This window comes from Actinomadura miaoliensis (assembly GCF_039536785.1).
GTDB classification, from domain to species: domain Bacteria; phylum Actinomycetota; class Actinomycetes; order Streptosporangiales; family Streptosporangiaceae; genus Spirillospora; species Spirillospora miaoliensis.
This window is the reverse complement of record NZ_BAAAZG010000037.1, coordinates 1-44,305: the sequence shown is the minus strand read 5'-3', so window position 1 is coordinate 44,305 and position 44,305 is coordinate 1. Positions and strand designations below refer to the sequence as shown.

Annotated in this window: 30 protein-coding genes, 1 tRNA gene and 2 riboswitches; of the genes, 13 read left to right on the top strand and 18 right to left on the bottom strand. The window is 73.9% G+C overall.

Translation table 11 applies throughout. The features are described from left to right. Positions 1 to 32 precede the first annotated feature (32 nt). Positions 33 to 2,447 carry a substrate-binding domain-containing protein gene (locus tag ABD811_RS24710; RefSeq protein WP_344952222.1) on the bottom strand — a complete coding sequence of 805 codons (2,415 nt, stop codon included), beginning with the start codon at positions 2,445 to 2,447 and terminating at the stop codon, positions 33 to 35. 302 nt (positions 2,448 to 2,749) lie between these two features. Between ABD811_RS24710 and ABD811_RS24705 the strand changes: the two genes are divergently transcribed. Together ABD811_RS24705 and ABD811_RS24700 are read left to right on the top strand one after the other, a co-directional pair. After that, positions 2,750 to 3,742: an endonuclease/exonuclease/phosphatase family protein gene (locus ABD811_RS24705; protein ID WP_344952218.1), complete on the top strand. Its 993-nt coding sequence runs from the start codon at positions 2,750 to 2,752 to the stop codon at positions 3,740 to 3,742. 210 nt (positions 3,743 to 3,952) lie between these two features. Beyond that, positions 3,953 to 4,783, top strand: coding sequence for a TrmH family RNA methyltransferase (locus tag ABD811_RS24700; RefSeq protein WP_344952215.1), 831 nt, complete (start codon positions 3,953 to 3,955; stop codon positions 4,781 to 4,783). Between the two features lie 38 nt (positions 4,784 to 4,821). Here ABD811_RS24700 and ABD811_RS24695 read toward each other — a convergent pair whose 3' ends face one another. The 4 genes from ABD811_RS24695 to ABD811_RS24680 form a co-directional block, all read right to left on the bottom strand. Beyond that, positions 4,822 to 5,829: a hypothetical protein gene (locus tag ABD811_RS24695; RefSeq protein WP_344952212.1), complete on the bottom strand. Its 1,008-nt coding sequence runs from the start codon at positions 5,827 to 5,829 to the stop codon at positions 4,822 to 4,824. Between the two features lie 189 nt (positions 5,830 to 6,018). Beyond that, complete coding sequence (locus tag ABD811_RS24690; RefSeq protein WP_344952209.1) at positions 6,019 to 6,387, bottom strand: hypothetical protein; 369 nt, start codon at positions 6,385 to 6,387, stop codon at positions 6,019 to 6,021. Further along, positions 6,384 to 10,265, bottom strand: coding sequence for an SseB family protein (locus tag ABD811_RS24685; RefSeq protein WP_344952207.1), 3,882 nt, complete (start codon positions 10,263 to 10,265; stop codon positions 6,384 to 6,386). The genes ABD811_RS24690 and ABD811_RS24685 overlap by 4 nt, the downstream gene beginning before the upstream one ends. A gap of 101 nt (positions 10,266 to 10,366) precedes the next feature. Further along, positions 10,367 to 11,704, bottom strand: a complete 1,338-nt coding sequence (locus tag ABD811_RS24680) for an aminotransferase class V-fold PLP-dependent enzyme (RefSeq protein ID WP_344952206.1) — start codon at positions 11,702 to 11,704, stop codon at positions 10,367 to 10,369. 47 nt (positions 11,705 to 11,751) lie between these two features. Next, positions 11,752 to 11,869: riboswitch (SAM riboswitch) on the bottom strand. 20 nt (positions 11,870 to 11,889) lie between these two features. Between ABD811_RS24680 and ABD811_RS24675 the strand changes: the two genes are divergently transcribed. Further along, positions 11,890 to 12,300, top strand: a complete 411-nt coding sequence (locus ABD811_RS24675; protein WP_344952204.1) for a hypothetical protein — start codon at positions 11,890 to 11,892, stop codon at positions 12,298 to 12,300. A 151-nt stretch (positions 12,301 to 12,451) separates the two neighbouring features. Here the strand turns inward: ABD811_RS24675 and ABD811_RS24670 are convergent, their stop codons facing one another. The 4 genes from ABD811_RS24670 to ABD811_RS24655 form a co-directional block, all read right to left on the bottom strand. After that, entirely contained in the window at positions 12,452 to 15,808 is a 3,357-nt protein-coding gene (locus tag ABD811_RS24670) for a transglycosylase domain-containing protein (protein ID WP_344952201.1), read from the bottom strand. A gap of 269 nt (positions 15,809 to 16,077) precedes the next feature. Further along, positions 16,078 to 17,208, bottom strand: a complete 1,131-nt coding sequence (locus tag ABD811_RS24665) for an FKBP-type peptidyl-prolyl cis-trans isomerase (RefSeq protein ID WP_344952198.1) — start codon at positions 17,206 to 17,208, stop codon at positions 16,078 to 16,080. Positions 17,209 to 17,471: 263 nt separating this feature from the next. Continuing rightward, positions 17,472 to 17,735, bottom strand: a complete 264-nt coding sequence (locus ABD811_RS24660; protein WP_344952195.1) for a hypothetical protein — start codon at positions 17,733 to 17,735, stop codon at positions 17,472 to 17,474. A 44-nt stretch (positions 17,736 to 17,779) separates the two neighbouring features. Further along, a tRNA-Arg gene (locus ABD811_RS24655) sits at positions 17,780 to 17,856 on the bottom strand. A 334-nt stretch (positions 17,857 to 18,190) separates the two neighbouring features. Between ABD811_RS24655 and ABD811_RS24650 the strand changes: the two genes are divergently transcribed. The 5 genes from ABD811_RS24650 (at position 18,191) to ABD811_RS24630 (ending at position 24,108) form a co-directional block, all read left to right on the top strand. After that, complete coding sequence (locus ABD811_RS24650) at positions 18,191 to 18,988, top strand: phosphotransferase (protein ID WP_344952192.1); 798 nt, start codon at positions 18,191 to 18,193, stop codon at positions 18,986 to 18,988. Positions 18,989 to 19,011: 23 nt separating this feature from the next. Then, positions 19,012 to 19,983 carry a cobalamin biosynthesis protein gene (locus ABD811_RS24645; protein WP_344952190.1) on the top strand — a complete coding sequence of 324 codons (972 nt, stop codon included), beginning with the start codon at positions 19,012 to 19,014 and terminating at the stop codon, positions 19,981 to 19,983. Next, positions 19,983 to 21,485 carry a cobyric acid synthase gene (locus ABD811_RS24640; RefSeq protein WP_344952187.1) on the top strand — a complete coding sequence of 501 codons (1,503 nt, stop codon included), beginning with the start codon at positions 19,983 to 19,985 and terminating at the stop codon, positions 21,483 to 21,485. The genes ABD811_RS24645 and ABD811_RS24640 overlap by 1 nt, the downstream gene beginning before the upstream one ends. A 184-nt stretch (positions 21,486 to 21,669) precedes the next feature. Continuing rightward, entirely contained in the window at positions 21,670 to 22,353 is a 684-nt protein-coding gene (locus ABD811_RS24635; protein ID WP_344952184.1) for a DUF1444 domain-containing protein, read from the top strand. A gap of 186 nt (positions 22,354 to 22,539) precedes the next feature. Continuing rightward, positions 22,540 to 24,108, top strand: a complete 1,569-nt coding sequence (locus tag ABD811_RS24630; RefSeq protein ID WP_344952181.1) for an AMP-binding protein — start codon at positions 22,540 to 22,542, stop codon at positions 24,106 to 24,108. A gap of 40 nt (positions 24,109 to 24,148) precedes the next feature. Here ABD811_RS24630 and ABD811_RS24625 read toward each other — a convergent pair whose 3' ends face one another. Then, entirely contained in the window at positions 24,149 to 24,589 is a 441-nt protein-coding gene (locus ABD811_RS24625; protein WP_344952178.1) for a MarR family winged helix-turn-helix transcriptional regulator, read from the bottom strand. A gap of 135 nt (positions 24,590 to 24,724) precedes the next feature. On the opposite strand from ABD811_RS24625, the gene ABD811_RS24620 reads away from it, so the two are divergent. The 3 genes from ABD811_RS24620 to ABD811_RS24610 all read left to right on the top strand — a co-directional run bounded on the left by ABD811_RS24620 (position 24,725) and on the right by ABD811_RS24610 (position 27,873). Then, positions 24,725 to 25,918 carry an MFS transporter gene (locus ABD811_RS24620; RefSeq protein ID WP_344952175.1) on the top strand — a complete coding sequence of 398 codons (1,194 nt, stop codon included), beginning with the start codon at positions 24,725 to 24,727 and terminating at the stop codon, positions 25,916 to 25,918. A gap of 114 nt (positions 25,919 to 26,032) precedes the next feature. After that, on the top strand, positions 26,033 to 27,019 hold the full coding sequence (locus ABD811_RS24615; RefSeq protein ID WP_344952173.1) for an ATP-binding cassette domain-containing protein: 987 nt from the start codon (positions 26,033 to 26,035) through the stop codon (positions 27,017 to 27,019). Further along, on the top strand, positions 27,016 to 27,873 hold the full coding sequence (locus ABD811_RS24610; RefSeq protein ID WP_344952170.1) for an ABC transporter permease: 858 nt from the start codon (positions 27,016 to 27,018) through the stop codon (positions 27,871 to 27,873). The genes ABD811_RS24615 and ABD811_RS24610 overlap by 4 nt, the downstream gene beginning before the upstream one ends. Before the next feature lie 65 nt (positions 27,874 to 27,938). Here ABD811_RS24610 and ABD811_RS24605 read toward each other — a convergent pair whose 3' ends face one another. The 3 genes from ABD811_RS24605 to ABD811_RS24595 all read right to left on the bottom strand — a co-directional run bounded on the left by ABD811_RS24605 (position 27,939) and on the right by ABD811_RS24595 (position 33,714). Next, positions 27,939 to 31,196, bottom strand: a complete 3,258-nt coding sequence (locus tag ABD811_RS24605) for an ATP-binding protein (RefSeq protein WP_344952167.1) — start codon at positions 31,194 to 31,196, stop codon at positions 27,939 to 27,941. 198 nt (positions 31,197 to 31,394) lie between these two features. After that, positions 31,395 to 31,871 (bottom strand): YflT domain-containing protein, encoded by a 477-nt coding sequence (locus tag ABD811_RS24600; RefSeq protein WP_344952164.1) that lies wholly within the window; start codon positions 31,869 to 31,871, stop codon positions 31,395 to 31,397. Positions 31,872 to 31,962: 91 nt separating this feature from the next. Then, positions 31,963 to 33,714 (bottom strand): alkaline phosphatase family protein, encoded by a 1,752-nt coding sequence (locus ABD811_RS24595; RefSeq protein ID WP_344952161.1) that lies wholly within the window; start codon positions 33,712 to 33,714, stop codon positions 31,963 to 31,965. A 143-nt stretch (positions 33,715 to 33,857) separates the two neighbouring features. Beyond that, a riboswitch (cobalamin riboswitch) is annotated at positions 33,858 to 33,983 on the top strand. A gap of 58 nt (positions 33,984 to 34,041) precedes the next feature. Here ABD811_RS24595 and cobN point away from each other — a divergent pair. Beyond that, positions 34,042 to 37,695, top strand: coding sequence for a cobaltochelatase subunit CobN (gene cobN, locus ABD811_RS24590; RefSeq protein ID WP_344952158.1), 3,654 nt, complete (start codon positions 34,042 to 34,044; stop codon positions 37,693 to 37,695). Between the two features lie 18 nt (positions 37,696 to 37,713). Here cobN and ABD811_RS24585 read toward each other — a convergent pair whose 3' ends face one another. Both ABD811_RS24585 and ABD811_RS24580 read right to left on the bottom strand, forming a co-directional pair. Further along, positions 37,714 to 39,531: a serine/threonine-protein kinase gene (locus tag ABD811_RS24585; RefSeq protein WP_344952155.1), complete on the bottom strand. Its 1,818-nt coding sequence runs from the start codon at positions 39,529 to 39,531 to the stop codon at positions 37,714 to 37,716. 42 nt (positions 39,532 to 39,573) lie between these two features. Continuing rightward, on the bottom strand, positions 39,574 to 40,980 hold the full coding sequence (locus ABD811_RS24580) for an amino acid permease (protein ID WP_344952152.1): 1,407 nt from the start codon (positions 40,978 to 40,980) through the stop codon (positions 39,574 to 39,576). A 126-nt stretch (positions 40,981 to 41,106) separates the two neighbouring features. Between ABD811_RS24580 and ABD811_RS24575 the strand changes: the two genes are divergently transcribed. Further along, positions 41,107 to 42,075: an alpha/beta hydrolase gene (locus ABD811_RS24575; RefSeq protein WP_344952149.1), complete on the top strand. Its 969-nt coding sequence runs from the start codon at positions 41,107 to 41,109 to the stop codon at positions 42,073 to 42,075. A 31-nt stretch (positions 42,076 to 42,106) separates the two neighbouring features. On the opposite strand, the gene ABD811_RS24570 is transcribed toward ABD811_RS24575, so the two are convergent. From ABD811_RS24570 to ABD811_RS24560, 3 genes are all read right to left on the bottom strand, one after another. After that, the gene (locus ABD811_RS24570) at positions 42,107 to 42,490 is read right to left on the bottom strand and encodes a VOC family protein (RefSeq protein WP_344952146.1); all 384 of its coding nucleotides are present in this window, start codon (positions 42,488 to 42,490) and stop codon (positions 42,107 to 42,109) included. A gap of 107 nt (positions 42,491 to 42,597) precedes the next feature. Continuing rightward, positions 42,598 to 43,494 (bottom strand): IS982 family transposase, encoded by an 897-nt coding sequence (locus ABD811_RS24565; RefSeq protein ID WP_344952143.1) that lies wholly within the window; start codon positions 43,492 to 43,494, stop codon positions 42,598 to 42,600. Positions 43,495 to 43,566: 72 nt separating this feature from the next. Further along, on the bottom strand, positions 43,567 to 44,305 hold a 739-nt coding region (locus ABD811_RS24560), incomplete at its 5' end, for a hypothetical protein (protein WP_344952140.1).

Below are 44,305 nucleotides of genomic sequence, written 5' to 3'. Positions count from 1 at the left end.
TTCGCCGGGCGTTCCGCGCGGCGCCTCCCGGCTCAGTCGGCGATGCGGCGCGACAGCATCTTCAGGAAGATCTTGGAGATCTCCCGCGGGGTCTGCGCCACCTGGACGTCGCCGTTGGTGAGCGAGGCGATCTGCTCCAGCTCGTTGCGGTCGGTGCCCGAGCCGAAGCCGATCATGTTGACCTGGATCGGCTTGTTCGGGTCGACCATCGCCTTCAGCCGGGACAGGGTCTGCTGGAGCGTGGGCCCGTCGGTGTCGTCGTTCTTGCCGTCGGTCAGCAGCAGGATCGAGTTGCCGAACTCGGGCTTGTAGGTGTCGTTCATCATCTTGTACGCGGCCAGCACCGTGTCGTACAGGCCGGTGTCGCCGCGCGGCTGGATCCGCCCCAGGTTCGACAGCACCAGGTTGCGGCGGGTGCTGGACCCGACCCGCTCGCCGAGCGGGCCGAGCGACACGATCTCCCGCCAGTCCTGGGCGCCCTGCAGCTTGGTGGAGAACACCCACGTGCCGAGCTCGGTGTCGTCGGACATCATGCTGAGCCCGCCCTGCGACAGCTGCGCGACGGCCTGCAGCCGCGTGGTGTTGGCGCCGACCTTCTCGGCCATCGAGCCCGACACGTCGATGACGGTGAGGATGCGCAGGCCCAGCGTCAGCTTCGACCACGCCTGCATGACCCGCGCCACGTCCGCGTCCTTCGGCGAGGGCAGCTTGCGGGGACGCGCCGCGCTCATCCCGACCCGCTCGCCGAATCCGGCGGGCGCCTTGCCGTCCGGTGTGCGGAAGCCCAGCTCCTGCATCTCCTGCCGGGACTTCTCGCCGGTCAGCTCCCGTTCGAGCAGCCGCGCGGCCTTGCGCTCGGCGCCGTCGCCGGTGGTGACGGTGAACGGGTAGTCCAGCGACAGCGTGCCCTCGACCGGGTACAGCGCCACCGCGGGCTCGGCCGGGCCGGTCCGGTTGAACGCGTACAGCGCCTGCTCGGACGACAGCGAGATCGGCTGCCGGCCGGTGCGGCCCTTGCGGAACCGGGTGAACTGCCCCTGCACGGTCGGGACCATGCTCTCGCGCACCGTGCGGACGATCCCGGTGAAGATCGAGTCGCGGTTGGGGTCGTTGGTCAGCAGGGTGCTGGTCACCATCAGGGCGCCCATCCCGGCGCCGTTGCGCGCCGGGTCCGGCACCAGCAGCCGCACCGAGCCGGCCGGGATCACCTGGTTCTTGGTCACCGCGCCGCCGGGCGTGCCGCCCGCGGCGTTCAGCAGGTTGTCCCACGACGGGTTGGCCGTGATGCCCTGTCGGCGCAGCTTCGTCGCCAGCGTGCGCGGCATGCCCACCACGACCGGGCTGCTCGCCAGCGACGTCCCCGGCGTCGCCGGGACGGCGTTCTTGCCCTTGTCGGACGAGCGGACCAGCGACGTCCACAGCGAGGTGTCGGGAATCCACACGTCGGGACGCCGGTTGGAGGCCGTCGGCACCGCCTGGCCCGACAGCAGCGGAGCGACCGACGAGGGCTCGGCCTTGGCGACCCTGGCCTGCGCGCACTTGCCGTCCACCTTGTGCCGGGCGTCGTTGAAGCGCTGCGCGGCCTTCACCACGGCGGGCTGGATGTCGGCGGACACCGCCACGTCCAGCACCAGCTTGTTGTCGTCACCGCAACTGCCGCTGACCTCCGCGAACGCGTACACGCCCACGCCGAGCAGCAGTGCCAGCCCGACCGCCCCGGCCATCGGACCGATCAGCGCGCCCGCGCTGCGCCGCCTCCTGCGCCGCCTGCCGTCGTACTCGCCGCCGCCGTACCCGCCGGAGCCGCTTGGGCCGCCGGGGCCGCCGCTTCCGAAGCCGCCCGAACCGCCGCTTCCATAGCCGCCGGAGTCACCGGAGCCGGAACCGCCGCCCGGGTAGCCGCCCGGGCCGCCGTCCGAACCGCGGAGGGACTCGTACTGGCCGTACCCCGAGGTCGCGGCGGGAGGCTGCGCGCCGGTGGGTGCCGGATGCGGCTCCGACTCGGCGGGACCGTACATGTTGGAGGACGTCGCCGACCGCCCGAGCCCGTAACCGCCCGCGTCGGACGCGCCGCTGAAGCCGCCCGCGCCGAACACCGGCTCCTCACCGGACTGCCGCGGCGTGAACCAGTCGGGGGTCTCCGCACCGCTCGCGGGCTGCGGGCCGCTCGCGGCCGGAGGCTCGCCCGGAATCGGCGGGGGCGTCGCACCGCCCGCGGGGGCTCCCGGCGCCGCACCGGCGGCCGGGTCGCTGGGCGGCGCGCCCGGTCCGGGCTGCGGTGCCTGCTGCGGTGCCTGCTGCGGTGCCTGCTGCGGTGCTTGCTGCGGACGCGGAGCGAACCAGTCGGCGGAACCGTCGTTCGCCGGACCGAAGACCGGCCTGGACGGGTCGATCCCATCGTCACCCCGAGCCCCCTCGGGGAGATCATTGTGATGACGTCCGCTCACGGCTGTCCTCGTTTCACCAGAAACCCACCGATGTTCCCCGGCACTGTAGTAGTACGAACTAGAGGTTACAAAAGACTCAATATCGATACTTTCGCAGGTCATGAGCGTAGAGCCACGTGCGGGCGTCCCGCAGGCCGCGGTCACCATGCGCGTCCTGCCCGATACCGGACACCGGGCAACCCGATGGGCACTCAGGATCGTCACTAGTGCAGGGGCACTGTGAGCCGGGACGGTCATCGGGGGGATCGTTGGGCGAGTCGAGCATGCGGCGACCGGCATCGCCGTCGAACACCGTCGGTCGCGTGGGCGCCGTCGTCGTTTGGGCGGGCGTCGTCTGGGCGGGCGTCGCCGCGTGGGGTCTGTGGGCCGGGCTCCGGTTCGCCGGGGGCGACCGGCTGCCCGGCCTGGGCGCGCCGTCCGCCCCGCTGCTGGCCTTCACGCCGTACGCGGCGGCGGCCGCGCCGCTTCCGGTGCTGGTCGCGCTGGTGTTGCGCCGCTGGTGGGCGGCGGTCGCGGCGACCGCGATCGCGGCCGCCCTGACGGCGGCCGTGCTGCCGCGCGCCGTTGCCGGCGGCGGCCCCGCCGCCCGGGGCCCGGTCGTCCGGGTGCTGACCGCCAACCTGCTGTTGGGCCAGGCCGATCCCGCTCGGATCGTCGACCTCGTCCGCCGCTTCAACGTTGACGTGCTCAGCCTTCAGGAACTGACGCCCGAAGCACGCGACCGTCTGGAACGGGCCGGGCTGGCACGCCTGCTGCCTCGCAAAGTGGTGGACGCCCGCTGGGGCGCCGCGGGTTCCGGCATCTACTCGCGCCATCCGCTGCGGGCACTGCCGTCGCCTCCGGGCATGTCGATGGCGTCCCCGCAGGCCGAAATCACCCTCCCCGGGGGCCGCCGCGTCGCGGTCACCGCCGTGCATCCGGTTCCGCCCCTGTCTGCTGAGGAGTTCCGCCAGTGGCGCCGCGACCTCGCCGGACTGCCCGCCGCCGCAACCGCGGCGCATTCCGGCGGGACGGGCCCAGGCGTCGCCTCCACGCCGGTGCGGATTCTCGCGGGCGATTTCAACGCCACGCTCGACCACGCCACTCTGCGCAACCTCATCGAACGCGGCTATGCCGACGCCGCGGATCGGGCGGGCGCCGGGCTCGTCCCGACCTGGGGGCTTCGATCGGCGCGTCCGCCGCTGGCCATCGATCACGTGCTGGTGGACGAGCGGTGCGCCGTTCGCCGGGTCACCGTGCACGACCTGCCCGGCAGCGACCACCGGTCCCTTTACGCCGAGATCCGGCTTCCCTAGGCCTCGAACGTCCTTGCTGGACGGATTCCGACCGGTTGCTGAATGGGATCTGGATCCCCTCTGAATGCCGCGGATACCGGGGGCCGTGACCTGAACCGGCCACTCGAACGTGGCGGAATGGCCGTATCCGGCCAGCCGATCCGGTTTGGGCGCCGATGGCGCGGGAGCGGTGCTGACGGCGCCGTCGCGTGGAGGCGGCAGAATTGGGGCATGGCCCGGTTCGTCACGGTCTCCGATCCCGCCGACCCACGGCTGGCCGACTACGTGCGGCTGCGCGACGTCAACCTGCGCAAGAGCCTGGAGGCCGAGCACGGGCTGTTCGTCGCCGAGGGGGAGAAGGTCATCCGCCGGGCCGTGGGCACCGGGTACCCGGCGCGCTCGTTCCTGATGGCCCGGCGCTGGGTGGAACCGCTCGCCGACGTGCTGGAACGCACCGACGCGCCCGTGTACGTGGCGGACGACGCCACCGTCGAGGCCATCGCGGGCTTCCCCGTCCACCGCGGCGCCCTGGCCTCGATGCAACGGCTGCCCTTGCCCGCCGTGGAGGACCTGCTGGCCGGCGCCCGCCGCGTCCTGGTGCTGGAGGACCTGGTCGACCATGCCAACGTCGGGTCCATCTTCCGCTGCGCCGCCGCGCTCGGCGTGGACGCCGTGGTGCTGTCGCCGCGCTGCGCCGACCCGCTCTACCGGCGATCCGTCAAGGTGTCGATGGGGGCGGTGTTCGCCATCCCCTACGCCCGCATGACGTCCTGGCACGACGGCCTGTCGGTGCTTCGCGCGGCGGGCTTCACCCTGCTCGCGCTCACCCCCGACCAGTCGGCCGTCCCCCTCGACAAGGCGCTGGCCACCGGCCCGGAGCACCGGGCCGACCGTGTCGCGCTCATGCTCGGCTCGGAGGGCGACGGACTGTCGTCACGCTGGCTGGACGAGGCCGACCAGCCCGTCTGCATCCCCATGAGCGCCGCCGCCATGGACAACGGCGTCGACTCGCTCAACGTGGTCGCCGCCGCGGCCATCGCCTGCCACGCCCTCATGCGCTGAACGACGGCGGGCCGGCAGCCCGCGCCCCTGCGACGTCGTCACTTGCCGAAGACGCCGCGGCGGGGCCGGCGGTGGGCGCCCTTCGAACGCTTCGGCGCCGCGGACCCCTTGACGGCGGCCGCCGTGCCGGGGGCGGCACGGCGCCGTCCCAGCCGAAGCTGCGTCAGCAGCAGGGAGAACGCCGCCAGCAGCGCGGCCAGCCACGCCACCTGCGTGCTCGCCATCTGCTCGAACGTCAGGTCCTGCGCGACAGGCGCCTTGTTGTTGCGCAGCCTGCTCTCCGGGGTCGGCGTCAACTGCCCGGGTGCGACCGACGGGTTCGGCGGCGCGATCGACGGCAGCGACACCCCCGGGGTCGCGGGCGGCGTGAACGACGCGTTGGGCGACGGCGGCGTGTAGCTGGACCCGGACGAGCCGCTCCCGTTGCTCCCCCCGGAACTGGAACCGGACCCGGAGCTGTCGTTGTCGCTGTCGTCGTCGTCCTTCTCCTTGCCCTCCTTGCCATCGGAGGGCCCCTTCCCCTTACCCGGCGACAGAGTCGGCGACGTCGTAGGCGTAGGACTCGGCGACGGTGGCTTCGTCGTCGGCGGCTTCGGCATGAACTTGACCGACACGGTGTCGAACGCGGGGTCGGTCTCCTCTGAGACGACCAGGAGCCTCACCGTGACGGTCTGCTCGGCCTTGATGTCCGCAGGAACGCCGATCTTCGCCTCGATCTTCTTCGCGTTGTCCGCACCGACCTCGATGTCGCCCAGCTTGCAGTCGGTCCGGCACTCCGGTTCGGTGAATTTCGCGAGGTCGGCCGGTTTGGCGGTGAGGGACTTAAGCGTGACGTTCTCGATCGTCTCCCCCTCGGCGGAGACGATCGCCGTGATGACGATGGGCTCGCCGGGTTTCTCCTGCGTAGTCGGGGACGCGGTGACCGTCACGGTGAGTTTTGGGGCTGGGGCGTCGTCGGCGGCGAGGACCGGGGCGGTGCCCGCGGCGAGGATGGCCGCGGTGCCGAGCCCCAGGACGAGCGGACTACCTGCCGATCGGGAGAGCACCGCTCCCGCACCTCCGTCGGTTCGTCGTCGTTGACCGCCGTGACGCCGGGGCAGCGGTCACCCCGGGCGCGCATTCCGCATCATGCGAACACGGATCGACGATCCAAATCAACCCTGATGCCCGTGTTTTCATCGCTCCGTAGCACCTCGGCGCGGCGCAGGACGTCTCCTACTGGAACTCCCGTGCGGTCAGATGAGTTCCTCGCGCACGTCGAGGACCTCGTTGCGCGGCGCCCACGCCTGCCACACGCCGTGGTCGACGCGGTCCAGGCCGAGCCGTTCGGCGACCGGCGCGCGGCCGCCCGCGTACTCCACGCGCAGCCACGTCTCGTGCTCGCCGACCACGATGAACGGCTCGCCGCGCCACGTGCACACGGTGCGCACGTACCGCAGGTCCTCGATCTCCGAGGCGGGCACCACGCGCCGGTACCGGCCCGGCCGCAGCTCCTCGAAACCGTCGGTGGGGTCGGGCGTGTAGAGCCGGACGTCCCCGTCGGCGCCCGGCACCGCCTCGAACTCGCGGCCCAGCCAGCGGGCGACGTACCCGTCCCGGATCATCGAGGTGCCTCCGTCCGGTCACCGCCCCGGCCGTCCGGCCCGGCGCCGGGTCCGTCGTCCGGCGGGGTCTCGGGCCGCAGCCATGCCAACTGGTCCGGGTCGTACATGGCGACGAACCGCTCGGACCTGTCCATGCCCAGGTAGTACATCTCCGCGCCGTAGGGGAGACGCACGCTGTCGACCTTGTACTCGCGGATCGAGCCCGCGCTGCCCGGCGCGAACCCGCCGCCGTGGAACGGCGCCCGTTCGATGACCCAGCCGGAGTCACCCCAGGCGGCCAGTTCCTCCTCCGTCTGCCCGCCGAACGGGACGCGGTAGAGGTCGGGGCAGTAGGCGGGCCAGCGGATGACGTACACGCCGTCGTCCCCGGGCGTGAACGGCGACCCCTCGTACAGCAGGCCCAGCGCCTCGTACAGCTGCATCGGCGTCTGCAGTTCGGCGACGTCCACGGTGGGGTGCACGAAGCCGCCCACCCGGTCGTATCCCTGCTCCAGGTACCAGCCGACGTGGCCGTGCGGGACGACCTTCTGCATGATGACGGGCTGCGCGGTCCGTTCGGGGTCCGGTTCGGGCACCGACGGACGGGCCGCCTGCACGTAGGGCTGCGACCGCGGTTCGGGTTCCGGTTCGGCGACGGCCTCCGGCTGCTGCGGCTGCGGTGGCGCGTCGGGGGGCGAGGCGAAGGACTGCGGCGCCGTGTCGAGCGGGTCGGCGGCGGACGGCGCCGGGGGCTCGGGACGCGGCTGGACGAGCCCGACGCGCACGGCCCACTCGCTGAGCGACCGTACCTGGTCGCCGCTCAGCGAAGCGCCGATCCGGGTGCCCGGGTTGAGCAGCATGGCCCAGTCGTCACGCGGCCAGGCGGCGATGAGCTCGCGGAAGTCGGCGTACACGAACCGCGACTCCGGCAGCACCTCCCGCAGCCGCACCAGCGAGGTGAACACCTGCACGGCGGACGGCCCGTGCAGCGCCGCCTCCCAGCGGAAGTCCCGCTGTACGGGCGTGACCTCCAGCGGCGCGTCCTGCGGAATGGGCACCAGGACGTTGGCCGCCAGCAGCACGCGCAGGAACGCGTCGGAGTCGCCGCTCTGCACCGCCTCGTACAGCTCCTGGTCGATGCGGTTGCCCGGCTCGAACTCCGCTTCGTCGGCGGGGTGCCGCGGGCGGCGTTCGGGCGCCGGCTCGGGGCCGGGCGGCGCGGCGGCGGAAACCGGCTCGACGGGCCGCGGGCCCGGCTGGTGCGGCGGCTCCGGCGCGGGCGGCAGGCCCATCGGGGAGGTGACCGGCGCGGCCCCGGGCACCTGCGGAGGCTCCGCCGGACGCGGCACCGCGCCCTGCGCCGGATCGGCGGCGTGCGGCTCGGACACCAGCGGCTGCTCGGAGGCGAGCGGCGGTTCGGGGACGAGCGGCTGCTCAGGGCCGTGCGGCGGTTCGGGCCTGTGCGGCGGTTCGGGCGGGAGCGGCTGCTCCGCCGTGCGCGAGGGGTCGGCCGCGAGCGGCTGCTCAGGGGCGAGCGGCTGCTCGGGGGCGAGCGGCTGCTCCGGCGTGCGCGGGAGTTCCGCCGGACGCGCGGGTTCGAACGGCGACGGCTCGGCGGCACGCGGCGGTTCGGGCGTCGGCGAGGGCTCAGCCGCACGCGGCTGTTCCGGGGCGGGTGCGCCCTCCTCGGCGTGCGGCGGCTCGGGCGGGTGCGGAAGGTCGGCCGCGAGCGGCGGCTCGGCGGGGCGCGGCGGCTCGCCGAACGGAGGCTGTTCCTCCGCGCGCGGCAGCGGCGCGGGCTCCGCGGCCTGGCGAGTCTCGGCGGAGACGAGGTCGGCGAGGTCGCCGAGATCCGGGGTGGTGACCGTCGGGTCGCCCGCCAGCGGGGAGGCCGGGGCCGCAGGCGTCTCCGGCGGCGCGGGCGGCTGCGGCGGCGCCGCCGGAGTGGCGGGGGCCTCGGCCGGAGACGGTGCGGCGCCGGCCGAGCCCCTGAGGGCGCGGACCTGCTCGCCCGGCAGGCTGGCGTCGATGGGCGTGCCCGGGTTGAGCACGAGGGTCCACTCGGCGTCCGGCCACGCCGACACCATCTCCAGGAAGCTCGGCATCACGAAGCGCGACGAGCCGAGGGCCTCGTTCATCCACTTCAGCGAGGTGAAGACCTGCACGGACACGGTGCCGTGCACCCGTACCGGGCCCCACGGGAACTCGGGGTCGTCCGGCGTGATTCCCCACGGCGTGTCCGGCTCGGCGGGCACCAGCACCTGCGCGCCCAGCAGGATCTTGAAGAACGCGTCGGTGTCGCGCCGGGCCGCGGCCTCGAACAGCTTGCGCTCCACGTCGTTCTGCGGCTCGAAGTCCTCCGACTGGCGGCGGGCAGCGCGCTGGTCGGCCCACCGCGCCAGCCCGGGAAGCTGCTGGGCGACGACGGTGCCGCCCGCCGGGGAGCCCGAGTTGACCGCCAGCGCGTGGCCGTGGTCGGGCCAGTACCGCAGCAGCGCGGTGAACGGCAGCCGGATGAACTCCCGTCCGAACCCGAGCGCCTCGGTGGCCTCCATCAGCCGTTCGGGGGAGGTGAACACCGGGACGACCGGGGCGGCGTCGATCTCCCGCACCAGCCACGGGAAGCCGGGCCGCCCGGGACGCAGCGTGTAGTCGATGTCGTCCGGGACGGGCATCAGCAGTTCGGCGTCGGCCAGCGTCTGCAGGAACAGGTCGTGGTCGTTGCCGGCGGCGGCGCGCAGGAGCTCCCGCTCGACGTCGTTGGCGGGACGGAACTCGGGGCGGCGCTCCTGGGACGGCGGCAGGTCGCGGTGCTGGTCCTGCAGCTCCTCCCAGGGCGCGGACTCGGCGGCCGACTCGGCGGCGGCCGCGGCCTGCGGGTCGTCGACGATCGCGGGCACGTCCACGAGCGTGTCGTCGGGCGACGGCGGGCGCGCCGGAGCGCGGGCGACGAGCCGGTCGCCGGGGGCGGGCAGGTTCGCGGGGGGCTCCGCCTCGCCCGGCGAGGGCTGCTCCGCCGTCGCGGCGGGGACCTCCCCGGCGACCGGGTCGCGCGGCGCGGGCGGCGGGGCGTCGGCCGGTCCCGGCGCGGGCGGGACGTTCGGGATCGGCGCGGGCGGCTCCACCGGATGGGCGGCCGCCGGTTCGGCTATCGGCGCGGCGGGCGGCGCGGGCGGGCCCTGCGGGACGTCCGGTACCGCGGGCGTGGGCGCCATGGGGGGTGCCGCCGGGGCGTCCCCGAGCGGTGCGGCGGGTGTCGCGGGACGGTCCGCGTACCCGTGCGGAGCCGCCCCCTCGGGCTCGGCACCCGGTTCGGGGCGCGGTTCGGCGGGCAGCGCGTGCGCGCCGGTCGCCTCGGCCGGCGGAACGTCCACGGGCGGGACGTCCACGGCCGGGACGTCCACGGGCGGCACGCCCACCGTGGAGGAAGGGACGCGGCGTCCGGCCATCGGGGGCCGCGGGTCACCCTCGGCGATCTGCCGGATGAACCAGGCGGGCAGCCGGCCCTCGATCGGCAGCGCCACGTCCAGCGCGTCGCGCGCGGGCGCGTCGACCGCCAGCCACCAGCGCGGGTGCGGCCAGTTCTGTGCCAGGTCGGCGAACGTCAACCGCAGGAAGTGCTGGTAGGCCGGGCCGAGGCAGGCGCGCATCGCGGCGGGCGAGGTGTAGGCCAGCACGTGGGTGCGGCCCTCCTCCTCCTGGGTCGGCCACGTCGGCTGCGCCTGGTTGGCGAGCACGTCGTCGATGAGGTCGGGGGGCACGGGGATCACCAGCTCGCTGTCGGCGAGCAGGCGGAAGTACCCCTCGTGGTCCCCGGCCCGCACCGTCTCGTGCAGTCGGCGCTCCAGTTCCGACGTGGGTCGCCACGCGTCGGCCACGGTCGCCTCCCCCTGTTTCATGCCGCGCTGTCCCTGCTGTATCCGGCGCCGTCACGGGTCCGGGTACGGACCTGCCTACGCTACATGGGCGAACAGGGCGAAAGCGCATCATCGTCCGCGGTTCAGGACACGGCACCGATGACGCTCAGCGCCTTCACCAGACGGTCGACGTGTTCGTCGGTCGTCCCGAGGCCCAGGCTGGCGCGCACCGCCGAGGCCGGGGCGGAGGCGTCCGCGCAGCCGCCGTCGCCGGCCGCGCGCGGGGTGTCGGGCCGGTCGTCCGGCCGGTCGGCCAGCAGGTGCCGTACGAATGGATGAGCGCAGAACTTCCCGTCCCGGACGCCGATGCCGTACTCACCGGACAGCCTAAGCGCCACGTCGCGCGCGTTCCAGCCGTCGACGGTGAAGGACACGATTCCCACCCTCGGGTGACGCTCCCCCCACAGGTTCAGCTCCCGCACCGCGGGAACGCGGGCGAGCCCCCGGCGCAGCCGGGCCAGCAGCCGCTCCTCCTCGGCGACGAGCGCGTCCCACCCGGCGGCGGCCAGCGTCTCGCACGCGGCGGCCAGCGCGACCACGCCCAGCACGTTCGGGGTGCCCGCCTCGTGACGCTGCTGCGGGTCGGCGGCCCAACGGGTGCGCTCGCCCACGGACGCGGTGGCGCCCCCGCCCTTGAGGTACGGCTCGGCGGCGCGCAGCCAGTCGGACCGTCCCGCCAGCACGCCCGCCCCGAACGGCGCGTACAGCTTGTGCCCGGAGAACGCGACGTAGTCCAGGCCGAGCGCGGACATGTCCAGCGGCCGGTGCGGGACGAGCTGGGCGGCGTCCACGGCGATGCGGGCGCCGCGCCGCCGCGCCACCTCCGCCAGCTCGGCGACCGGCCACAGCTCGCCGGTGACGTTGGACGCCGCCGTGACGACCAGCAGCCGCGGGCCCTGCGGCGCGGCGGCCAGCGCCCGGTCGGCCGCGGCGATCGCCTCGGCCGGGGTCGCGGGCGCGGGCAGCCGCACCGCCCGCCGCCACGGCAGCAGCGTGGCGTGGTGCTCGGTCTCGAACACCACGACGGTGGTGCGGGGCGGCAGCGCGTGCGCCAGCAGGTTCATCGCGTCGGTGGTGTTGCGGGTGAACACGACCGACGCCCGGTCCCAGGCGCCGATGAAGGACCGCACGGTCTCCCGCGCGCGCTCGTAGGCGTCCGTGGTGACCTGGGAGGCGTACCCGGCGCCGCGATGCACGCTGCTGTAGTACGGCAGCGCCCGTGTGACGGCGTCGTGCACCGCCTCAAGACACGGCGCGCTGGCGGCGTAGTCGAAGTTGGCGTACGGGACGTGGCGCCCGTCCTCCAGCGGCACCGGCGCGTCCGCACCGACGATCCGCGGAAGTCGAGTCGGCGTAGACGCGGTTTGCTGCGTCCAAGAGGAGAGAGGGAAGGGGCGGGTGAACGTCGTGACAGCGGACATACGCGTGACCTCCTGCGGGATCCAGGGATCCCGGGAGGCGTCCGCGGGATCCGCGCTTGCCGGACGCGGTGTGCGACGTCCGGCCGGGTCCTCACCCGGGGCACCCCATCGCGGACGAAGGGTTGCCGGCCAGCAAGCCGGGGCTTGGCGCTGGCGCTCATGACCTTGTGCGGAAGTATAGGCGGATGTCGACGGTGATCGAAGGGGAGGGTGCGATGCGGTACGGGACGGCCGGGAGGCTGGCCCAGGCGCTGGCGCTGCTCGGTGCGGCCGGGACGCTGACGGGCTGCGGGCTGTCCGGCGGCAATACCGGCCAGGTCTGCGCCGACACCAAGAAGGCGTTCCAGCAGTACGTCTCCCAGGTGCGAACCGTGTCGGCGAACGACCCGGCGCAGTGGAAGCAGGCCACCGACCGGTTCGCCGGACGCGTCGACGTCCTGGCCCGCCAGGCCGAGGACGAGAAGCTGAAGAACGCGCTCAGGACGGAGGCGACCCGCCTGCGCGGCGCCGCCGCGGGCGTGGGCACCGGTGACGCGGCACAGCTCAACGCCGTGATGACCGACGCCCCCGACCGCATCGGGGCAGCCTGCGACTGAACACGGGGCTCGAGAACGGCGGAGGGGCCCGGCGAGATGCTCGCCGGGCCCCTCTCGTGTTCACGTCTCGCCGGTGTCGGCCGCGCCGCGCCGCGCCGGGTGGACGTCGGCTGTGGCAGCGGCCGCGTGCCGGGGGCGTGCCGGCCGGGTGCTAACCCTCCGGGCGGGGCGGGATATCGCCGCCTCCGCCGTCGCCCCCGCCGCCGTCGCCTCCGCCGTCACCGCCACCGGTGCCGCCGTCGCCTCCGCCGTCGCCTCCGTCGCCGGTACCGCCGCCGGGCGGCGGCACCGGGTCCCTCGGAATGTCCGACGGCGGCCTGCTGGACGGCCGGCCCGGACGTTCCGGCACGGACGGCCGCAGCCCCGGCCCACGCGTCGTCGGAACGTCGTTCTGCCGCCCGTCCGGCTCGCCCACGTAGGAGCCGGGGGAGACCGACGGTGATCCGAACTCCTTGGGCGTGTAGCCCTTGGCGTTCACCGCGCGGCTGACATAGGAGTGCCAGATCTGCGCGGGCAACTGGCCGCCGTACACGCCGTACCCGGGGATGACCAGCGGCTTGCCGTCGCTGCGGAACATCGCCACCGACGTCGCCAGCTGCGGGATGAACCCGTTGAACCAGATCGCCCGGCCCGCGTCGGTGGTGCCGGTCTTGCCCGCCACGTCACGGCCGTCGGGCAGCTGGGCGTTGCGGCCGGTGCCCGCCTCGACCACGCGCCGCATCGCGTACGTGGCGTCCCGCGCGACCTGCTCGTCGAACACCCGCTTGCCCTTCTCGGAGAAGCGGGTGGTCTTTCCGGTGTTGTCGGTGACCGACTTCACCACGTACGGGGTGTGGTGCACGCCCTCGGAGGCGAACGTCGCGTACACCCCCGCCTGCTGCACCGGATGCACGGAGATCGTGCCCAGCGGGAACGTCGGGTACTTGTTGGCGCCGTTGGCCGTCAGCTGCGACTTGGGGATGCCCATCTTCTCGGCCATCTTGGTGACCTTGTCCAGGCCGACCTTCTGCCCCAGGTTGACGTAGGCGGTGTTGACCGAGTTCTGCGTGGACGTGACCAGGTTGATCGTGCCGTAGCTGCGGTTGCCGTCGTTGTGGATCGGCGAGCCGTTGTAGTACTGCGGCGAGCTGCCGTCCACGTAGGTGTTCAGGCTCATGCCGCTGTCGAGCGCGGCGGCCAGCACGATCGGCTTGAACCCGGACCCGGCCTGCGCCCAGTCGCTGAACGCGCTGCTGAGGGCCTCCTCCAGGTAGCCGCGTCCGCCGTAGAACGCCAGCACCTGCCCGGTCTCGGGGTCGACCGAGACCAGCCCGGTGCGGATCTGCGTGCTCATCCGCTTCGGGAGGTTGCCGCGCACCGCCTGCTGCGCGGCGTCCATCAGCTCCTTGTCGAACGTCGTGGTGATCTTCAGGCCGCTGCGGTTGATCTCGTCCTCGGTGTAGCCGCGCCGCTCGGTCAGCTCGCGCTTGGCGATGTTGACCATGTAGCCCTTCTGGCCGCCGAGGATGTTGGTGACCTTCTGCTTGACCGGCTGCGGGAACGTCATGCGCGCCGCGTCCGCCGAGGTCACGGCGCCGTCGCGGACCATGTTGTTCACCACGGCGCGCCAGCGGCTCTCGGCGTAGGCGCGCGTGGAGCCCGACGGGTCGGCGAAGTTGCTGGGCTGCTGGATCGCCGCCGCCAGGTAGGCGCCCTCGGCCGGGGTGAGCTGCCCCACGTCCTTGCCGTAGTACGCCCGCGCCGCGGCCTGCACGCCGTAGGCGTCGCGGCCGAAGTAGATGGTGTTGAGGTACTGCTCCAGGATCCAGTCCTTGGACTTCTCCCGGCCCACCTTCAACGAGACCATGATCTCTTTGAGCTTGCGGGTGATCGAGCGTTCCTTGCCGATGCCGCCGTAGTAGTTGCGGACCATCTGCTGGGTGATGGTGGACCCGCCCTGCAGCTGCTCGCCGGAGACCGTGGACCAGAAGGCGCGCAGCGTACCCGGCACCGACACCCCGGGGTCGTCGTAGAAGCTGCGGTTCTCGGCGGCGATCACCGCGTCGCGCACGCCCCGCGGGATGGTGTCGAGCCGGACCGCGTCCCGGTTCACGCCGGTCTTGGCGATCTGGGTCTTGCCGTCGGAATACAGGAACGTCGGCCCCTGCGCGACCGCCTCCTCCTGAGGGGACGGCACCGGCGTCAGCAGGTACGCCACACCGAACGCGGCCACGGCCAGCCCGACGAGGCCCAGCACCACGAAGAGCACCCGCCGCCCGATGCGCGCCGCCTTGCCGCGCTGCTTCTTGTGCTTCTTCTTCGCGTCCATACCCCCCTTCCGCGCCTTCTTCGTCGTGTCCGCCGGAGGCTTCGCCGCCGCGACCTCCTGCTGCGCGGCGGCCGTCTTGTCCGCCCCAGCATCCCCGACGTCCTCGGACGCGGTCTCGTTCTTGTCCTTAGCGTCGCCGGAACCAGACGTGGCGTTGGTGTGAGCGGACGCCCCGGCTTCGCCGTCCGCGCCCGTCGCGGTGGACGGTGCCGCGGGCTCGGGCGGGTCGATGACGGTGAGGTCGGGTGTCGTCGCGGCGGCTCCCGCGCTCTGCTTCGCGTTCCCGGCGTCGCTCGCGTCCGCTGCGGAGGCCGCTGCGGTGTCCGCTGCTGTCTCCGCGCCCGCACCGCTCTTCCCGGCCACGCGTTCGTCGGCGTTCGCGGTGGCGCCCGCGTCCGCGTCGTTGCCCGCGTCCGCGTCGTTGCCCGCGTCGGCGGCGGTGTCCGCGTCCGTACCGGCGCTGGTGTCCGTGACGGTGGACGGAGCCGCGGGCGCGGGCGGGTCGATGACCGTGAGGTCGGGTGTCGTCGCGGCCGCACCCGCGCTCTGCTCGGTGTTGCTCGCGTCGCCGGCGTCCGAGCCGTCGCCCGCGTCCGCCGTGGTGCCCGCGGCCATGTCGGTGCTCGCGTCCGCGGCGCCGCTGGTGTCCTTGGCGGTGCCGGTGTCCGCGTCATCGCTCAGGTCCACGGTGGTGCCCGCGTCGGCGGCGTCGAGCTCGGACACGGTGTCGTCTTCGTCCGTCGGGGCGCCGGGGGTGGACGCGGGGTCGCCTGCGTCATCGGTGGCGGGGACGGGTTGGGGCGTGGCCGTGTCCGTCGTGCCGTCGGCCTGCGCGTCGGGTGAGGCGTCCTCCGACACGGCAGGGGGCTCGACGGGAGCGGTGTCCGTGGACGGCTCGGCCGGGTCGGCCGGGTCGGCGGGGGAGGTGCCGTCGCGCGCGTCCTCGTCGTCGGCGAGAGACAGCGTCTGCGTGGCGGCCGGGTCCCCGGCCTCGGCGATGTCGGCGGTGTCGGCGGTGTCGGCGGCCGGCGCGTCGTCGGCCGGCGCCTTGCCTTCGTCGCGTGTGTCCCGCTCGGCCGCGGCCTGGGGCGTTTCGCCGTCCGCGGGAACGGCCTTGTCGGCCGTGAGGTCGTCGTCGAGGTCGCCCTCGCTCGGCCCGGCGGGCTCGGTGCCCCCAGGGCTCCTGTCGGTGTCGCTCACAAGCCCCCCGTGATGATTTCGTTACAGACGATACCGGAGGGGAGTGATGGATTACGGCCGGTCACTGTGCACTCCCGTTGGCTTTCTCACTACAGGGACGATCAAGCGGCGCGGAGGGTTGTCCGGTGCCGCCTGACGTGGTTCTTGACACATTTCACCGGCGACGACAAAGCAACGGCGGGGCGCCCTCCAGGGTGCCCCGCCGTTCGCGCGTTTCCGCGTCGTGCGGCTTGCCGCGCTATGCCGTCGCGCGCCGTTTCACCAGAGGGTCACTTGGGGACCGTGCCGAGGATGTCGACGACGAACACCGTGGTGTCGTCGCCCTTGATCCCGGCCTGCGGGTTGCCCTCCTTGCCGTACCCCTGGTCCGGCGGAAGGATCAGCATGACGCGGCTGCCGACCTTCTGGCCCTGCAGCCCCTTGAAGAAGCCCTTCATGCCCTCGGTGGTGTTGAGCGGGAACATGGCGGGCGAGCCCTTGCTCCAGCTGTTGTCGAACTCCTTGCCGTCCCGCCAGATCACGCCCTTGTAGTTGACGAACGCGGTGTCGTCCTTGGTGGTCTTCGGGCCGGTCCCCTCGATGAGGGTCTTGACCTGCATGTCCTTGGGCGGGTCGGCCTTGGGCACGGTGAGCTTGGGTCCCTTGCCCGCCTCCATGGCGCCGACGGACGGCAGGTCCTTGTCGTCCAGCGGCTTCGCGGTGCCCTTGGCCTCGGCGTTCTTCGGGTAGACGGCGAGGACGTCCACCACGAAGACCACCGCGTCGTTCTCGCCGAGCCCCATCTGCGGGCCGGCCTGGCCGAAGCCCTCCTTCGGCGGGACCTGCAGCACCACGCGGCTGCCCGCGGTCTGCCCGACCAGGCCCTTGTCCAGGCCCTTGACCTCGGTCTTGCCGATCGGCATCGGCACGACCTGCTGGCCGGCGGGCAGCTTGTAGGACGACTGCAGCTCCTTGCTGGTGCTCTCGTCGGCCTTGTCGCCGGTGCCCTTGGCCCACTGGTAGAAGACGAACTTGACCAGCGCGGTGTCGCCGTTGGCGATCTTGGTGCCGGTGCCCTTGATCTTCTGGCTCACCTTCAGCTCGTTCTCGGGGACGAGCTTCTTGGGGATGGTGACCTTGGGCGACTGCCCGAACGCGCCGGTGACCTCGATCTGCGGACCGGGGCGGGTGACGTACCACGTCGTGGCGCCCGCGATGGCCAGCACCGCCACCAGCGTTCCCGCGATGCCCAGGCGGCGGCGCTTGCGGGCCTGCGCGGCGGTCAGCGCGGACGGACGCGGGCCCCGGCCACGCCCGCTGCTGATGCCGTGCGGGGTGAACTCCGGGCTGCGGATGTTCTTGGCGTTCGGCAGCTTGGCCTTGACCGCCGGTTCCCCCCGGGGCTTGTCATCCTCAGACATGTTTCCTCACTCGCTCCGGGCTCGACGACACCACGAGTCGACCACCTTTCCAGCTCCGGCCTAAGGGCGGCGTGAAAAGCCGGGAAAGGAGGCCGGGTCGCAATCTACCGGCCGCTTCGTGATGCCGGGCCGGTCACGTGCGGGATCCTGCGCACCTGCCGCCTGGGTGGCCCTTCGTCTCGGTACGCCAGGCATCCTAGTGCCGCGCCGTCTCGGGACCGGCCGACGTTCGGCCGGGCCGCCTCCTTTTCATCGGAAGGCGTTCAGCGGCGGACGACCGGGGCCTGCCGGTCGATCTCCCATCCCAGCGCGAGGACCATGTCGTCGAACGCCTCGACGCCGTACCGGGCGCGCAGCGCGGGGTACACGTTCTTGCGCGCGGCCTGGCGCAGCAGGTCGCTGAGGGCGGTGTGGTGGACGGGGCGTCCGGACGACAGGTCGTCGTAGGAGGTCCGCGCGACCCGCAGCAGCTCGGGATGCGGGGCGGACTCGCTCATGATCATGCGGACGGCGTCGGTGAGCTCCATGCCCCCGGAGTGTAGGGAACGCCATGGGCGCCCCCCGGCCGTTCTGGCGCCCCGGGCAGGATTCGAACCCGCGACCAACTGCTTAGAAGGCAGCCGCTCTGTCCAACTGAGCTACCGGGGCCTGCTGCTACGGAGGTGAGGGTACTACTGAGCCTGACCTGCGTGCGACAGGCATTTCCCCGCATCGGGCAAGGTCCGGGCGGTGCCGGGCCGCCCGGACCGCCGTTTTCCACGGCCGCCGCGGCCCTCGGCGAGCGGACCGCCTTCCCGCGCGGCCGGAATGGGCCACGGGGCCGGCGCTCCGGACCGCCCCCGGCGTCGTTTCCCGGCCGGCGGAGCCGATTCGGCGAGGGGACGCGGCGTCGCGGTGATCATGGCGGCGGCGCGGGACTGATCGGTTGGACGATTCGTTGATCGGCTGATCCGAACCGGCGGAGCGCCTAAGGTCTTGCTCCGTGGCTGTGAACGTGGAGATGCCGCTCTCCGGCGGGGACGTCACGGAGGGCGTCGTCCGGGTGGGGGACACGGTGCGCCGGCCCATGGGCCCGCACACCCCGGCGGTGCACGGGCTGCTGCGGCATCTGGAGAGCGTGGGATTCGACGGGGCGCCGCGCGTGCTGGGCGTCGACGACCGGGGCCGGGAGATCCTGACGTGGATGCGGGGTGAGACGCCGCGCCGTCCGCTGCCCCGGTACGCGGCCACCCGGGAGGCGCTGGCGGGGGTCGCGCGGCTGCTGCGGCGCTACCACGACGCCGTCGCCTCCTACGAGCCGCCGCCCGGGGCGCCCTGGGACGACCGGGCCGTCTCCGGCCTGGACGACGAACCCGAGATCATCGGGCACTGCGACGTGACGCCGGAGAACGTGGTGTTCCGCGCGGGCGAGCCCGTCGCGCTCATCGACTTCGACCTGGCGCGTCCGACGAGCCGGCTGTACGACGTGGTGACCGCGCTGCGGCACTGGGCGCCGATCGCCGATCCCGCCGACCGGGACGCGCGGCTGTACGGCGCGGACGTGGGCGCCCGGCTGCGGCTGTTCTGCGACGCCTACGGCTTGGACCGTGACAGCAGGCGGCGGCTGCTGCCCGCCGCGCGGCTGCGGTTCGAACGCTCGTACGAGGCGATGCGCTTCCGGGCCGAGCACCTGGGCGGCGGCTGGGCTCGCATGTGGCGGGGCGGCGCCGGGCCGCGCATCCGCCGCGCGCAGGACTGGCTGGAACGCAACTGGGACGACCTCGACGCGCACCTCTGCTAGGGGCATGCCGTAGAGATGTCTCCATGACATCGAAGTGGGTGGGCCGGGGTTCGCCTGAGGGACTGCTGCTGGGCGTCGCGCTCGACGCGCTGCTGGGCGATCCGCGGCGGGGGCATCCGGTGGCGGCGTTCGGCCGTGCGGCGTCGGCGTTGGAGCGGCGCGTCTACGCCGATTCGCGTGCGCGTGGCGTCGTGTTCAGCGCGGTTCTGGTGTGCGGCGCGGCGGGGCTCGGCGTCGTGGCCGAGAAGGCGGCGCGGGGCCGTGCGGCCCGCGCCGCGGTGACGGCGGTGGCGACGTGGGCGGTGCTGGGCGGCACGTCGCTGGGACGGGAGGGCCGCCGGATGGCGCACCTCCTGGAGAACGGCGACCTGGACGCGGCACGGCGGCGGCTGCCGCACCTGTGTGCGCGCGACCCCGACGGGATGGACGAGAAGGCGCTGGCGCGCGCCACGGTCGAGTCGGTGGCGGAGAACACCTCGGACGCGGCCGTCGCGCCGCTGCTGTGGGGCGCCGTCGCGGGCGTGCCCGGTCTGCTGGCCTACCGTGCGATCAACACGCTGGACGCGATGGTCGGCTACCGCGACCCGCGCTACCTGCGCTTCGGGTGGGCGTCGGCGCGGCTGGACGACGCGGCCAACTGGGCGCCCGCGCGGCTCACCGGCCTGCTCGCCGTCGCGTGCGCCGCGCCGGGCGGCCGGGCGGGACGGGCGTGGCGGGCGCTGCGCCGTGACGGGGCGGCGCATCCGAGCCCCAACGCGGGACGGTGCGAGGCGGCGTTCGCCGGGGCGTTGGGCGTGCGGCTCGGCGGTGTCAACGTGTACGGGGGACGGGTCGAGGAGCGTCCCGAACTGGGCGACGGGCGCGTCCCCGAGACGGGCGACATCCGCCGGGCCGTGCGCCTTTCGACGGCCGTCACCCTGGCGGCTGCCGCTGTGGCGGCCGTGGGAGCGGCGGCGCTGGGGGCGGCTGTGGCCGCGAGCGGGAGGAGAGGCTGATGGGCGGCGGGACGCTGCTGGTGGCGGGCACGACGTCGGACGCGGGCAAGAGCCTGGTCACCACGGGGCTGTGCCGCTGGCTGGCCCGGCGCGGGGTGAAGGTCGCGCCGTTCAAGGCCCAGAACATGTCGCTGAACTCGATGGTGACGGCGGACGGCGCGGAGATCGGCCGGGCGCAGTACGCGCAGGCGCAGGCCGCGGGCGTCGAACCGCGGGCGGTGATGAACCCGGTGCTGCTCAAGCCGGGCAGCGACCGGCGCAGCCAGGTGGTGGTGCTGGGCCGTCCCGTCGCGGAGGTGGACGCGCTGGAGTACCGGGCGCACAAGGAGCGGCTGCGCGAGGTGGTGCTCGACAGCCTGGCCGAGCTGCGCGCCGCGCACGACGTGGTGGTCTGCGAGGGGGCGGGCAGCCCCGCGGAGATCAACCTGCGCGCCGGGGACATCGTCAACATGGGCCTGGCCAGGGCCGCCGGCATGCCGGTGATCGTCGTGGGGGACATCGACCGGGGCGGGGTGTTCGCGTCCCTCTACGGGACGGTGGCGCTGCTGGAACCCGCCGACCAGGCGCTGATCGCCGGATTCGTCGTCAACAAGTTCCGCGGGGCGGTCGAGCTGCTGGAGCCCGGGCTGGCGCGGCTGGCGGAGCTGACCGGGCGGCCCACGCTGGGCGTGCTGCCCTGGCGTCCGGGCCTGCACATCGATCCCGAGGACGGTCTCGCGCTGGACGCGCCCCGTCCCGACGCGCGCGGCCCGTACGGACGGCAGACGCTGCGCGTGGCCGTGGCGCGCTTCCCGCGCATCTCCAACTTCACCGACCTGGACGCGCTGGCCTGCGAACCGGGCGTGGTGGTGCGGTACGCGACGAGCCCCGGCGACCTGGCCGACGCCGACCTGGTGGTGCTGCCCGGGTCCCGCGCGACCGTTTCGGACCTGGCGTGGCTGCGCGAGCGCGGTATGGCGGACGAGATCGTCCGGCGGGCGCGGGAGGGACGGCCGGTGCTCGGCGTCTGCGGCGGCCACCAGATGCTCGCCCGCGAGATCCACGACGAGGTAGAGTCGGGCGCCGGACGCGTCGACGGCCTCGGCCTGCTGCCGGCGCGCGTGGTGTTCGCCCCCGCCAAGACGCTCGCCCGTCCCACCGGCACCGCCTACGGGCATCCGGTGCGCGCCTACGAGATCCACCACGGGCAGGTGGAGGTGCAGGGCGGCGAACCGTTCCTGGACGGCTGCCGCGTGGGCGCGGTGTGGGGGACGACCTGGCACGGCGCGATGGAGAACGACGGTTTCCGGCGGGCGTTCCTGGCCGACGTCGCCCGGCACGCGGGCCGCGACTTCACCCCCGCGCCCGACGTGTCGTTCGCCGCGCAGCGCGAGGCCATGTTCGAGGCGGTGGGCGACCTGGTGGAGGAGCATCTCGACACCGACGCGGTGTGGCGGCTCATCGAGGGCGGCGCCCCGCCCGGCCTGCCCGTCCTGCGCGGCGGCCTGACCGGGGGCGGCTAGCCGCCGGCCACCCGGCGGGGTCAACGGACCCTCCACGGCCGGTCAGGAGTTTCGGCCGCGGCGCCGGGCGGCGCTATGGTGATCCATTCCGGAACGCGCGCGGGCGCGCGCCCGCCGCCGCGGCCCCGCGCGGACCCGCGCCGCCCCCGCGCCAGGCCCGAGCAGGCCCAAGGAGGAACGACCCGTGACCGAGCCGCGGACCAGTCTCATCGTCCCGTTGATGAAGGCCCGGGTGCCGGCCGAGGTGCAGCTGGAGTTCCCGCTGCCCGTCGAGGAGGAGCCGATCCGCGACCCGCTCGCGGGGGACCTGTACGTCACCTACGCGCTGGAGCTGACCGGCGAGGCCGCGGGCGGCGCGGCCCTGCCCGGCGGCGCGGCGGGGGCGGGCGGCCCGCGGTACGAGCACATCGCGCGGCGGCACTGCGCGGAACTGGGCGTCGCGCCGGAGGATCTTCGCCGCCACGCGGTCGTCAACCTGCGTAACCGGCGCCCCGACCTGGCGCTGAGCTGGTATCCGGACGTGCGGGCCGTCACGGTCACCCTCGGCGCGGTCCCGGGCGCGGGTGACGCCTCGTCGCGGTTCGGGGGGCTGGAGGCGGGACTGCTGCTGGACGACGGCTTCCTGGAGAAGCTGGCGCAGGACGTGGAGGGCGACCTGGTCGTCGCCACGCCCGCGCGGGACGTGTTCGTCGCGTCCGGCACCGGCCACCCCGACGGCGTCGACAAGCTGCGCTGGGCCGTCGGGCAGGTGTGGGCCGAGGGCCGCGGCGACGACGGCGACCCGGCGTGGGACGTCCCGCCCGGGCAGATGCTGTCGCGCGACCTGCTGGTGCGGCGCGGCGACGCCTGGGAGATCCTCCCCGCCTGACGCGGCCGAATCGGCCTCACGCCGCCTGAAGCCGCCCGAACGGGCGTTCCCGTCGCCTCTGGCGGTATGCGTTATGTCCTGATCCGGGGCTGTTTGGCAGACCGAAAAGTGGCGAACGGCGCGTGTCCGTGTGCCTACCCGGCGTAATCTCCGCGTGTCAACCCCTAGGCACTACGGAGGTCCGCTATGGATGGCAATGTCGCCACCGCGCTAGCCCTACGGGCGGAGACCTACGGCTGGTGTGACCGTCCGCTGTTCCGTACCGGCGACGGCACGGTGACCCACGGCCAGGCGCACGCCGCCGCCGCCCGCGCGTCCGGCGTCCTGCACGCCGCCGGGGTGCGTCCCGGCCACCGGGTGCTCATCGCGCTTCCCGACTCGCCCGGGTACGTCGCGGCCCTGCTCGGCGTCCTGCGGCTCGGCGCGGTCGCCGTGCTGGCCGGGCCCGAGCAGAGCGAGCGGCAGCACGCCTACGTCGTGTCCGACGCCGAGCCCAGCGCCGTGGTGTGCGCGGCCGGCCTCGGCGCGCGTTTCCCGTCCGTGCACGTCCTGACCCCCGAGGACCTGACCGACGAGCCCGCCTTCGTGCCCGATCCCGTGCCGGTGGCGCCCGGCGCCGCCGCGTACGTCCAGTACACCTCCGGGACCACCGGCGCGCCCAAGGGCGCCGTGCACAGGCATGCCGATCCGGAGGTCTACTTCCGGGCGATGGGCCTCGGTGCGCTGGGCGTGACCGCCGACGACGTCATCTTCTCCCTGGCCAAGGCGTGCTATCCGTACGGCCTGGGCGCCACGGTTTTCTTTCCCATGTTCTGCGGCGCCTCGTCGGTGCTGTGGCCCGACCAGCCGAGCGTGGAGGGCGCCGCCGAGCAGGCGCGGCTGCACCGCCCGACCCTGCTGTTCACCGTGCCGACGTGGTACGCGCGGCTGGTGAACGCCTCCGACCCCGAGCCGGTGCGGGCGGCGTTCCGCGCGCTGCGCGCCGCCGCCTCGGCGGGAGAGCCGCTGCTGCCGGCGCTGGCCGACCGCATCGAGGACTTCCTCGGGTGTCCGGTGCTGGACGGGCTCGGCAGCACCGAGGTCGGGCACACGTTCGTCTCCAACACCGTCACGCGACGGCGCCGGGGTTCCCTCGGCGTCGTGCTCGACCCGTACGAGATCGACGTGCGCGTGGAGCGCACCGTGGGCGGCCCCGGGACGGGGCGGGGCGGCCCGGTCGGCAGGATCGAATCCGTGGGGGAGCCGGTCGGCGGCGCGGGCAACCGGCGGGGCCGCCGCATCCCTTCGGTGGGGGCGGGGACGCTGTACGTGCGCGGCCCGTCGGTGATGGCCGGGTACCTCGGCAAGCCGGAACGCACGGCCGAGGTGCTGGACGGGGACGGCTGGCTGCGCACCGGCGACCTGGTGCACGTCGACCCGGACGGCTTCGTGCACCACCACGGGCGCGTCCTGGACCAGGTGACGGTGTCGGGCGACCGGTTCTCCCCGCTGGAGGTCGAACGGGTGCTGGGGCAGCACTCGGGGGTCGTCGAGGTCGCCGTCGTCGGAGCGGCGGGCGGGACGGGCGCGTTGCAGGCGTTCGTCGTCCCGGCCGAGGGCGCGGCGCCGCCGGACGACCTGGCCGACGAGCTGCTGGCGCTGGCCAGGCGCCGCCTGCCCGCGCACAAGGTGCCGCGCTCGGTGACGTTCATGTCCGAACTGCCGCGCACCGCCGCGGGGAAGATCAGCCGTGCCGCCCTCGCCCGGCGCGGCTGAGCGCCGGGCCCGCGCCGCCGGCGGTGCCCGGCGCGGACGCCTACACCTTGATGTTCAGCGTCTCCAGGGCGTCCACCAGCGGGGCCAGCTCGGGCAGCTCGGCGGCCTCGCGCAGCGCCTCGTCCAGGGCCTTGTTGTGGACGGGGACCGCCTCGTCGTGCAGTTCGCGCCCGGCGTCGGTGGCCTCGGCGCAGATGCCCCGCCGGTCCTCCTCCGACAGCACGCGGGTGATCAGGCCGCGCTTCTCCAGCCGGGTCACCAGGCGCGTGGTGGCGCTCTGGCTGAGGACGAGCTTGTCCGCCAGCTCCTGCATCCGCACGTGCCGGCCCTGGCTCTCGCCGAGGTGGTGCAGGGCGCAGAACTCGTTGACGCTCAGCCCGTGCGCGTCCTGCAGCGCGCGCTCGATGCGGTCCTCGATGCGGGCGTTGAGCGCGGCGAGCGTCCGCCAGCCCTGGGCTCGGGAGTCGTCGGGGCGTGACACGGCTCACCCTCCTCGCGATTGCGGCCGGGATACTTGCGTGGTGAGATAGCAGGCGTTTGCAAGTAACCGGCGTATGCAAATAATGCTTGTGCTAATTACCCGCGTACGCCACTGATCCTACCGGAGGGTACGGCCATGCCCCTGGCCCTGCTGGCGCTGGCACTCGGCGCCTTCGGCATCGGCACCACCGAGTTCGTCATCGCCGGTCTGCTGCCCGACCTGGCCGCCGACTTCGGCACCTCGATCCCCACCGCCGGGCTGCTGGTGTCCGGCTACGCCTTCGGCGTCGTGGTCGGCGCCCCGCTGGTCACCGCCCTCGGCGCCCGGCTGCCCCGCAAGGGCATGCTGCTCGGCCTCATGGGACTGTTCGTCGCCGCGCACGTGCTGTCGGCCCTCGCGCCCGGCTACGGCGCGCTGATGGCCGGACGGATCGTCGCGTCCTTCGCGCACGGCGCGTACATGGGCGTCGGCTCGGTCGTCGCCGCCGACCTCGTCCGGCCCGAGAAGCGGGCCAGCGCCATCGCCATGATGTTCATGGGACTCAGCCTGTCCAACGTGCTGGGCGTGCCGTTCGGCACGTTCGTCGGGCAGCAGCTCGGCTGGCGCGCCACCTTCTGGATCATCACCGGGGTCGGCGTGGTGGCCTTCGCCGGGATCGCGGCGCTCATCCCGCGCGGCACGCGGCCCGACACCGGCCTGCGCCGGGAACTGGCCGTCTTCCGCGACCGCCAGGTGTGGCTCGCGCTGGTCATGACCGCCCTGGGCTGGGCGCCGGTGCTGGCCGTCGTCACCTACGTCGCGCCCCTGCTGACCGACGTCACCGGGTTCTCCGCGGGCGCCGTCCCCATGGTCATGGTGCTGCTCGGCCTCGGCATGGTCGTCGGCGGCCCGCTCGGCGGCCGCTACGCCGACCGCGCCCTGATGCCCAGCGTCTACGCGATGCTCGCCGCGCTCATCCTGGTGTCGGCCGTGCTGCTGGGCGCCGCGCACCACAAGGTCGCCGCCGTGATCGCGTTCACCGTGTTCGGCGTCGTCGCCTCGGCCACCATCCCGGCGTTCCAGACCCGCATCCTCGACAAGGCCGTCGACGCCCAGGCGCTGGCCTCGGCCGCCAACGTCGCCGCGTTCAACCTCGGCAACGCCGTCGGCCCGTTCCTGGCGGGCCTGGCCATCAGCGCCGGGTTCGGCTACACCTCGCCGCTGTGGGTCGCCGCCCTCCTCGGCCTCGCGGGCCTGGCGGTCGCCCTGCTGTCCGGTGCCCTGGACCGCCGCGCCGCCGCGCCCGTCCCCGGCCCCGCGACGCCGCGTCCGCACGTCAAGGTTCACTGAACCCGGCGCGTCCTCGTCAACGCGGCCGTCCCGCGTCCGCCAGATTCGATCTGGCGAGCGCGGGACGGCATCTGGCGCTCCAGAGGTGAGACCTTCATGCGAAAGGACGCGTTGATGAGCGACGACGACCCGGCGATCGAGACGTCGGGACTGACCAAACGGTTCGGTGACGTCCGCGCCCTGGACGGCGTCGACCTCACGGTGCCGCGCGGCGCCGTCTACGGGGTGCTCGGCCCCAACGGGGCGGGCAAGACCACCTGCGTGCGGGTGCTGTCCACGCTGCTGCGCCCGGACGGCGGCCAGGCCCGCGTGTTCGGCCACGACGTGCGGCGCGAGCCCGACACGGTGCGCACCCGCGTCAGCCTGACCGGCCAGTACGCCTCGCTGGACGAGGACCTGACCGGCACCGAGAACCTGGTGCTGCTCGGCCGCCTGCTCGGCCACGGCCGGCACGCCGCCCGCGAACGCGCCGCACGGCTGCTGGAGGCGTTCGGGCTGAGCGAGGCCGCCGGACGGCAGGTCAAGAACTACTCGGGCGGGATGCGCCGCCGCATCGACATCGCCGCCAGCATCCTCAACACCCCCGACCTGCTGTTCCTCGACGAGCCCACCACCGGCCTGGACCCGCGCAGCCGCAGCCACGTGTGGGACATCGTCCGGCTGGTGGTGGCGCAGGGCACCACGGTGCTGCTCACCACCCAGTACCTGGAGGAGGCCGACCGGCTCGCCGACCGGATCGCGGTCATCGACCACGGCCGCGTCATCGCCGAGGGCACCCCCGGCGAGCTGAAGTCGTCGGTGGGCGCGGGCTCGGTGCACGTGCGGCTGCGCGACGCCGCGCGCCGCGACCAGGCCCGCGACCTGCTGGCCCGCGCCCTGGACGCCGAGGTCGTCGCGGACGCCGAGCCGGTCGCGCTCACCGCGCGGCTGACCGGCGCGTCCTCGGACCTGGGCGCGGCCGGGCTGGCCTCCCGCGCGCTCGCCGAACTGGCGGACGCCGGGATCGTCGTCGACGACTTCTCCCTCGGCCAGCCCAGCCTGGACGAGGTGTTCCTCACCCTCACCGGCCACCCCGCCGACGACGGACAGGAGGCGGCATGACCACCGCGACCGAGAGCTCCACCCGCGAGGCGGCGGGCGGCCACGCCCCCTCGGCCGAACTCATCGCCGCCGTGCTGGCGCCGAGCGCGCGGCCGCCGCGCCCCGGCCCCCTGTCGGCCTCGCTGACGTTCGGCTGGCGGGCCATGCTGAAGATCAAGCACGTGCCCGAGCAGCTGTTCGACGTCACCGCGTTCCCGATCATGATGACGTTGATGTTCACCTACCTGTTCGGCGGGGCGCTGGCCGGGTCGACCCGGGAGTACCTGCAGTTCCTGCTGCCGGGGATCATGGTGATGAGCGTGGTGATGACCACCATGTACACCGGCGTGTCGGTCAACACCGACATCGCCAAGGGCGTGTTCGACCGGTTCCGCAGCATCCCGATGTGGCGTCCCGCGCCGATGGTCGGCTACCTGCTCGGCGACATGTTCCGCTACACCATGGCGTCCATCGTCATCCTGGCGCTGGGGCTCATCCTGGGGTTCCGCCCGGACGGCGGCGCCGCCGGGGTCGTCGCGGGCGTCGCCGCACTGGTGGCGTTCTCGTTCGCCTTCTCCTGGGTGTGGACGATGGTCGGCCTGCTGATGCGCACCGACAAGGCCGTCATGGGCGTCAGCATGCTCGTGCTGTTCCCGCTGACCTTCCTCAGCAACATCCTGGTCAAGCCCGAGACCATGCCCGGGTGGCTGCAGGTGTTCGTGGACGTCAACCCCATCACGCACCTGGTCGCCGTGGTGCGCGGATTCATGGCCGGGTCGGTGGACGGCGGCGAGGTCGTCTGGGTGACCGCCTGGGGCGCCGTGCTGATCGTCGTGTTCGGCTCCCTCACCATGTGGCTCTACAACCGCAAGTGAATGCGGCCCGGCCGGTGGCGGCGCGGGGCCGCGGGCGCGCGCCCGCGGCCCTCACGGGGCCCGGTTCACAGGCGCCAGGTGACGTCGGAGTCGGGTCGGTAGGCGCAGGTGAGGCCGGTGGAGACGGTCGCGCGCAGATGCCGGGCCAGTTCCGGATGGCGCCGGTCGAGCCTGCGCAGGGTGTCGCGGATGCGCGCGGTGACCGCCTTGCGCGCCCGTTCGGCCTGGTCGCCCAGGCGGCGGTCGCGGCCCGCCGGCCCGGCCGCGGCGCGCAGCTCGGCCAGCAGCGCCGCCCGCTCCCGGTCGAACTCGGCGGCCCTGCCGTCGTCGCCCAGCGCGGCCGCCCGGTCGATCTCCTCGTCCAGCCGCAGCAGGCGCCGCCGGTACCGCGCCTTGGCCTCCTCGTCGAGCACGGGATCGCCGCCGCCCCGCAGCGCGGCCTCCGCCACCCGGCCCCCGGCGGGATTGGCCAGCCGCACCGCCGGGATCTCCGTGCCCGGGCTGCCGAGCAGCACGTGCAGGTCGCGCAGGCCCTTGGCGTCGGGCATGTGCACCGTCCGGGAGGCGAAGGACAGCGTCCAGACCGCCCCGTCGAACCGGAACACGCCCCCGTCGCCGCCCTCCGCGCTCTCGAGGGTCCGCGTGCTCGCCGTCGCCCGCACGGCGGACGCCTCCCGCGCACGCGACGGCCCGCTCGCGGGAACGGGCGCAGCGCGCCCGGCGGTCCGGGCCGGGGCGTCGACCGCGGCGGACAGGGCCCTGTCCGCCCGGGCGGGGACGTGGCGCATGTCCATGTCGGCGGCCTCGCGGGTGACCTCGGCCAGCAGCCCGCGCGCGGCCTGCGCGTCGCCGTCGGCACCCCGGGCGAGCAGCGACTCGGCCAGCCGCAGCCGCGCCTCCACCGACCAGGGACGGGCCAGCAGCCGGTCGGCCGACTCGCGGGCGGCGGTGAAGCGGCGGACGGCGTCGTCCCAGCGTCCCTGGGCGGCGTCGAGCTCGCCGAGCCACAGGTCCATCGGACCGCTCACCTCGCAGCCGTGCAGCGCCACCGCCCACAGCCCCGCGTACGGCAGCAGCGCCGACCGCGCCCGCTCGCACCGCCGCGGATCGCCGGAGGCGGCCGCGGCCTGCGCCTGGAACCGCAGCCACAGCGACGCGACGACCGGCGGATAGGGCTCCTCGCGGTCCTGCATGGCGGTCAGGTGCCGCAGCGCCAGATCGGTGTCGCCGCGCTGCACGGCGGTGACGGCCTCCAGCAGCTCGGCGTACGGGTGGTCGCGCTCGTACAGCGCGCGGTGCGTGGCCTCCAGCTCCTCGAACCGGCCCTGCAGCAACTGGATCATCCACCGGAACTGGAACGCCATGTAGGCCAGGCCGGAACCGGCCCCGCACGTCTCGCCCGTCAGCAGCGCGTCCGCGTGCCGCTCGGCCTCGGCGAACCGTCCCTGCAGCGCGCCGATGACGCACTCGTCGGCGCTCGCGCCCATGTGCCATATGTCGGCGTCGGCGCCGCGCGCCATCGTCACGAACCGGTGGAAGTACTCCAGGTACCGCGGATCGCCCTGCTCCAGCAGCGCCACCCAGCGGAACGACGTCGCCAGGTAGGCCGTCTCCATGTCGCCGGTCCGCCGCGCCAGGCCGAACAGCTCCTCGGTGAGCGCGAGGCGCTCGGCGGCGGTGCCCACGCCCAGCAGGGCGTCGTGCCGGGCCCACAGGCTGAACACCAGCGTCTCGTCGTCGCCGCCGCGGGCCTGCCGCGCGACGGCGGCCGACAGCTCCTGCGCGAGCTGGATCAGCGGCCGCCGCACCGGCGGCGCGGCGCCGTCCAGGACCATCCGGCGGTGCGCCTCCACCAGCAGCTCGTCCCGCAGCCGCTGCGCCGGGCCGGGCGGCTCGTACGGGTAGAGGGTCAGCGCCGCCCGCGCCAGCAGCGCCGTGTCGTCGACCTCGCGGCTGAGGGCCACGGCGCGTTCGAACACCTGCCACGCCGCGTCCTCGTCGCCGGCGTGCGACAGCTGGCGGCCGAGTTCCAGCGACAGCAGGACGCGCAGGCGCCCGTGCCCGGCGGGGGCGCGTTCCAGCGCGCGCCGAAGGTGCCCGATCGACTCCTCCACGGCGCTGCGCCGGCGGGCGTCGCGGGCGGCGGCCCGCAGGTGCTCCACCGCGAGCATCGCGTCGATCTCGTCACCGGCGAGATGGGCGTGCCGGGCCAGCTCGGCGGGCATGACGCGCCCGGCCAGCGCCGGGGCGTCGTCGATAGCCCGCACCACGGCGGCGTGCGCGCGGCGCGCCTCGACGTCCCCGAGCGTGCCGTACAGGGTCTCCCTGACCAGGTCGTGGGCGAACGCGAAACGGCCGTCGTCGCGCGCGACGACCAGCCGGGCCGCCACCGCCCGCGCCAGCAGCCGTTCCACGCGCGGCACCGGCTCGCCCATCGCCGCGGCCAGCACGCCCCGGTCGAACTCGCGTCCCAGCACGGCCGCCGAGGTCAGCAGCCGCGCCACCGCGCCGGGCAGCAGCGACAGCCGCCGCCGCACCGCGTCCTGGACGCCCGGCGCGATCGCGTTGACGGTGCCGCCGCCGTGCCACAGCCGGGCGGCCTGCTCGACGAAGAACGGGTTGCCGCCCGTGCGCCGGTGCACCTCGGCGACCAGGGCGTCGTCCGGCTGCACGCCGACCGTCCGGTGCATCAGCCGGCCCACCTCGGCGCGGCCGAGCCCGGTCAGCGTGACGACGGTGGCCTTGGCCGCCAGCGACGGCAGCAGGGAGCGCAGCGGGTGCTCGTCCCACTCCACCTCGACGTCGCGGTAGGTGCCGATGAGCAGCAGCCGTTCGAACCAGGTGTGCTGCGCCACGAACTCCAGCAGCCGCACCGACGCGGCGTCCGCCCAGTGCAGGTCGTCGAGCGCGACGGCCACCGGGCGCCGCTGCGAGACCGCCACCAGCGCGCTGGTCACCGCGTCGTACACCTGGAAGCCGTCGGCGTCGGCGCCGGGCGACTCGCCGAGCAGCACCGCCAGCCCGCCGCCCGCGGCCGCCTCGGCCGCCGCCCACTCCCGCGCGTCGACGGCGCGCCGCAGCGCCCGCACCACCTGCGTCCACGGCCAGTAGCCGGGCGCGCTGGCCGAGTCCCAGCACGAGCCGCCCAGCACCAGCGCGCCCCTGTCGCGGGCCTCCCGCATCGCCTCGGTCACCAGGGTGGTCTTGCCGATCCCGGCCTCCCCGGCGACCAGCACCAGCCCGCCGTGGCTGGCCACCGCGCGGTCGACCTCCCCGCGCAGCACCGCCGCGGGATGTTCCCGTCCGATCAACGTGGAAGTCATGCTGGGCCGCCGTCCTCCAGGGCGTACGCGTCCGTCACGACGGTAACCGCCCCTTCCGACATTTCCGCCCTGCCGTGCGAACGGATATTCGGATGCTTCCCCCGGCAGCCGGCCGCAGTTCGTCCGCCCCCGTCGCCACCACCGGCCGCAAGGACTGAGCCGGGCCGGGGCCGCCGCCTGTCGGGCGCGAACGCCCGGTCAGCCCTCCCGCCAGGACAGCTTGATGAGCCGGTTCTTGGCGTCCTCGGCGACCTCCGGGTCGGTGACGACGTCGTAGCGGGCGGCGACGATCTGGCTGCGGGAGGCGAAGTCGCGGCGGCCGCCGGTGACGGCGTGGGCGATGAAGCCGAAGACCGCCCCGAACACCGCGCCGATGACGATGCCGCCGACCAGCAGCGACGGCACGGCGCCGTGGTTCCTGGTGAACAGGGTCAGCAGCAGCCCCATGAGCAGGCCGAACCAGGCGCCGCTGCCCGCTCCGGCCAGGGCGGCGCGGCCCTTGGTGAGACGGCCGAGGACGGTCTCGACCATCTTCAGGTCGGAGCCGATGATGGCCGTCCGCTCCACCGGGAACTTCTCGTCCGACAGGAAGTCGACCGCCCGCTGGGCTTCCGCGTAGGTGCTGTAGGACCCGACGACCGGCCGGTCGGTGTTCGGTATCGGTTGCGTGTTCATGTGCGTCCGTCCTCGTATCCGCGGTGTTGCCGCATGCACTACCCACGGCCACGCGGGGCGCACCTGCCGAAGGTCCCGACGTCCCCGGCGATCAGCGGGGGTGGGCCTGGGACGGGGCGCCGGCGGGCTGGGAGCCGAAGGCGGTCAGGAAGCGGTCGCGGAACTCGTTCATCGGCCAGACGGGGGACCGCGGGGCGGGTTTGAGGCCGTCCTGCCAGCCCCAGCCGGAGATCTGGTCCAGCACCTTGGCGTCGCGGGCGACGATGGTGATCGGGACGTCCCGGCTCGCGCCCTCGCCCGTGATCACCGGGGCGGGCTGGTGGTCGCCGAGGAAGACCAGCACGAGATCGTCGTCGCCGTAGGTCTCCACGTAGGAGATGAGGGTGTTCAGCGTGTACTCGATGGACTTGCGGTACTCGCCCCGGATGCGGTCGTTGGGCGGCCACTGGGCCTTCTTCAGGCTCATCCCGCCCTGGCCGTTGAAGATCGACCCGTCGCCGACCTGGTTCCAGTCGACGAGGCGGGGGACGGCGGCCCAGGGCGCGTGGCTGGACACCAGCGCGGTCTCGGCCATGACGGGCGTGTCCCGGTCCCTGCGTTCGCGTTCGACGCGCTGGAAGAACGACAGGGTGTACTGGTCGGGCATGGTGGCGTACGCCCAGCGCGGCCCCCGGTACCCCAGGGTGCGGTTGTCGTAGACCTGGTCGTAGCCGAAGAACCGGCCCTCCGGCCAGGCCCGGATGATGGCGGGCATGAGGCCGACCGTCCGCCACCCGGCCCGGCCGAAGGCGCGGTTGAGCGTCAGCCGGTCGCCGGCGACGAGGTTGCGGTACCGCTGCTGGTTGTCGATCCACAGGCCGGACAGCAGCGTGGCGTGGGCCAGCCAGCTTCCCCCGCCCACCGTGGAGGAGGTGAGCCAGGCGCTGCGCGCCCCGAACCCGGCCTTGCGCAGGCGCTCGCCGCCGGAGTCGAGCACCGCGCCGACCTGGGCGGAGAACTCCGGGTCCTCGACGGCGTCGCGTCCGTAGCTCTCCACGAAGGCGACCAGCACGTCCTTGCCGCGCAGGCCGGTCAGCAGCCGGTCGCCCGGCGTGGCGCGGAAGCCGTCCACGGCGGCCTGCCGGGCGAACACCTCCTTGTCGTGCAGGCCGCTGCGCACCTTGAGCGCGCGGTTGTAGGCGAGCTTGGCGGTGCCGGAGGACGCGACCGGCACCCCCGGGACGAGCTGCGCGCCGAACACGACGCCCACCGTCCACACCGCCCACAGCACCACGACGGCGCGGGCCGCCCCGGTGTCGTGCCGGGCCGCGACGCCCGCCAGCCGCACCGCCGCCAGCGCCATGACGGCGATCACGCCGACGGCCAGCACCACCGCTCCGGTCAGCACCGCGACGCCGCCGGCCCCGCCGTACTCGCCGGTGAAGAACTCCAGGCCCGCGTCGACGAACGCCCAGTCCAGCACCGGGTCCCACGGCCGGACCAGCACCTGGTAGAAGCCCATGTCGACGACCTTCACGACGAGCAGCGCGCCGAGGGCGGCGCCGCCGAGCCCCGCCGCGATCCGCCGGGCCCGCCCGCGCAGGGCCAGGACGAGGACCACGCCGAGGACGCCCTCGATCGGCACCCGCGCGAACGCGCCGGGCGTGAGCCTGTTCAGGTGGTTGGGCGTGAGCAGGGCGAAGGCGACCAGCAGGAACGCCAGGACGGTGACCGTCCGCGACCAGACGCGGTGCCGGCGCAGCATGGCGAACGCGCCCCGCTCGCGGGACGGGGCGCCTTCCGGCGTCGTCGCGTCGCCGTCCGCCGTCGCCGTCTCCCGAGGGGAAGGCGTGAAGAGAGACACGAGGGGGTCCTCCCATACGCAGCCTGCTGACCACTGTCGCGCATGCCGGCTCGCAGGGAAGGCCGGTCCGCGCTGCCCACCCTGTGTACGGCGGCTCTGGGGCGCCGGTTCAGTCACGGCTACGATGGCGGCCGACGGTAGGGGAGGAACCCGGTGCGAATCCGGGGCTGTCCCGCAACTGTGACCGGGGAGTCCGCCTCCACACAGGGCCACGGCGTACGCGCTGGAAGGCCGGGGGCCGTGACGTCGATCCGGGAGCCAGGAGACTCCGCGCCGTCGTGACCTCGTCACCGAGCCGGGGCGCGGACCCCGGAGGAGGCCCTGCCGATGCGTGTTCTGCTGCTGTCCACCGCCGACACCGAACTGCTCGCCGCCCGCGCGGCCGACGCGGGCTACGTGACGGCCAACCCGGTGCGGCTCGCCGCCGAGGAGGTCGACCGGCTCGCCGAGGGCGCCGACGTCGTCGTCGTGCGGCTGCTGGGCGGGCGCAAGACCTGGCCGGAGGGCGTCGAGCGGCTGCGCCGCGGCGGCCTGCCCGTGGTGTTCCTCGGCGGCGAGGCCGATCCGGACGCCGAGCTGATGGGCCTGTCCACCGTCCCCGCCGGGGTGGCGGCCGAGGCGCTGGGCTACCTGCGCGAGGGCGGCGTCGCCAACCTCAGGGAGCTGGCGCGCTTCCTGTCGGACACCGTGCTGCTGACGGGGGAGGGCTTCGCGCCGCCGGTCGCGATGCCGTCGTACGGGGTGCACGGGTCGTACGGGCTCGACCCGGCCCGTCCCACGGTCGGCGTCGTCTTCTACCGCGCGCACGAACTGTCGGGCAACACCGCGTTCGTCGACGTGCTGTGCCGGAAGATCGAGGAGAAGGGCGGCAACGCGCTGCCGGTGTTCTGCGGGTCGCTGCGCGGCGCCGACGCCGGCCTGCTCGACCTGCTCAAGCAGGCCGACGCGCTGGTCGCCACCGTGCTGGCGGCGGGCGGGACGGTCGCGTCGCAGGCCAGTGCGGGCGGCGACGAGGAATCGTGGGACGCGGGCGCGCTGGCGACCCTGGACGTGCCCGTCGTGCAGGGCCTGTGCCTGACCACGCCCCGCGCCGCCTGGCAGGAGTCGGATGGGGCGCTGTCGCCGATGGACGCGGCCATGCAGGTCGCCATCCCCGAGTTCGACGGGCGCCTGATCTCCGTGCCGTTCTCCTTCAAGGAGGAGGGCCCCGACGGCGTCCCGGTCTACGTGGCCGACGAGGAGCGGGCCGCGCGCGTCGCCGGGATCGCCGTGCGGCACGCGCGGCTGCGGCACGTGCCGAACGAACGCAAACGCGTCGCGATCGTGCTGTCGTCGTACCCCACCAAGCACTCGCGGGTCGGCAACGCCGTCGGGCTCGACACGCCCACCTCGGCCGTGCGGCTGCTGCGCGACATGGCCGCCGCGGGCTACCGGCTGGGCGACGACGGCACGTACTGGAGCGACCCCGACACCGGCGACGCGCTCATCCACGCGCTGATCGCGGCGGGCGGCCACGACGTGGAGTGGCTCACCGAGGAGCAGCTGCGCAACGCCCCGGCGCGGGTGCCCCTCGACGCCTACCGCCGCTGGTTCGAGGCGCTGCCGGAACCGCTGCGCGAACGCGTCCGCGAGCACTGGGGCGAGCCGCCCGGCGACCTGTACGTGGACGGAGACGACATCGTCCTGGCGTCGCTGCGGTTCGGGAACGTCGTGCTGATGATCCAGCCGCCGCGGGGCTTCGGCGAGAACCCGGTGGCGATCTACCACGACCCGGACCTGCCGCCGTCCCACCACTACCTGGCCGCCTACCGCTGGCTGGACGAGGAGTTCGGCGCCGACGCGGTCGTGCACCTCGGCAAGCACGGCACGCTGGAATGGCTGCCCGGCAAGGGGCTCGGCCTGTCGGCGGAGTGCGCGCCCGACGGCGTGCTGGGCGACCTGCCGCTGGTCTACCCGTTCATCGTCAACGACCCGGGCGAGGGCACGCAGGCCAAACGGCGCGGGCACGCCACCGTCGTGGACCACCTCGTCCCGCCGATGGCTCGCGCCGAGACCTACGGCGACCTGGCCAAGCTGGAGCAGCTGCTCGACGAGTACGCCACCGTCGCCGACCTGGACCCGGCCAAGCTCCCGGCGGTGCGCGCCCAGATCTGGACGCTCGTGCAGGCCGCGCAACTGCACCACGACCTGCACCAGGAGGAGATGCCCGGCGAGGCCGAGTTCGACGACTTCATCCTGCACATCGACGGCTACCTGTGCGAGATCAAGGACGTGCAGATCCGCGACGGCCTGCACGTCCTCGGGCAGGAGCCGCTCGGCCCGACCCGCGTCAACCTCGTGCTGGCCGTGCTGCGCGCCGCCCAGGTGTGGGGCGGCGTCGCCGGCGCCATGCCGGGCCTGCGCGCCGCGCTCGCCGCCGCACACGGCCTGGACGAGAAGGCGCTGCTCGCCGAGCCCGGCGCGGTGGTGGACGCCGACATCGCCGGGACGCACGCGCGCACCGCCTCCGACGCCGTCGACGTCCTGGAGTCGCTGGCGCGCCGCCTGGTCGAGGGCATGGAGGAACGCGGCTGGGACGCCGCGCAGGCCCCCGCCGTGTGCCGCGACGCGCTCGACCGGGAGATCGAGCCCGTCGTCCGGCTGCTGGAGTTCGCCGCGGTCGAGGTGGTGCCGCGGCTGTCGGCCACCCGGGACGAGATCGGCGCGGTGCTGCACGCCCTGTCCGGCGGGTACGTGCCCGCCGGGCCGTCCGGTTCGCCTACCCGCGGGCTGGTCAACGTGCTGCCGACCGGCCGCAACTTCTACTCCGTCGACCCCAAGGCGATCCCGTCCCGCAACTCCTGGGAGGTCGGCGTCGCGCTGGCCGACTCGCTGATCCGGCGGCACCTGGACGACACCGGCGACTACCCGGCGAGCGTGGGCCTGACCGTGTGGGGCACCAGCGCCATGCGCACCCAGGGCGACGACATCGCCGAGGTGCTGGCGCTCATCGGCTGCCGTCCGGTGTGGGACGACGCGTCCCGCCGCGTCACCGGCTTCGAGATCGTCCCGCCGGAGGAGCTGGGACGCCCCCGCATCGACGTCACGCTGCGCATCTCCGGGTTCTTCCGCGACGCGTTCCCGCACGTCATCGCGCTGCTCGACGACGCCATCGGCGCCGTCGCCGCGCTGGACGAGCCCGCCGACCGCAACTTCGTGCGGCGGCACGCCGTGGCGGACCGGGCCGTGCACGGCGACTGGCGCCGCGCCACCACCCGCATCTTCGGCTCCAAGCCCGGCGCGTACGGCGCGGGGCTGCTGCCGCTCATCGACGCCCGCAACTGGCGCGACGACTCCGACCTGGCCGAGGTGTACGCGGTGTGGGGCGGCTACGCCTACGGCCGGGGGCTGGACGGCCGCGAGGCCCGCGCCGACATGGAGTCCTCGTTCCGCCGCATCGCCGTCGCCGCCAAGAACCAGGACACCCGCGAGCACGACATCGTCGACTCCGACGACTACTTCCAGTACCACGGCGGCATGGTCGCCATGGTGCGCTCCCTGACCGGCCGCGACCCCGCCGCGTACGTGGGCGACTCGGCCCTGCCCGACCAGGTGAGGACCCGTACCCTGGCCGAGGAGACCCACCGCGTCTTCCGCGCCCGCGTCGTCAACCCCCGTTGGATCGCCGCGATGCGGCGGCACGGCTACAAGGGCGCGTTCGAGCTCGCCGCCACCGTCGACTACCTGTTCGGCTACGACGCGACCGCCGGGGTGGTGGACGACTGGATGTACGAGAGCCTGGCCGAGGAGTACGTCTTCGACGCCGAGACCCGCGCGTTCATGGAGCAGTCCAACCCGTGGGCGTTGCGCGGCATCACCGAACGCCTGCTGGAGGCCGCCGACCGCGGGCTCTGGGCCGCCCCCGACCCCGAGACCCTGGACCGGCTCCGCCGGACCTACCTCCAGACGGAAGGCGACCTGGAGGCCGAGGACGAACAGTAGCCCGACGGGAGGGGCGGGTCAGGCGTCCTCGGCCTGGCACAGGGTGAAGTCGTCGAACGCGGCCGTGACCCGCTCGCTCGTCCCGGCGTCGTACAGCACCAGCCCGGTGGTGCCCTGCCGCAGCGGGTCGCGGGTGTCGGTGTGGTCGAAGACCCTGCCGCCGTTGACCCACAGCGCGATGCGCGGGGCGTCGCCGCGCAGGTCCAGCTCGGCCTGCATCCGGTTGTGGTCGTCCAGCTCGAAGTCGGGAACGCGGCCGGAGGCCAGCTCCGTCGCCTTCCCGCCGACGACCTTGTTCAGCCCGGCCGTGCCGTCCGGGCGCAGCACCACGTCGTACCGGTCGTCGCCGCCCTTCCCGGCCAGCAGGTGCACGCCCGCCGCCCAGGCGGTGCCGTTCGGGCCCGCCGCCAGCCTGACCTTGACGTCGACGATGCCGTGCTGCGGCGATGGCATCGCCGTGGACGCCGCGCACGCCTGCGCGGCCCCGGCGCGCGGGGCGATGTCCAGCACGTAGCCGTCGTCCCGGTAGGCGCCGCATCCGCCGGATCCGGCCGTCCAGCCGCTGCCGGGGTCGTCGAAGTCGTCCTTCATCAGCACCGCCGCTGACCTGGGCGGATCGTCGGCGGACGCCTCGGACGTGCCGTCGTCGGGCAGCAACTGCTGCACGCCCAGCACGCCGCCGATCACCGCGAGCGCCCCCACCCGCACCAGCATGGTGCGCCGCCGCGTCCCCGTGTCGCGCCCGACCTCGGCGACCGCCTGCGTCGGAGCCCCGTGAACCGACGCCCCGGCCGCCGTCGCCTCACCCGCGGCCTCCGGCGAAGGCCGCTTTTCGCCCTGCGGGGACGGCCCCGAGGGCGCGGTCGCCGAGGCCGCGAGCCGTGGCTCGGCAGCCGCGGGGGCGGCTTCGGCGGGCGGCGCTTCGGCAGGTGAGGGGGTGTGCCGCGTCGGTGGCGCCTCCGCCTCCGCATGCGGAGGCGGAGGCGGCGCCGGCGGGGGAGTCGCCGCCGGGCCGGGGACGAGGGACGGGTGGCCGGTCAGTTCCCGCAGGAGGGTGGCGGCGTCGGGGCGGTCGGCCGGGTCCTTGGCCAGGGCGCGGGTCACCAGGGGGCGCAGGGCCGGGTCCAGGGCGTCCACGGCGGGCGGGGCGGTCAGGACGCGGTGCATGATCTCGTGGACGTTGGTGCCGGGGAACGGGGCGTGGCCGGTGCCGGCGTAGGCGACCACGCAGCCCCAGGAGAAGACGTCGGCGGCCGGGGTCAGGGCGCCGCCCTGCATCAGCTCGGGCGCGACGTACGCGGGCGTGCCCACGAACTGGCCGGCGCGGGTGGGGCCCTCCGGCGCGTCCAGGGCGCGGGCGATGCCGAAGTCGATGACCCGGGGGCCGGTGGAGGACAGCAGCACGTTGGACGGCTTGAGGTCGCGGTGCACCACGCCCGCGCCGTGGATGGCGCCCAGCGCCGTGGCGATGTTGACCGCCAGGCTCTCCAGGGCGCCCTCGCGGAGCGGGCCCTGCTCGCGGACGGCCTGCTCGAGGGTGGGCCCGTCGACGTACTCGGTCACCACGTACAGCGGGTCGCCGTCCAGGCGGGCGTCCAGCACCGCGGCCGTGCAGAACCGGCGCACCTGGCGCGCGGCGGTCACCTCGCGCCGGAACCGCTCGTGGAAGGCGGCGTCGTCGGACAGCTCGGGGTTGATGACCTTGATGGCGACGCGGCGGTCCTCGCCGGCCACGCCGAGGAAGACGGTGCCCATGCCGCCCCGCCCGAGCCTGCCGGTGACGCGATAGGGGCCGAGGCGCTCGGGATCACCGGGCCGGAGCGGAGTCGTTGGCATGTGTCCTCCCACACTGTGAGATGCGGGAGGCGCCCGTCACGTTCACACGTTTCCGGCAAATGGTTCATCCTGCCGGTGGGTGAGCACGGGGACCTCGGACACCGGCGGGGTCCTGCCGTAGCGGCGGCGCAGCGGGTACACCGCGGCGGCGACGGCGAGGCTGAGCGCGGAGGCGAGCAGCTGCGAACGCTGCTCGGCCATGAACGCCATCGACACCAGCACCGCCAGCAGGGCGGCGACGACCAGCCAGGTCAGGTACGGGTAGCCCCACATCCGGTAGGTGAGGCTGCCGGGGTCCTCGCGCTCCAGCCGGGCGCGCAGGCGCAGCTGCGAGAACGCGACGGCCAGGTAGACGAAGGCCAGGATGACCCCGATCGAGTTCATCAGGAACTTGAAGACGGCGTCCGGCGAGACGTACGAGGCGACCACCGCGCCCCACGCGGCCACGGTGCCGAGCAGGATCGCCCGCACCGGCACGCCGCGCCGGTTGAGCCGCACCAGGGCGGCCGGGGCGTCGCCGTTGCGCGTCAGGACGTACAGCATCCGGGACGAGACGTAGATCGCCGAGTTCAGCACCGACAGCACCGCGGTCAGGATCACCGCCTGCATGAGCGTGCCCGCCGCGGGCACCCCGACGCGGTCCAGGGCGCTGACGAACGGGCTGGTCAGCACCCTGGCGTCGTTCCACGGCAGGATCGTCACCACCAGCAGGATCGACAGCACGTAGAACAGCGCCACCCGGTACAGCACGTTGCCGGTGGCGCGGGCGACGGCGCGTCCCGGCTCCCGGCTCTCCGCCGCGGCGATCGTGGGGATCTCGGTGCCGCCGAACGCGAACATCACCGCGACGATCGCCGCGAACACCGAGGCCGGGCCGTTCGGCAGGAACCCGCCGTGGCCGGTCAGGTTGCCCAGGCCGCCGGTCGCGTCCGGCCACGCCCCCGCCACGTACAGGCCGCCCAGCACGAGGAACACCAGGATCGCGGCCACCTTGATGGAGGCGAACCAGAATTCGAACTCCCCGAACGAGCGGACCGACACCAGGTTGACGGCCGTCATCACCACCAGCAGCGCCGCGGCCAGCGTCCACTGCGGCAGCGGGATCCACTCGCCGAGGATCGCCGCGCCCGCCACCGCCTCGGCGCCGACCAGGATCACGTACAGGTACCAGTACAGCCAGCCGATGGTGAAGCCCGCCCAGGGGCCGAGGGCCATCCGCGCGTACTCGGCCAGGGAGCCGGCGACCGGGCGCGCCACCACCATCTCGCCCAGCGCGCGCAGCACGCACAGCACCAGCAGCCCGGCCGCGGCGTACGACAGGACCGCGGCGGGGCCCGCCGTCTTGATCACCGCTCCGCTGCCCACGAACAGCCCCGCTCCCACGGCGCCCCCGATCGCGAGCATGGTCATGTGGCGCCGGCGCAGGCCGGTCCGCAGGGTTTCGGGCATGCCTGGTCGTTCCTGTCGATCGGTCGGCAACGGGACGCCCATACCCTAGTGGCCGGAGCCGCATGTTCCGGTCAGGCTAAAACGGGTGTTCCGGTTGGAGGCGGGGTCGGCCGTACGCTGGGGCGCATGAAGGCGACGACGGACGTGCTGGGGCCGGAGTACGAGGCCATCGAACTGCCCATGGGCCACGACGCCGAAGGCGAGGTCGTGGCCACGCTGGTCCGGCGCCGCGGCGAGCGTCCGTGCCGCCGCGCCGTGCTCTACGTGCACGGGTTCGTCGACTACTTCTTCCAGAGGCACCTGGCCGACTTCTACGTCGAGCGCGGGTTCGACTTCTACGCCCTGGACCTGCGCAAGTACGGCCGGTCGCTGCGCCCCCACCAGACGCCCAACTATGTCGACAGCCTGACCGAGTACTTCCCGGAGATCGACGCGGCGGTCCGGATCGTCCGGGACGAGGACGAGCACCGGGTCGTGCTGCTCAACGGCCACTCCACCGGCGGGCTGGTCGCCGCGCTGTGGGCCGACCGGGTGCGCGGCCGGGGCCTGGTCGACGGCCTGTTCCTCAACAGCCCGTTCCTGGACATCAACGAGCCGCTGCCGCTGCGCAAGCTCGGCGCCGGGCTCGCCCGGACGCTGCGGGCGCGGTTCCCCAAGGCCAAGCTGCCCGCCGGCGTCTCCGAACTGTACCCGCGCAGCATCCACGCCGACCACGACGGCGAGTGGGACTTCGACCTGGCGTGGAAGCCCCTGGAGGGCTTCCCGGTGCGGGCGGCGTGGCTGGCGGCCGTCCGGCGCGGGCAGCTGCGGCTGCACCGCGGCCTCGACATCGACGTGCCCGTCCTGGTGATGACCTCCACCCGCAGCGTCCGCCCCAAGCCGGGAGTGGCCGACCTGTCCAGCGCCGACGCCGTCCTGGACGTCGAGCACATGGCCCGCTGGGCGCCCCGCCTCGGACGGCACGTCACGCTCGTGCGGATCGACGGCGGCGTGCACGACCTGGTGCTGTCCGCCAAGCCCGTCCGCGACCAGGTCTTCACCGAGCTGTCCCGCTGGATGACCGGCTACCTGCCGGATCCCGCCGCCGGCGAGTAGGGCGTTCCGCGCGGCCGCTCGCCGCACGTGGTCAGAGCGGCTGGAGCCGGGTGCGCAGGAGGCAGAACTCGTTGCCCTCCGGGTCGGCCAGGACGTGCCAGCTCTCGGTGCCGGTCTGGCCGACGTCGGCGGTCCTGGCGCCGAGAGCGAGCAGCCGCTCCAGCTCGGCGTCCTGGTCGCGGTCGGTGGGGTTGACGTCGATGTGCAGGCGGAGCTTGCTGGGCCGCGGGTCGCTGCTGGGGCTGAGCACGAGGGTGGGCTGCGGGCCGCCGAAGCCCACGCCGGGCGGCCCGATGTGGATGCTTCCGTCCTCTTCCCGGTGGAACTCGACGTAGCCGAGGACCTCGCTCCAGAACGCGGCGAGCCGGTCGGGGTCGGCGGCGTCGAGGACCAGCTCACTGATGCGGGATGCCATGGCCGTCAGTGTACGGAGACGATCCGCGAGTCGATCATCGGCCGCGCGCTGGAGCCGGGTGCCGGAGAGGGCGGGGCGAGCGGGACGCGCCCCTAGACGAATGATTCCTAATGGTCGTAGGCGATCAGCGAGCGGGTGACCGGCTGGCCGGTGTGGTGGTTGTGCCAGATCGCCGCTGTCATGGCCAGGATGCGCTGGGCGACGCGCACGGCCACGCCCTCGAAGGTGCGGCCGCCGTGTTGTTCGAGGTTGAGCTGGCCTTTGAGGGTGTCGTTGACCGACTCGATGAGCTGCCGGACGGGTTTGAGCAGGTGTTCGCCCGGCCGGGGCTGCTCGCCGCGCATCGCCGGGCGCAGCAGCTGGATCCCATGCTGGGCGAGTTCGTCGTCGAACCAGCGGGCCCGGAACCCCTTGTCGGCGATCAGCAGAAGACCCGGCCGGTCGGCGGCCAGTTCCGGCTCGACCTCCAGCATCGCGGCCACCACCTCCCGCTCGTCCAGCTTGGGGTTGGCCAGCGCCCAGGTGACCGGCATCCCCGAAGGGGTGCAGATCAGATACAGCCGCAGCCCCCAGAACCACCGCGAGTGGGACCGGCAGTACCCGTAGGACGCCCAGCCGGCCATCTGCGATCGCTGGACGGTCGGGCGGGACCGGCCGCACTCCACCGGGGTGGAGTCGGCGATCCACACGGTGTCATGCCAGAAGCCGGTGTCGGCCGCCAGGGTGCGGATGATGCGTTTGATCCGCGGCAGGGCGGCCCGCAGCCGCTTGTTGTAGCCGGGTTGCTGTGGGACGAAGGGGAACAGGTGCCGCAGGTGGCTGCGGACGTGACGCAGCCAGCGGGCCTCGGATGTGAACCCGAGCATCGCCTGCATGACCGCCAGGCAGAGCAGCTCGGCATGGCTGAGCTTGGGTGGCCGTCCGGGCAGCCGGGCGATCCCGGCCGCGTCGTCGTCGATCTTGACGTACAGTGCGATCACGAGGGTGTCCAGGTTGTTCGTCACACAGCGATCTTGGACACCCTCTTCGCGTCCGGTGGCTGGCCCACCACATCGTGATCATTAGGAATCACTCGTCTAGCCCCGGATCTCGGCGAGGTCGAAGTCGTCCCAGTCGGTGGTGATCTTCTGGGCCGCGTTGCCGCCGCGCCGGATGACCAGCCCCGAGACGCCGTTGGGCAGCGGCGCCGCTTCGTCGGTGTACTCCAGCACCAGGTCGTCGTTGGCCCACAGCCGCAGGTGGACCTTCTTGCCCTTGTCCTGCTCCTCGCAGGCGATCTGCAGCCGGTTGCGCTCGCCGGACTTCCAGCCGGGCGCCGACTCGGTGGCGATGAGCTCCTTGGTGCCCTGGTCGGGGGACGCCTTGCGCAGCAGCGCGCCCTTGCCGTCGGCGCGCACCATGAACCAGTAGCCGGTCTCCTTGTTGGTGTCGTTGCCGGCGTCGCGGCAGTAGAGGCCGAGCTGGGCGTCCGGCTGCGCCTGCACGGACGTCGAGGTGACGCCGGCCAGCAGGCGGACCGGCACGTCGGTCTCCTTCGGCGCCCGCTTCTTCAGCCAGTCGTCGGTGTCCATGCGGTAGTGGCCGTCCTGGTAGCCGGCGCCACCGGTGTAGGTGCCGCCGGCCCAGCCGGACTGGGTGTTGCTGAAGTCGTCGCTGAAGACCGGCGCGGTGTCCTCGGGCGGGGAGTCGCCGCCGAAGACGGCGACGAGCAGGGCGGCCAGCAGCGCCACGCCGGCCACGCCGGCGCCCGCGCCGATGAGCGACGTGCGGCGGGACGGGCGGCGGTCGAGCAGGCCGGTGCCCGCCGGGTCGGCG

Coding starts and splice junctions, on each gene's coding strand:
- ABD811_RS24700 (WP_344952215.1), top strand. CDS start 3,953: ATGGCCCGGTTCGTCACGGTCTCCGATCCCGCCGACCCACGGCTGGCC.
- ABD811_RS24690 (WP_344952209.1), bottom strand. CDS start 6,387: ATGATCCGGGACGGGTACGTCGCCCGCTGGCTGGGCCGCGAGTTCGAG.
- ABD811_RS24685 (WP_344952207.1), bottom strand. CDS start 10,265: ATGAAACAGGGGGAGGCGACCGTGGCCGACGCGTGGCGACCCACGTCG.
- ABD811_RS24680 (WP_344952206.1), bottom strand. CDS start 11,704: ATGTCCGCTGTCACGACGTTCACCCGCCCCTTCCCTCTCTCCTCTTGG.
- ABD811_RS24675 (WP_344952204.1), top strand. CDS start 11,890: ATGTCGACGGTGATCGAAGGGGAGGGTGCGATGCGGTACGGGACGGCC.
- ABD811_RS24665 (WP_344952198.1), bottom strand. CDS start 17,208: ATGTCTGAGGATGACAAGCCCCGGGGGGAACCGGCGGTCAAGGCCAAG.
- ABD811_RS24660 (WP_344952195.1), bottom strand. CDS start 17,735: ATGGAGCTCACCGACGCCGTCCGCATGATCATGAGCGAGTCCGCCCCG.
- ABD811_RS24645 (WP_344952190.1), top strand. CDS start 19,012: ATGACATCGAAGTGGGTGGGCCGGGGTTCGCCTGAGGGACTGCTGCTG.
- ABD811_RS24640 (WP_344952187.1), top strand. CDS start 19,983: ATGGGCGGCGGGACGCTGCTGGTGGCGGGCACGACGTCGGACGCGGGC.
- ABD811_RS24630 (WP_344952181.1), top strand. CDS start 22,540: ATGGATGGCAATGTCGCCACCGCGCTAGCCCTACGGGCGGAGACCTAC.
- ABD811_RS24620 (WP_344952175.1), top strand. CDS start 24,725: ATGCCCCTGGCCCTGCTGGCGCTGGCACTCGGCGCCTTCGGCATCGGC.
- ABD811_RS24615 (WP_344952173.1), top strand. CDS start 26,033: ATGAGCGACGACGACCCGGCGATCGAGACGTCGGGACTGACCAAACGG.
- ABD811_RS24610 (WP_344952170.1), top strand. CDS start 27,016: ATGACCACCGCGACCGAGAGCTCCACCCGCGAGGCGGCGGGCGGCCAC.
- ABD811_RS24605 (WP_344952167.1), bottom strand. CDS start 31,196: ATGACTTCCACGTTGATCGGACGGGAACATCCCGCGGCGGTGCTGCGC.
- ABD811_RS24600 (WP_344952164.1), bottom strand. CDS start 31,871: ATGAACACGCAACCGATACCGAACACCGACCGGCCGGTCGTCGGGTCC.
- cobN (WP_344952158.1), top strand. CDS start 34,042: ATGCGTGTTCTGCTGCTGTCCACCGCCGACACCGAACTGCTCGCCGCC.
- ABD811_RS24585 (WP_344952155.1), bottom strand. CDS start 39,531: ATGCCAACGACTCCGCTCCGGCCCGGTGATCCCGAGCGCCTCGGCCCC.
- ABD811_RS24580 (WP_344952152.1), bottom strand. CDS start 40,980: ATGCCCGAAACCCTGCGGACCGGCCTGCGCCGGCGCCACATGACCATG.
- ABD811_RS24575 (WP_344952149.1), top strand. CDS start 41,107: ATGAAGGCGACGACGGACGTGCTGGGGCCGGAGTACGAGGCCATCGAA.
- ABD811_RS24570 (WP_344952146.1), bottom strand. CDS start 42,490: ATGGCATCCCGCATCAGTGAGCTGGTCCTCGACGCCGCCGACCCCGAC.